The organism is Methanoculleus sp. (genome assembly GCF_030019085.1).
GTDB lineage: Archaea > Halobacteriota > Methanomicrobia > Methanomicrobiales > Methanoculleaceae > Methanoculleus.
The window spans coordinates 1-51,575 of record NZ_JASEFJ010000013.1 but is presented as its reverse complement, the minus strand read 5'-3'; the positions used below and the strand labels follow the sequence as shown (position 1 = coordinate 51,575).

The 51,575-nt window shown below is 57.3% G+C and carries 61 protein-coding genes, 3 tRNA genes and 2 pseudogenes; 38 read left to right on the top strand and 28 right to left on the bottom strand.

The annotated features are described in order from the left end of the window. On the bottom strand, positions 1 to 349 hold a 349-nt coding region (locus QMC91_RS06890), incomplete at its 3' end, for a transposase (protein WP_300237079.1). A 112-nt stretch (positions 350 to 461) separates the two neighbouring features. Here QMC91_RS06890 and QMC91_RS06885 point away from each other — a divergent pair. After that, positions 462 to 614, top strand: coding sequence for a hypothetical protein (locus QMC91_RS06885; protein ID WP_300237077.1), 153 nt, complete (start codon positions 462 to 464; stop codon positions 612 to 614). Positions 615 to 789: 175 nt separating this feature from the next. On the opposite strand, the gene QMC91_RS06880 is transcribed toward QMC91_RS06885, so the two are convergent. The 8 genes from QMC91_RS06880 to QMC91_RS06845 form a co-directional block, all read right to left on the bottom strand. Beyond that, on the bottom strand, positions 790 to 1,131 hold the full coding sequence (locus QMC91_RS06880; RefSeq protein WP_300237075.1) for a hypothetical protein: 342 nt from the start codon (positions 1,129 to 1,131) through the stop codon (positions 790 to 792). Positions 1,132 to 1,342: 211 nt separating this feature from the next. Further along, positions 1,343 to 1,504: a hypothetical protein gene (locus tag QMC91_RS06875; protein WP_300237074.1), complete on the bottom strand. Its 162-nt coding sequence runs from the start codon at positions 1,502 to 1,504 to the stop codon at positions 1,343 to 1,345. A gap of 5 nt (positions 1,505 to 1,509) precedes the next feature. Beyond that, positions 1,510 to 1,938 (bottom strand): DUF365 domain-containing protein, encoded by a 429-nt coding sequence (locus QMC91_RS06870; RefSeq protein ID WP_300237072.1) that lies wholly within the window; start codon positions 1,936 to 1,938, stop codon positions 1,510 to 1,512. Between the two features lie 3 nt (positions 1,939 to 1,941). After that, positions 1,942 to 2,391 carry an EVE domain-containing protein gene (locus tag QMC91_RS06865; RefSeq protein WP_300237070.1) on the bottom strand — a complete coding sequence of 150 codons (450 nt, stop codon included), beginning with the start codon at positions 2,389 to 2,391 and terminating at the stop codon, positions 1,942 to 1,944. A 632-nt stretch (positions 2,392 to 3,023) separates the two neighbouring features. Continuing rightward, positions 3,024 to 3,185 (bottom strand): hypothetical protein, encoded by a 162-nt coding sequence (locus QMC91_RS06860; protein ID WP_300237068.1) that lies wholly within the window; start codon positions 3,183 to 3,185, stop codon positions 3,024 to 3,026. 507 nt (positions 3,186 to 3,692) lie between these two features. Then, positions 3,693 to 3,890 carry a hypothetical protein gene (locus QMC91_RS06855; protein WP_300237066.1) on the bottom strand — a complete coding sequence of 66 codons (198 nt, stop codon included), beginning with the start codon at positions 3,888 to 3,890 and terminating at the stop codon, positions 3,693 to 3,695. A gap of 10 nt (positions 3,891 to 3,900) precedes the next feature. Then, on the bottom strand, positions 3,901 to 4,077 hold the full coding sequence (locus tag QMC91_RS06850) for a hypothetical protein (RefSeq protein ID WP_300237064.1): 177 nt from the start codon (positions 4,075 to 4,077) through the stop codon (positions 3,901 to 3,903). Between the two features lie 195 nt (positions 4,078 to 4,272). Next, entirely contained in the window at positions 4,273 to 4,752 is a 480-nt protein-coding gene (locus QMC91_RS06845; RefSeq protein ID WP_300237062.1) for a hypothetical protein, read from the bottom strand. Positions 4,753 to 4,864: 112 nt separating this feature from the next. Between QMC91_RS06845 and QMC91_RS06840 the strand changes: the two genes are divergently transcribed. Beyond that, on the top strand, positions 4,865 to 5,638 hold the full coding sequence (locus QMC91_RS06840; protein WP_300237060.1) for a hypothetical protein: 774 nt from the start codon (positions 4,865 to 4,867) through the stop codon (positions 5,636 to 5,638). A gap of 125 nt (positions 5,639 to 5,763) precedes the next feature. Here the strand turns inward: QMC91_RS06840 and QMC91_RS10005 are convergent. Together QMC91_RS10005 and eif1A are read right to left on the bottom strand one after the other, a co-directional pair. Further along, positions 5,764 to 5,925: pseudogene (locus QMC91_RS10005) on the bottom strand (transposase); the annotation flags it as partial. 65 nt (positions 5,926 to 5,990) lie between these two features. Then, positions 5,991 to 6,308 carry a translation initiation factor eIF-1A gene (eif1A, locus tag QMC91_RS06835; RefSeq protein WP_300237086.1) on the bottom strand — a complete coding sequence of 106 codons (318 nt, stop codon included), beginning with the start codon at positions 6,306 to 6,308 and terminating at the stop codon, positions 5,991 to 5,993. Positions 6,309 to 6,521: 213 nt separating this feature from the next. Between eif1A and QMC91_RS06830 the strand changes: the two genes are divergently transcribed. The 8 genes from QMC91_RS06830 (at position 6,522) to QMC91_RS06795 (ending at position 12,219) form a co-directional block, all read left to right on the top strand. Continuing rightward, entirely contained in the window at positions 6,522 to 6,782 is a 261-nt protein-coding gene (locus QMC91_RS06830; protein ID WP_300237058.1) for an RNA-binding protein, read from the top strand. Positions 6,783 to 7,025: 243 nt separating this feature from the next. After that, positions 7,026 to 7,268, top strand: a complete 243-nt coding sequence (locus QMC91_RS06825; RefSeq protein ID WP_214023239.1) for a 4Fe-4S binding protein — start codon at positions 7,026 to 7,028, stop codon at positions 7,266 to 7,268. Then, positions 7,268 to 7,831, top strand: coding sequence for a hydrocarbon binding protein (contains V4R domain) (locus QMC91_RS06820; protein WP_300237046.1), 564 nt, complete (start codon positions 7,268 to 7,270; stop codon positions 7,829 to 7,831). Before QMC91_RS06825 ends, QMC91_RS06820 begins: the two co-directional genes overlap by 1 nt. 4 nt (positions 7,832 to 7,835) lie before the next feature. Then, positions 7,836 to 8,759 carry a F420-nonreducing hydrogenase gene (locus QMC91_RS06815; RefSeq protein ID WP_300237044.1) on the top strand — a complete coding sequence of 308 codons (924 nt, stop codon included), beginning with the start codon at positions 7,836 to 7,838 and terminating at the stop codon, positions 8,757 to 8,759. After that, positions 8,756 to 10,123: a Ni/Fe hydrogenase subunit alpha gene (locus QMC91_RS06810; protein WP_300237042.1), complete on the top strand. Its 1,368-nt coding sequence runs from the start codon at positions 8,756 to 8,758 to the stop codon at positions 10,121 to 10,123. The genes QMC91_RS06815 and QMC91_RS06810 overlap by 4 nt, the downstream gene beginning before the upstream one ends. Before the next feature lie 22 nt (positions 10,124 to 10,145). Continuing rightward, a complete protein-coding gene (locus QMC91_RS06805; protein ID WP_214023246.1) occupies positions 10,146 to 10,493 on the top strand; it encodes a roadblock/LC7 domain-containing protein in 348 nt (115 codons plus the stop codon). A 4-nt stretch (positions 10,494 to 10,497) separates the two neighbouring features. Continuing rightward, positions 10,498 to 11,160, top strand: a complete 663-nt coding sequence (locus QMC91_RS06800; protein WP_300237038.1) for a roadblock/LC7 domain-containing protein — start codon at positions 10,498 to 10,500, stop codon at positions 11,158 to 11,160. A 117-nt stretch (positions 11,161 to 11,277) separates the two neighbouring features. Further along, on the top strand, positions 11,278 to 12,219 hold the full coding sequence (locus QMC91_RS06795) for an NAD(P)-binding domain-containing protein (RefSeq protein WP_300237036.1): 942 nt from the start codon (positions 11,278 to 11,280) through the stop codon (positions 12,217 to 12,219). 67 nt (positions 12,220 to 12,286) lie between these two features. On the opposite strand, the gene tes is transcribed toward QMC91_RS06795, so the two are convergent. Then, complete coding sequence (gene tes, locus QMC91_RS06790; RefSeq protein WP_300237084.1) at positions 12,287 to 13,762, bottom strand: tetraether lipid synthase Tes; 1,476 nt, start codon at positions 13,760 to 13,762, stop codon at positions 12,287 to 12,289. A gap of 142 nt (positions 13,763 to 13,904) precedes the next feature. On the opposite strand from tes, the gene QMC91_RS06785 reads away from it, so the two are divergent. From QMC91_RS06785 to QMC91_RS06755, 7 genes are all read left to right on the top strand, one after another. Next, complete coding sequence (locus QMC91_RS06785; protein WP_300237082.1) at positions 13,905 to 14,405, top strand: CDP-2,3-bis-(O-geranylgeranyl)-sn-glycerol synthase; 501 nt, start codon at positions 13,905 to 13,907, stop codon at positions 14,403 to 14,405. Beyond that, positions 14,399 to 14,911, top strand: coding sequence for an orotate phosphoribosyltransferase (pyrE, locus tag QMC91_RS06780; protein ID WP_300237034.1), 513 nt, complete (start codon positions 14,399 to 14,401; stop codon positions 14,909 to 14,911). Before QMC91_RS06785 ends, pyrE begins: the two co-directional genes overlap by 7 nt. A gap of 26 nt (positions 14,912 to 14,937) precedes the next feature. Further along, positions 14,938 to 16,230, top strand: a complete 1,293-nt coding sequence (purD, locus tag QMC91_RS06775) for a phosphoribosylamine--glycine ligase (protein WP_300237081.1) — start codon at positions 14,938 to 14,940, stop codon at positions 16,228 to 16,230. Continuing rightward, positions 16,227 to 17,156, top strand: a complete 930-nt coding sequence (gene argF, locus QMC91_RS06770) for an ornithine carbamoyltransferase (protein ID WP_300237032.1) — start codon at positions 16,227 to 16,229, stop codon at positions 17,154 to 17,156. Before purD ends, argF begins: the two co-directional genes overlap by 4 nt. A 328-nt stretch (positions 17,157 to 17,484) precedes the next feature. Continuing rightward, positions 17,485 to 18,981: a methanogenesis marker 14 protein gene (locus tag QMC91_RS06765; RefSeq protein WP_300237030.1), complete on the top strand. Its 1,497-nt coding sequence runs from the start codon at positions 17,485 to 17,487 to the stop codon at positions 18,979 to 18,981. A gap of 4 nt (positions 18,982 to 18,985) precedes the next feature. Next, positions 18,986 to 19,231 carry a hypothetical protein gene (locus QMC91_RS06760; protein WP_300237028.1) on the top strand — a complete coding sequence of 82 codons (246 nt, stop codon included), beginning with the start codon at positions 18,986 to 18,988 and terminating at the stop codon, positions 19,229 to 19,231. Between the two features lie 1,285 nt (positions 19,232 to 20,516). Further along, entirely contained in the window at positions 20,517 to 20,921 is a 405-nt protein-coding gene (locus QMC91_RS06755) for a pyridoxamine 5'-phosphate oxidase family protein (RefSeq protein ID WP_300237026.1), read from the top strand. 10 nt (positions 20,922 to 20,931) lie between these two features. On the opposite strand, the gene QMC91_RS06750 is transcribed toward QMC91_RS06755, so the two are convergent. After that, positions 20,932 to 22,119, bottom strand: coding sequence for an argininosuccinate synthase (locus tag QMC91_RS06750; protein ID WP_300237024.1), 1,188 nt, complete (start codon positions 22,117 to 22,119; stop codon positions 20,932 to 20,934). Between the two features lie 388 nt (positions 22,120 to 22,507). Here QMC91_RS06750 and QMC91_RS06745 point away from each other — a divergent pair, with 388 nt between their 5' ends. The 4 genes from QMC91_RS06745 (at position 22,508) to QMC91_RS06730 (ending at position 26,296) form a co-directional block, all read left to right on the top strand. Beyond that, the gene (locus QMC91_RS06745; RefSeq protein ID WP_300237022.1) at positions 22,508 to 23,710 is read left to right on the top strand and encodes a glycine betaine/L-proline ABC transporter ATP-binding protein; all 1,203 of its coding nucleotides are present in this window, start codon (positions 22,508 to 22,510) and stop codon (positions 23,708 to 23,710) included. After that, positions 23,697 to 24,542, top strand: a complete 846-nt coding sequence (locus tag QMC91_RS06740; protein ID WP_300237020.1) for a proline/glycine betaine ABC transporter permease — start codon at positions 23,697 to 23,699, stop codon at positions 24,540 to 24,542. The genes QMC91_RS06745 and QMC91_RS06740 overlap by 14 nt, the downstream gene beginning before the upstream one ends. A gap of 379 nt (positions 24,543 to 24,921) precedes the next feature. Further along, complete coding sequence (locus tag QMC91_RS06735) at positions 24,922 to 25,800, top strand: glycine betaine ABC transporter substrate-binding protein (RefSeq protein WP_300237018.1); 879 nt, start codon at positions 24,922 to 24,924, stop codon at positions 25,798 to 25,800. 52 nt (positions 25,801 to 25,852) lie between these two features. After that, on the top strand, positions 25,853 to 26,296 hold the full coding sequence (locus QMC91_RS06730; RefSeq protein ID WP_300237016.1) for a hypothetical protein: 444 nt from the start codon (positions 25,853 to 25,855) through the stop codon (positions 26,294 to 26,296). Here the strand turns inward: QMC91_RS06730 and QMC91_RS06725 are convergent. Continuing rightward, on the bottom strand, positions 26,289 to 26,843 hold the full coding sequence (locus QMC91_RS06725; RefSeq protein WP_300237014.1) for a TATA-box-binding protein: 555 nt from the start codon (positions 26,841 to 26,843) through the stop codon (positions 26,289 to 26,291). The two genes, QMC91_RS06730 and QMC91_RS06725, sit on opposite strands and share 8 nt — an antisense overlap. A 324-nt stretch (positions 26,844 to 27,167) precedes the next feature. On the opposite strand from QMC91_RS06725, the gene QMC91_RS06720 reads away from it, so the two are divergent. Further along, positions 27,168 to 28,865 carry an AMP-binding protein gene (locus QMC91_RS06720; RefSeq protein WP_300237012.1) on the top strand — a complete coding sequence of 566 codons (1,698 nt, stop codon included), beginning with the start codon at positions 27,168 to 27,170 and terminating at the stop codon, positions 28,863 to 28,865. A 333-nt stretch (positions 28,866 to 29,198) separates the two neighbouring features. Continuing rightward, a tRNA-Leu gene (locus tag QMC91_RS06715) sits at positions 29,199 to 29,283 on the top strand. Positions 29,284 to 29,338: 55 nt separating this feature from the next. On the opposite strand, the gene QMC91_RS06710 is transcribed toward QMC91_RS06715, so the two are convergent. Together QMC91_RS06710 and QMC91_RS06705 are read right to left on the bottom strand one after the other, a co-directional pair. Then, positions 29,339 to 29,944 carry a hypothetical protein gene (locus QMC91_RS06710; RefSeq protein WP_300237010.1) on the bottom strand — a complete coding sequence of 202 codons (606 nt, stop codon included), beginning with the start codon at positions 29,942 to 29,944 and terminating at the stop codon, positions 29,339 to 29,341. 5 nt (positions 29,945 to 29,949) lie between these two features. Beyond that, on the bottom strand, positions 29,950 to 30,585 hold the full coding sequence (locus QMC91_RS06705; RefSeq protein WP_300237008.1) for a hypothetical protein: 636 nt from the start codon (positions 30,583 to 30,585) through the stop codon (positions 29,950 to 29,952). Positions 30,586 to 30,627: 42 nt separating this feature from the next. Here QMC91_RS06705 and QMC91_RS10000 point away from each other — a divergent pair. The 6 genes and pseudogenes from QMC91_RS10000 to QMC91_RS06685 form a co-directional block, all read left to right on the top strand. Further along, positions 30,628 to 30,885: pseudogene (locus QMC91_RS10000) on the top strand (helix-turn-helix domain-containing protein); the annotation flags it as partial. 114 nt (positions 30,886 to 30,999) lie between these two features. Next, entirely contained in the window at positions 31,000 to 31,323 is a 324-nt protein-coding gene (locus QMC91_RS06700) for a transposase (RefSeq protein ID WP_300237006.1), read from the top strand. A gap of 31 nt (positions 31,324 to 31,354) precedes the next feature. Then, a complete protein-coding gene (locus tag QMC91_RS09995) occupies positions 31,355 to 31,648 on the top strand; it encodes a transposase (protein WP_366944382.1) in 294 nt (97 codons plus the stop codon). A 433-nt stretch (positions 31,649 to 32,081) separates the two neighbouring features. Further along, positions 32,082 to 32,876, top strand: a complete 795-nt coding sequence (locus QMC91_RS06695) for an acetoacetate decarboxylase family protein (RefSeq protein WP_300237004.1) — start codon at positions 32,082 to 32,084, stop codon at positions 32,874 to 32,876. 15 nt (positions 32,877 to 32,891) lie between these two features. Next, positions 32,892 to 33,728, top strand: coding sequence for an SDR family oxidoreductase (locus tag QMC91_RS06690; protein WP_300237002.1), 837 nt, complete (start codon positions 32,892 to 32,894; stop codon positions 33,726 to 33,728). Between the two features lie 627 nt (positions 33,729 to 34,355). Beyond that, a complete protein-coding gene (locus QMC91_RS06685) occupies positions 34,356 to 34,655 on the top strand; it encodes a hypothetical protein (RefSeq protein WP_300237000.1) in 300 nt (99 codons plus the stop codon). 8 nt (positions 34,656 to 34,663) lie between these two features. Here the strand turns inward: QMC91_RS06685 and QMC91_RS06680 are convergent, their stop codons facing one another. Both QMC91_RS06680 and QMC91_RS06675 read right to left on the bottom strand, forming a co-directional pair. After that, entirely contained in the window at positions 34,664 to 35,560 is an 897-nt protein-coding gene (locus tag QMC91_RS06680; protein WP_300236998.1) for a zinc ribbon domain-containing protein, read from the bottom strand. A 364-nt stretch (positions 35,561 to 35,924) separates the two neighbouring features. Continuing rightward, positions 35,925 to 36,698, bottom strand: coding sequence for a winged helix-turn-helix domain-containing protein (locus tag QMC91_RS06675; RefSeq protein ID WP_300236996.1), 774 nt, complete (start codon positions 36,696 to 36,698; stop codon positions 35,925 to 35,927). A gap of 135 nt (positions 36,699 to 36,833) precedes the next feature. On the opposite strand from QMC91_RS06675, the gene QMC91_RS06670 reads away from it, so the two are divergent. Together QMC91_RS06670 and QMC91_RS06665 are read left to right on the top strand one after the other, a co-directional pair. After that, the gene (locus QMC91_RS06670) at positions 36,834 to 37,007 is read left to right on the top strand and encodes a hypothetical protein (RefSeq protein WP_300236994.1); all 174 of its coding nucleotides are present in this window, start codon (positions 36,834 to 36,836) and stop codon (positions 37,005 to 37,007) included. Further along, positions 37,004 to 37,243, top strand: a complete 240-nt coding sequence (locus tag QMC91_RS06665; RefSeq protein ID WP_300236992.1) for an MTH865 family protein — start codon at positions 37,004 to 37,006, stop codon at positions 37,241 to 37,243. The genes QMC91_RS06670 and QMC91_RS06665 overlap by 4 nt, the downstream gene beginning before the upstream one ends. Positions 37,244 to 37,528: 285 nt before the next feature. On the opposite strand, the gene QMC91_RS06660 is transcribed toward QMC91_RS06665, so the two are convergent. Next, positions 37,529 to 38,215 (bottom strand): hypothetical protein, encoded by a 687-nt coding sequence (locus tag QMC91_RS06660; protein WP_300236990.1) that lies wholly within the window; start codon positions 38,213 to 38,215, stop codon positions 37,529 to 37,531. 498 nt (positions 38,216 to 38,713) lie between these two features. Here QMC91_RS06660 and ercA point away from each other — a divergent pair, with 498 nt between their 5' ends. Further along, positions 38,714 to 39,826, top strand: a complete 1,113-nt coding sequence (ercA, locus tag QMC91_RS06655; RefSeq protein WP_300236988.1) for an alcohol dehydrogenase-like regulatory protein ErcA — start codon at positions 38,714 to 38,716, stop codon at positions 39,824 to 39,826. Next, entirely contained in the window at positions 39,810 to 40,952 is a 1,143-nt protein-coding gene (locus QMC91_RS06650) for a PAS domain S-box protein (protein ID WP_300236986.1), read from the top strand. Before ercA ends, QMC91_RS06650 begins: the two co-directional genes overlap by 17 nt. 42 nt (positions 40,953 to 40,994) lie before the next feature. Here the strand turns inward: QMC91_RS06650 and QMC91_RS06645 are convergent. The 5 genes from QMC91_RS06645 to QMC91_RS06625 all read right to left on the bottom strand — a co-directional run bounded on the left by QMC91_RS06645 (position 40,995) and on the right by QMC91_RS06625 (position 44,253). Beyond that, positions 40,995 to 41,066: transfer RNA gene (locus tag QMC91_RS06645), tRNA-Arg, on the bottom strand. Between the two features lie 56 nt (positions 41,067 to 41,122). Further along, positions 41,123 to 42,154: a hydrogenase formation protein HypD gene (hypD, locus tag QMC91_RS06640; protein WP_300236984.1), complete on the bottom strand. Its 1,032-nt coding sequence runs from the start codon at positions 42,152 to 42,154 to the stop codon at positions 41,123 to 41,125. Between the two features lie 103 nt (positions 42,155 to 42,257). Further along, a complete protein-coding gene (locus tag QMC91_RS06635; RefSeq protein ID WP_300236982.1) occupies positions 42,258 to 42,695 on the bottom strand; it encodes a hypothetical protein in 438 nt (145 codons plus the stop codon). After that, positions 42,689 to 43,012 (bottom strand): hypothetical protein, encoded by a 324-nt coding sequence (locus QMC91_RS06630; RefSeq protein ID WP_300236980.1) that lies wholly within the window; start codon positions 43,010 to 43,012, stop codon positions 42,689 to 42,691. Before QMC91_RS06630 ends, QMC91_RS06635 begins: the two co-directional genes overlap by 7 nt. Positions 43,013 to 43,074: 62 nt before the next feature. Further along, positions 43,075 to 44,253 (bottom strand): hypothetical protein, encoded by a 1,179-nt coding sequence (locus tag QMC91_RS06625; protein ID WP_300236978.1) that lies wholly within the window; start codon positions 44,251 to 44,253, stop codon positions 43,075 to 43,077. 118 nt (positions 44,254 to 44,371) lie between these two features. On the opposite strand from QMC91_RS06625, the gene QMC91_RS06620 reads away from it, so the two are divergent. Next, on the top strand, positions 44,372 to 45,097 hold the full coding sequence (locus QMC91_RS06620) for a sugar phosphate isomerase/epimerase family protein (protein ID WP_300236976.1): 726 nt from the start codon (positions 44,372 to 44,374) through the stop codon (positions 45,095 to 45,097). Positions 45,098 to 45,177: 80 nt separating this feature from the next. Beyond that, positions 45,178 to 45,250 (top strand) — tRNA-Thr (locus tag QMC91_RS06615). A 655-nt stretch (positions 45,251 to 45,905) separates the two neighbouring features. On the opposite strand, the gene QMC91_RS06610 is transcribed toward QMC91_RS06615, so the two are convergent. The 3 genes from QMC91_RS06610 to QMC91_RS06600 form a co-directional block, all read right to left on the bottom strand. Further along, complete coding sequence (locus tag QMC91_RS06610) at positions 45,906 to 46,622, bottom strand: DUF169 domain-containing protein (protein ID WP_300236974.1); 717 nt, start codon at positions 46,620 to 46,622, stop codon at positions 45,906 to 45,908. 72 nt (positions 46,623 to 46,694) lie between these two features. After that, a complete protein-coding gene (locus tag QMC91_RS06605) occupies positions 46,695 to 47,507 on the bottom strand; it encodes an NAD(+)/NADH kinase (protein WP_300236972.1) in 813 nt (270 codons plus the stop codon). Then, entirely contained in the window at positions 47,504 to 48,298 is a 795-nt protein-coding gene (locus tag QMC91_RS06600) for a bifunctional fructose-bisphosphatase/inositol-phosphate phosphatase (RefSeq protein WP_300236970.1), read from the bottom strand. The genes QMC91_RS06605 and QMC91_RS06600 overlap by 4 nt, the downstream gene beginning before the upstream one ends. 86 nt (positions 48,299 to 48,384) lie before the next feature. Here QMC91_RS06600 and QMC91_RS06595 point away from each other — a divergent pair, with 86 nt between their 5' ends. Both QMC91_RS06595 and speB read left to right on the top strand, forming a co-directional pair. After that, positions 48,385 to 48,762 carry a translation initiation factor IF-5A gene (locus QMC91_RS06595; RefSeq protein WP_300236969.1) on the top strand — a complete coding sequence of 126 codons (378 nt, stop codon included), beginning with the start codon at positions 48,385 to 48,387 and terminating at the stop codon, positions 48,760 to 48,762. 20 nt (positions 48,763 to 48,782) lie between these two features. Further along, a complete protein-coding gene (gene speB / locus QMC91_RS06590; protein ID WP_300236967.1) occupies positions 48,783 to 49,634 on the top strand; it encodes an agmatinase in 852 nt (283 codons plus the stop codon). 588 nt (positions 49,635 to 50,222) lie between these two features. On the opposite strand, the gene QMC91_RS06585 is transcribed toward speB, so the two are convergent. Continuing rightward, the gene (locus QMC91_RS06585; protein WP_300236965.1) at positions 50,223 to 50,903 is read right to left on the bottom strand and encodes a hypothetical protein; all 681 of its coding nucleotides are present in this window, start codon (positions 50,901 to 50,903) and stop codon (positions 50,223 to 50,225) included. 375 nt (positions 50,904 to 51,278) lie between these two features. On the opposite strand from QMC91_RS06585, the gene QMC91_RS06580 reads away from it, so the two are divergent. Then, on the top strand, positions 51,279 to 51,575 hold a 297-nt coding region (locus tag QMC91_RS06580; protein WP_366944384.1), incomplete at its 3' end, for an archaellin/type IV pilin N-terminal domain-containing protein.

Sequence of the window (51,575 nt, the reverse complement as noted above, 5' to 3'; positions counted from 1 at the left end):
TGACGATCTCCTGGACTCTCCTCGTTGAGACGCCCTGGAGGTAGGATTCGACGATTGCATTCACCAGAGCCTTCTCCACCCGGGCATACCGTCCAAAGACCTGTGTTTCGAACGGGAACTCCCGAAACTGCGGTTTCTGGAGGATTGTCTCCCCGTATCGGGTCTTGAGGGATCGGTCCTTGTAACCGTTTCGGTGAGCCTTCCGCGCATCGGTGCGTTCGTACTGGGCGGCTCCTGCCTGCTGGAGAGCTTCCTGGAGCATCACCTGGTTGAGGAACCAGGTGATGAGGGTCTTCATGCCGTTCTCATTATCGGAAAGATAATCTTCGATTAACGCTAAGGGATCCATGGCCCTGTTTCTCCTTTCTTCAAATCGAGGTTGGGTTCAGGGCCAAATCATTTTTACAGAAGATTCGTTACACTGTCGGTGCCAAAGCAGGTACGGAAGATTGCGGAGAGACTTGGACTGGATATATTCCCTAATATGTGAGGAGTTTGGGGTAGAGTATCCAACCCTGATCGCGGTAGCCTTTTTCCTGCACCGGGGTTCGCCGGGCGATGCCCGTCTTCTCGCTGAGGTGCTTATGAACTCAGTCGCCGTCGACCCCTTCTGACAGCAGACAGGATCGTCTGTGACTAGGGCTACTACTCATACAACAATTATGCGGTGTGTGTACTGGATTATTGTGCTGAAGACCGCTAAGATCTTGAAAGAAGAAAAAGGGATGGTTTCCCGTCCATCCCTGGCTGAAAGCCAGGGGAACTCTCACCTCCCGCAGGTAAATCTGTTCAGAGAAGCCCCAGGATACCGACGATGATCGCGATGACACCGATGATCGTCTGGAAGCCACCCAGCCACTTACCAAACTTCTCGAGGTAGACCCCGAGGGCTGGAATCACATGGAACACACCGGTCAGCAGGATGACCCCGACCAGGAAGGCAACTATGCCCTGCAGTGAGAAGATCTCCAGCAATCCAAGGATCATCATGATGATCCCTATGATGACCTGAAAACCGCCCAGGAATTTGCCCACCTTCTCAAGGACGCCCCCGAGAACAGGCAGGGCCCCTATAATTCCTGCACACAGAACCAGTCCACCAATTATGTTCATTATCGCGGTTATTGCCACAATTTCGCCTCCACTACACTTCTTTTCACGGTTCCTGTTACCAGTTCTATTATAAATACTATTCGGAACTATGCAGGGCACCCTACGAACCGCTGTCGGTGTGTAGTTCTGCATCCCTGCGGATCACCGACTTCCCCCATCACCGCCTCGATCCGATCAAGAATGTCATTAAGGAATACCTTTGTACCCTGGAAAGCTGTGATTCAGGTTGTCATTCTCCATCCTCCTGGAGTTTGATAAGGTTGTAAGACGTCCGCACCACCCAGATATCGTAATCAATGCTGTTCTGGAGCGACTTTTCAAGTGCAACAGGCAACCCTTTGATTTCACGGGTCTCTGCCCCGTCGATGCAAAAGATGCGGATGTCACCCATGGATCTCACTCCCGCAGATACCTCCCGCCGACCGGGACGAACCGTTCCGGTTTCTTCACCGCATCGTATCTTCTGATATCCTGGAGTTCAAGAGCCATCCAGGGTCGCTTCAAGGCCTCGCCCTTCCGGACGCGGCCACCCTGCCACCGTTCCTGGCTCTCGACGTAGGCCCTGGTCTCTTCAGGCGTCAGGAAGACCGCGTCCCCGAAGGTCTCAAAGAACGCGAACGGGTCGTCGTTTAAGACGATCCGCCTTATCCTGGCCTCGCCGACGTAGCCGGTATCTTCGTGGGACTGGTAGAAGACAAGTTTCATGCCGCTCCGGAGTTCTCTGTAGACGGTGGCGGGCTTGATGAAGACGGTCTTTCCCCCGGAGAAGAAACGGGACATCAGATGCTTTGGGACCGGGAAGGTGACGCCGGTTACATCGGACATTGTTCACGCCTCCTTTCCAGCGCGCCTGAGGATGAGGCGGTAGTCCTCTTCCGGGATCTCGCGCATCGCCACCCTGAGATGGCCTGACCACATCTTCTTGTTCGTGATAAATTTGAGGTCAGGGATCAGGGGTTTGAACTCAAGTGGTTCGTCAAAGATCGCTACAGGCCGAACCTTCATGCGGAAAGGGAAGACCTCGTTACCCATATGCCGCGGCGTGAGAAAGATGGGCGTTTCATCTTCGTAAGGGTCGGAAACGACCTCGTATGCTCCTGTTATCGCTGAGGGAAGAGCGGTCTCCCCTTCCTGCTCCCCTCGTACATACACAAGCATCTTATCGCCGGATTTTACCCGGTGCATGAGAGACCAGTTCCTCCTGGGAACTCCCCAGATATGCTTTTCCCTGACGACTTCCGCGTTGTCCCGATTGGAGGAGGCGATCCAGTAGGTCATACAAAGAAATTCAAATGTATCTATAAACACCTTTTGGAAAAAGTGGGTAATACTATCTCCGTGCGGTTATGCGGATCTCTCTCTGTGGGACGTAATCTGCTGTGGAGAATACATAAGAGGGTGTCACCGGTACGGAGTAGATTCCCCACTTATGTGGTATTTTCACGATTTGCCCAACCACCAGGCGGTCTTTACCCTGGAGGTGTCCACTCGTGAGGCAGACCGATTGGCCCTCCTGACCGCTCCCAGTATAGGGTGGGTGAACCAGGATTGACGAATGAGAGCACTCCAATGACATCACCCCCCATCCGCGATCTGGTCAACAGACATCTTCTGGTGAATGGGGGACACCGCTGATGGTGTTCATGGTTCTGTGTCGATAACACACTGCTTAACTGCATATTCTCCAGGAATCTATTACCGCTGGACCATCCAACAGAGCATATCTGGCCGAATTAATTCGGATCGGCACTCATATATAGTGAAATTACATCTCCGACAAATGTCGACCCATTTAATCCTTGTGAGCGCATATGGAATCGAGGACTTATACATGCCCGCTGCTGGAGAAGATACCAAATCCCTGATCGATGCCTGGAAGAAGACCACTGAGCAGGAACTCCTCAACACGCTCAAAGCGGATTATGGTTTTTCCCGGGCTCTCTCCCGCTCACCTGTACACCTCGTGCATCAACATAATAAAAACGCGGGTATTCCCTGAAATCGAGCCCTATCTCTGATTCCTCCGTGCTCCGGATGATCACACCGTTCTCATCAATGATGTAGGGGTCCATCCGGTACGGATCTCCGCGGGAACGGGCATATTCTGCCAGGAGCAGGTCGAAACCATCCCATCATCCGGTAGTTGAGGGTCTCGTCGAAGAGCCAGAGCCCCCTGTCCGACAGGGAGAGGGGCTGGATGATGTTCTCCTCGGTCAGATTCTACACCGCCTTCTCATTTTGGAGCAGGTTCTCCCGTGATTCAAGGTAGGAGAAGGTGGTGAGCCCGCCTCGAGGAGGAGCGCGATCATCACATAATGCGGATCTCCATACCGCGATGGGTACTGGTGCACCTGTCACACATGGATGAAGTATGGACCCGGACAATCGACACGTCCGGTCGTGCGGGCCGGGCAGGGTATTATCCGTATGTGATCCGAGATGGGGCAAGAAGGTGTCGATTGGGTGCGGTGACTCCGTCTGAGAGACACCCCCGCCCCGGGCGCACCGCCTGATCGGATCGGGTCACTCACTCTTTCGTATGAAAATGACCCCGATTTTCATCCGGTATGCCTGTAGCTCTAACGGGCATCATGTGGTTTTTTCCGGGCATTGTTCTCCAGCTCATAGAGGACCGGTGCGATCGTCCCCGAGTGGATGCACCGCTTGATGAGCCCGGCCAGCCGCTTGTTGTGACGGATATGTGCCATCTGGATCCCCGACAGAAACCCGAAGCAGAGCGATACAATCCCGATTGCAATGAATCCTGCAGCGTCCATGATCTCCCCCTCACGAAACCTCGCGCATCTCGTCCACCAGCGGTTCGAACGAGTTCTCCTCCTGACATCTCTCCGCCGCCCTGAAAAACCGCCTGTTGAAATAGACAGACATGATGTAATATCCCGCAATGAACCCGATGACAAAGTAAAGGATCACTGCGACAAGCCCCACGATGACGTCGTTCATGTTCAACCCCCTTCAGACAGTCTGTCTGTATCCATTTACTATTAAAAACCACACATTGAGACAGGCACCGGCGGGTGGCCGTCCCGGGTGCGATCTCCGGTCCCCCCACGAGAGGTATGGTCCTGGATCACTGGTCCGGAGGCTTCGATCCGTAACCCCCCGCCGACCACGATCTGCCGCCCGCCGTCGGTTCCCTCAGCCAACCGGAAATAGGCGGACTTGTGGCAGATCCCGTTGTACTCCGGTGTCATCCAGACGTAAGTCCACCCACCCTGACCTTTTCTCCAGGGCCTGGTGTACGATCCGGTCCCGGAAGGGCACACCGGTGATGTCGGTCTTCCCCCGCATGGTCACCCCGATGAGCCGGGGATTGTCGGCCTCGGCGACGATGGTCACCCCGGTGTCGTAGACAGATACATTACAGTGCCCGGTTCTCCCGATCCCAGCAGGAGTGCAACTGCGGCGATCGCGGAACATCGGGTCGAGGATGGACTGTGCGCCCGGATCGTTCTGCCGCAGACGGACCATCTCGAGGGCTTCCCGGACTTTCGGGTCCTGGTAGGGGTCTGGGGCCGGCTCCGTCGGTTCTTCCGTGTCCTCCTGAAGATGGCAGCCCATCTCCTCAAGGAACTGCTTGACGACCTGCGGGGGCATGTAGGGAATGAGCGGCGCCATGATGGACGCTCTCTGCATCCAAAGGTCCGGGCAAGGGGGCCGCCACCGGGGCCTGGCCGGTTCGGCCAGCCCGGATAATAAGGTTAAAATTCCTGGTGCTCCATGTAGTGTTATGCACACCCATTCGCCATGCATCTTCCTGGCGGTGGTGTTCGGATTGGTGCTGGTCTGCACCGCTCCGGCTGCCGGCCAGGCTGCATCCCATACCACGCTGCAGGTCTACACGGACGAGGAGGTGATCGGCCGGGTCGTCTCCCTCACCCCCGCGGAGGATATTGGTGCATATGCAGTCTCCATTACACGCGGAACGAGTGTCCAACCGGCGGCGGTCGGCGACAGGCTCTACCATAAGGATGTCATCACCATCCAGCGGGGTTCATTTGCCGAGATACAGCTGGTCGACCGGAGTGATGTGACCTCGCTCGGCGGAGGAAGTGGGGGGACCGCCGTCCTGCTTGAACGGGCCGGCGCCATCTCCGGGGCGACAGCGACCGCCAGCCCGCCCGGCCCCAGGACCGAGACCATCTATATCGACAGGGAAGAGGAAAACCCCTTTGACGTCGGCAGGATCACGTATGTTCAGGGAGGAGGCTACATCCAGAGGGATGCCCGGCTCATACCGGCGACTGTCGGTGAACAGCTGATGGTCGGTGACACCGTCTCCACTGAGGAGGGGTCCAGGGTGACAGTCCGGCTCAATAACCAGGAGACGAAAGAGGTCCGGGATGGCGGTCGCCTGATCATCGAGGAGAAGAGGGGGGTCACACCCCAGGGCCTCTTCGAACCGGTCATCTCGTTCTTCGGCGGGATCTGGGAGACGATTCGGGGGACGATCACGACTGTGGAGGGACTGATAGATACAGCCACGGCCGGGGTCAGGGGATAGCCGACAGAACCGGCCGGGGGCTCCCCGCCCCCCCGACATTTCCTCTCCGGTGGGAATCGGTAGCCGCCGTCACCTGGATGTGTGAACGGACCCCCGGGCCGATGGCGGATACAGGATGTCTGGTGAGCAAAATTGGGCCGCCTGTTGGCGATCCGTTCGTGGATGCGTGCGACGATCTTCCGGGCTTTCCTCCGTTCAGGAGTGCCCCTCTCTGCCTTCGAGAGTTTCCTCTGCGCCCTGGCGAGATCTTTCTCGTCGGTACGGAAGAACCTGGGGTTTTCAGTCATCTCCCCCGTTCGAGGGAGTGGCGAGACCGCCCGTTCCCAGGTCCCGCGGAGACGCCCCGAAGAATTCACCTGATATAATTGTGCTTCTGGAGCCAGTCTACCTGGGGCCTGATGTAGCGGTAGACGATATCGCACTTCTCGTCCTGGAAACTCCAAGGAACAACGATCAGGAGATCCCCCTCGCGGATCCAGAGCCTCTTCTTGATCTTACCCTTGATCCTCCCGGTGCGCGTGACCCCGTCCTCACATCGGACGCGGATATGGTTTGCCCCGAGCATCAACTCCGCCCGGCCAAAGATCTCCTGGTTCTTCTTCTTTGGCAACCTCACGCGTATGATCTCTTCACTCTCGTTCTTCTCGCTTCCTCGTGTATTACCTGTCAGTCAATCAACTCCATAACAGGCAGGGCCCATAGCCCCACCAGATTTTATCGGATCTTCCTTCCGACTTTTACATAATGGCCCCGCCAACCATAAAAGTATCCCCCTGAACCAGCCCTGTAACTGAACTCGAAGTGAATGCCGCAGACCGCCCCCCATATCTTTCTCCGAAGGTTAGTTAAGGTTAGAGGGTACATAACTGTCGAGGATCTTTGAATGGAAAGCAACAAGCTGTACGTCGGCAACCTCACCTATTCGGTAAACAAAGAGCAGTTAAAAGAGCTATTCAGTCAGTACGGAACGGTGAACGACGTCAGAGTCATCGAGCGTAAAGGCTTCGGATTCGTCGAGATGTCAACCTCCAAAGAGGCTGAAGAAGCAAAAGAAGCCCTGAACAATACAGTATTCGAAGGCCGCACCCTGAAGATCGATGAAGCACGGCCCCAGAGGCCGCGAAGCGACTTCCGGCGCTACTGAAGAACCAGAGAACAATATCTCCCAATTTTGAGAGAGCGGGTCTCTAAAGACCCTCGCTCTCGATTTATCGGTCCGCCCGACCGCGTCACCACCCGTGGTAATAGACCGCACGGCAAAAATCCCCGGATGCCCGTCTCCTGGCCCTGAAACCTTACAATATCCATCCGGATCGAAAATTTCCCCGGCGAGCGAAGTGTATATTTTTTAATACCTGGAGATGTTAAACACCTTCTGAGGCTTGCAATGGAGATACATGTGGACAAGGACGCGTGCGTCGGGTGCGGACTCTGCGTAAAAGACTGCCCCATGCACGTGTACGAACTCCAGAACAACGTCAGCGTCGCAGTCAGGCCGAACAACTGTATGGGGTGCCTCTCCTGCCACGAGATCTGCCCCGCTCAGGCGCTTGAACATCGCGGAATCTACGCTGCAAAGCGACACTACATCGACATCCACGTATGTGAGATGCTCAAAAAGGTGATCTGATGACTGCAGGCTATGTCGACGAGATGCACGAAGCCTTCCAGACGGATCTGGTCTACCGTTCCGAGGACGTCCCTCTGGAATGCTCACCTAAACCAAAAGACCTTGAACAGACTCTACACGGTCTGATGAAACTCAACGGGCTCGTGATCAGGTCACTCGAAGAGATCGCTGGCAGGGGGGCAAACGCCGTCACCTACCGTGCCGGAAAGAAGTTCGGTCATGAGGTCGCCCAGTACTTCCAGAAACGAGACGACGTCGAAGGAGCGCTCCACGAGCTCTCCGACCTGCTCCGGGGACAGTACTCCTTCGAGGTCTGGAAACCCGAAGACAAAGACTCCTACATCATCGAAGAGAACGGCGAGACTTTCATCTACCTCGTCTTCCACGACTGCATCGTCCGTCAGACGCTCCGGCGCAACGGTCTTGACCAGGGCGGCCCGCTCTGCCAGACCCTATTTGGCTACGTCGTCGGCGCGATCGAGGAGATCACCGGCAGAAAGGCCAAACTGGAGATCGTCCACACCGGCCCGAACGCCTGCCTTAAGAAACTGGTCCTGAAGTGAGGCGATGAGCGTGAAGATTGCTATCGAAGAACTGGCAGGATGTTCGGGCTGCACGATCGCGGTGTTGGACCTCCACGAGGTATTGCTCGACGTTGTTGATAAGGCCGAGATCGTCTACTCCCCGGTGATCATGGACGTCAAGGAACCTCCTGAGGGCATCGATATCGCGTTTGTGACAGGAGCCGTCCGCAACGCCGAGAACCAGGAACGCCTGGAGAAGATCCGGAGACGTGCAAAGACCCTCGTCGCGCTCGGAACCTGTGCCTGTTACGGCGGCATATCGGGTCTCTCGATGCTGCACCCAAACGATGAGATCTTCTCATACGTCTACCGGGAGGCAGAGACCGTGAAACCCGACGGCGTCATCCCGACGGACGTGCCTCCGTTCCTCTACCGGGCTTTTGCGGTTGGCGACCTCACAAAGATCGACTACTACATCACGGGCTGCCCGCCAAAAGAGATCTACCTCAAACAGATCATCCCCGCGCTGGTCTCCGGAGACAAACTCGAACTCTCGCGCAAATCCGTCTGTGCCGATTGCGACAGGAAGATGGGGCCGGTCGATAACTGGAGACTCAAACGCCGTTACGAGGGCGTCCCCGACCGCGAACACTGCCTGCTCGGGCAGGGTTACCTCTGTCTCGGGAGCGTCACCTTCGGAAGATGCGCCGCCGCCTGCCCGAAGAACAACGTCCCCTGTCACGGTTGCAACGGCCCGTCTCTGGACATCCTGCGCGAACCCTGCCGCGACATCTACAGCATGATGGTGCGGAGGATCGCCGATCTCACCGGTAAGCCCGAGAAAGAGGTGGAGAAAGAACTCTACGACATCGCGCACACAATGTACCCATTCACCATCGGTAGCCTGATCATGGAGGACAAAGAGGTCTCAAAGATCCGGGACCTGGTAAAGGAGAGGAGCAGATGAAAGAGATCACGATCAACCCGGTGACCCGGATCGAGGGTCATGCAGACGTCAGGGTCTACCTCAACGACCGCGGTGAAGTCGACTCAGCCCATTTCCAGGTAGTCGAACTGAGAGGGTTTGAGAAGTTCCTCAGCGGGGCTGCAATCGAGGAAGCACCACGGATAACGCCACGTATATGCGGGATCTGCCCGACCTCGCACCATCTCGCGGCGGCAAAAGCCACCGACCAGATCTTCGGTGTCGAACCCCCCGCCACAGGAAAGAAACTCCGCGAACTCCTCAACCTCGGACAGTACATCCACTCCCACTCCCTGCACTTCTTCATGCTCGCGGCCCCCGACTTCATCCTGGGTCACGAGTGCCCGCCGGAGACCCGTAACGTCATCGGCCTCGCCCATCACTCTCCTGACCTTGCAAAGAAGGCGATCGCGGTCAGGAAGTTCGGCCAGCGGTTGACGGAGGCGATCGGCGGCAAACCCATCCACCCCTCAAACGCCCTCCCCGGCGGGATGTCGGCACCCTTAACCGAGGCAAAGAGGGCCGAACTGGCCACCATGGCTGGTGAAGCGCTCGGGATCGCTCTTGAAGGCTGGGAGATCGCGCGGACGCTCCTCGACGGTGTCGACACTGAGTTCGGCGCCGTCAGGACGGGGTTCATGGGGATGACCAATCACGGTGTCTACTCAACATCCGAAGGGCCTGTTGCGGTGCTAAACCCCGAGGGAGGAAGGATCGGATCGTTCACCGGAGCGGATTACACAAAGTTTATCGAGGAGTACTCAGAGGACTGGTCATACCTGAAGTTCGTCCGGCTCAAGGGCGGTGAGAACTACCGTGTCGGGCCGCTTGCCAGGCTGAACATCGTGGAGAGGATGGGCACGGAGCACGCGGACGCCGCGCTTGCGGAGTATCGCGAGCGGTTCGGATCAGTCTCACAGGCAGCGCTCGCCTACAACCTGGCACGCTACGTCGAGTTCATCGCCTCGTGCGAACGGGCGGTAAAACTCCTCTCCGATAAGGACATAACCGGGTCAGATATCCGGACACCCGCAGGAGAGGTTGTGAACCGGCGCGGTGTCGGTATAATTGAGGCCCCGCGGGGAACGCTCATCCACGACTACACCGTCAACGATGCCGGAATCATTGAACGGTGCAACCTGATCGTGGCGACCTGCCAGAACAACTACGCCATAGACCGCGGGGTGGAAGATGTCGCCCGCCGGGTTGTGGAGAACGGGGCGCTGAGCGATGGTGCGGCCAACCAGATCGAGATGGTCATAAGGGCGTACGACCCCTGTATCTCATGTGCCACGCACGCGATCGGGAAGATGCCTATGAAGATTGAGGTTATCAGAAAGTTTTGAGGTGATTTAAAGTATGGAAAGCATGTTAAAACAGATCCTGGGGGAGTTCCTTAAGCTTGATGGGGTTACCGCCGCCGTCGTGGCGGGACGGGACGGTTTTGTGATCGAGAGCGTTGTTGCCGGTGATGTGGATGTTGAGGCCCTGGGCGCCATGGCATCGACGGGCATGGGTACCTCCGAGGCTATGAGCAACGAACTCGGGAAAGGGGAGATGCACCAGATGCTTGTCGAACTTGAGAACGGCCCGATTCTGCTCTCACCGCTCTCAGAGGATGAGTTGATCGCCATAGTGGCGAACGCGAACGTAAACGTCGGGAGAATCCGCTACGAACTGAAGAAGAACAAGGACAGGATAATAGCCGCTCTGTGAGACGATGCTCCCGGACGGCATCTCACTCGGTAGACTGCAGGGGCCGCTCTCGACCCTTGCATCGGTCAGCCCTCATTTCACCGGGGCGCTGAGGATCACGGAGAAGGGCGGTGGAACCGGTTTTGTCCTGCTTGAGGACGGAAAGCCTTACGGCGCCGCCTTTGAGGATACCGGCGGGGGTATCCTGCTCAGCGGAGATGGCGCCTACAGGTACCTCCTTGAGCGCCCGTCGCTGGTCTACGAGCTCATCGCGTATACCGCCGAAGAGACGCGGGTGGCCCGGGAAGCCTCGATCGAGAGGGGGTGCATTGTCACCGGGGTTGAGACAGCGCCCCCATCCCCGGAGATGGCTGCTCTCCAGCAGATCGCGCGGCAGCCGGGCGTTGTTGCGGTCTCGCTCTTCCATGATGGGTTTGCCATCCAGTCGGTCGGCTCGGCGGACTTTGAGAAGGTGGCCGCGGTCGCCGAGGACCTTCTCCGTGCCGGAAGCCATATCACCGCCGATATGGAGATGGGCGGTCTCTCCCAGGTAATCCTCGAGACCCCCCGGGGGAAGTTCATAATCGCGCCCTACAACGATCTCTACATCTGCATACTTGCAGAACCCGACGCCAGCCTGGGTTTGATCCGGCTCTCGATAAGTGGGATGGTGGAGAACCGCGGGTAAAAACCGGATCTTTGATAAACCTCTCTGACGGAGCAGGTTTATGGATCCTCAGATCGGAACCGGGGGCGTATCCCCCACCTCTATTTTATTCGGTCAACAGCAGGGGGTGTTCTCTCCTTGAAGTATTATCCCGTTCATTCCGGCTACCCCTCGTATACCGGTGTGAACCGGGTGATCGAGGCGGCCTTTGCCGAGCACGGGAGGGGCAACGTCCAGATGCCACCCAAGGTCTACGTGACCTTCGGTAAGACCGGAGACTTCAGGACGATGCCGGCCTACCTCCCGGCGGCCGGGATAGCCGGGGTGAAGATAGTTAACGTCCACCCCGAGAATCGGATTCATGGGCTTCCAACGGTCATGGCGCTGACGGTGATCATCGATGTGGATACCGGGCTCCCGAAGGCGTTGATCAACGCCACCGACCTGACCGCGCTTCGAACGGGGGCGGGAGGTGCCGTGGCTGCACGATACCTCTCTCCCCGACAGTCTACCCTCACCCTCGGGCTCGTTGGTGCCGGACGGCAGGCGGAGGCGCAGGTTGAGGCGATGGCCGCCGCCTTCACGATCGAGGAGGTGAGGGTCTGGAGCCGGAACGAAAAGACCGCTGCGGCGTTTGCCGCGCGGTATGCCGACTACAGCGCCCGCCCTGTCTCGATCGAGCGCGCCTGCGACTGTGACGTGCTCGTCACTACAACACCATCGAGAGAGCCTCTCGTTATGGAAGAATGGGTCCATGAAGGGACGCACATCAACGCTATCGGTGCAGATGCCCCCGGGAAACAGGAACTCGACCCCGCGATCCTCCTGAGGGCCGAGGTCTTCGTAGACGAGCGCGAACAGGCTATCCACTCAGGGGAGGTCAACGTCCCGATCAGCACCGGGTTGTATGACCCTGCAATGATCGCGGGAACCCTGGGCGAGGTGGTCATAGGGAAGAAGGGGCGGTCGTCCCCGGATGCGGTCACAGTCTTTGACTCAACGGGGCTTGCCATCCAGGATCTCGCCATAGCATCGCTTGTCCTGGAGGATGGTGAAGGCTACGAACTGCCGTTCCCCTGATCTCAGTCTTTTTCCGCAGGATTCTCAGAAAAAAAAGTAGCGGGAAGGTGGGTGGGCGGGCTTCCCCTCACTCATCTTCACGTTTGCTTGCTTGCGCAAACTCCTTCCAGACCTGCTCGCGGTGGACCGGGCCGCTGTTGTATGTACAGAACGGGATCAGGCGACCGTCGGGAGTTGCGTAGTGGATACAGCACCGCTCCACCCTGGAGAGGTCGTAGTTGTATCTGTCCATGAAGTGCATCATACCGATGAAGAGGGCGTTCCAGTGGAAGTCGCGCAGTGCCTCGAAGTTCTGCAGCACGAGCGCCTTCGTTATAAGTTTCATCAACTCCCCGGTGTTCTTGTATTCCGCCTTCCTGGTGGAGGTGTAGACATCCTTGACACCCTCAACAAGGGTCACGTACTTGTTGAGCGACCCGCCCTTTGCAAGCCTTGTCGCCATCTTCTCGACCGACTCAAAGAACGCATCGACATCCACCATCCTGTTTATCGGGATCATACCCTCATCGGTGACAAAGACGTATGTCGCCGCACCGCAGTGCTGGTGGGTGGTGAACCTGATCTGGGGTTTGCCTGTGTATGCCTCGACGAGATCGGAGATCGGGACGACGCAGGGCACGGGGTAGAAGAAGTCCTTCTTGATGACACCGTCCGTCTGCTCCTCGATCCGCTCCGAAAGTTCCGGGATGGTGATCCGCTCTTTCCTTACATCATCCTCGCTTGCGGCCCCCGTGAACGCCACAGGCTGAAAGTTTACGCCCCGAATGGTTTTGAAATGGTCGGCAGCGTATTTGATGATAGCGCCAGCCTCGTGATCGTTCCTGCCCTTTATGATCGTCGGGACCAGCACAACGCCCATCCCGATCTTCTCACAGTTCTCGACGGCACGCAGATCGCTTCCAAGTTTGGTGTTCGTCTCGCGGGTTAAGCCGTCGAAGTGGAGGTAGACCGTCGAGAGTCCTGCTTCCTTCAGTTCCCGGACGTAGTCGGCGTCCTGCGCCAGTCGAATCCCGTTTGTAGCGACCTGCACCTGGGAGATCCCGAACTCTTTTGCCACGCGGATGATGTCGGGCAGGTCGTCTCTCAGCGTCGGCTCTCCGCCGGAAAACTGGACGGCAGGAGCCGGAACAGGTTTCTCCTCACGCAGCAGTCGCAGCATTCCTACTACCTGCTCGAAGGTTGGTTCGTAGACGAACCCACACGCTCTGGCGTTCGCGAAACAGAAATCACAGTTCAGGTTACACCGGTTCGTCAGATCGATGTTTGCAAGCAGAGTAGTCGACCGGTGGTTTGAGCAGAGACCGCAATCGTTTGGGCATCCTGTCGCTGAGGGGGTTTTCTGCGGGTTTAAAACGCCGTTCCCGACACTCTCGTAGGCGTCGAACCGCCGGTACATCTCTGCGTCCGACCAGTAGAGCCCACGATATAAACCATGTTCAGGGCAGGTGCGGACCAGCCAGATCTGCCCCTCCTCTTCGACGACATCGGCGTCGAGCACACGACCGCATGTCGGGCAGAGGCTTTTTGTCTTCTTCACAAGCATTCTCTCACCGTGCCCACTCATTTTATCGTATCTCATACTTCGACACTTTAATCTTTATATTTACTGATTGTACAACACATTGACACTTATCCCACCTGATATCGGCTACTGGATCTTCTCTGCGGTTGCAGCACTCTGGGTCATGCTGCCGGCATACGTGCCGAACTCGGCGGCTGCAGTCTTCGGCGGCGGGACGCCCATCGACCTTGGCAGGAAGTTCTCCGACGGGAGGAGGATCTTTGGCGACGGAAAGACCTACCGCGGGTTCTTAGGGGGTGTTCTCTCAGGAGTGGCGGTGGGTCTGGTCCAGATCCTGGCAGCCTTCACGTTCGGTCTCGATATGCTCCCCAGACATACGATCCTCTCGGTCTTCCTGCTTGCGACCGGCGCACTGCTGGGGGATCTCGTCAAGAGTTTCTTCAAGCGCAGGCTTGGGAAAGCGCGGGGCGAATCCTGGCTCATTGCCGACCAGTACGACCTCGTTGTCGGGTCGCTGCTCCTCGTCCTCCTGGTGTATCCGGGGTGGCTGGTGGAGAATATAACGCTCCCGATCCTTGTCTGGATAATCCTGCTGACGCCGCTCTTGCACCGTGTGGTGAACATTATCGGGTATTACATCGGAGTTAAAGAGGTGCCATGGTGAACCGGATCGCGAGACTGTTGCTTGAGAGCGGGGCAATCGAGTCTGGAGACTTTCTCCTGGCCTCAGGTGCCCGGAGTTCCTACTACATCGATATCAAGACCGCAACCACAAACCCCGCCATACTTGCGGAGATCGGAAAGGCCATCGCCGGTGGCTGGGATTTCGAGGTGGTTGCCGGGGTGGCGGTCGGCGGCGTTCCGATCGCCGTCGCCGTATCGCTTGCAGGCGGCCGGCCTTACGCGATCATCCGGAAAGAGGCAAAGGATCACGGAAAGTCGGGCAGGATCATCGGCGACGTGAACGGGAAGGATGTGTTGCTGGTCGAGGACGTGACAACCTCGGGTGGGAGCGCCATTTACGGTATCGAGGCGCTCCGGGCCGCAGGCGCCCATGTCGACCGCGTGGTGACCGTCGTCGATCGGGAGGCGGGTGCTCGCGAGGCGCTCGCGGAGATGGGGGTCTCGCTCCAGGCTCTGGTGCGGGTCAGTGACCTGCTGGATGGATAAAGCATTTTTAAGTGCGGGTGAATATGATGGATATGAAACTGCTCGTTGTAGGCGGTGGTGGCAGGGAGCATGCGATCACCAGGGCGCTTTCCTGCAACAGTGATGTGAGTATATTTTCTGTTATGGCCCACAGCAACCCGGGGATTGCCAGGCTTGCAGAGCGGGTGCTCCTTGAGAAAGAGACAAATATCCAGAAGATACTGCCGTTTGCCACCAGATGCGGGGTCGACGCCGCGATCATCGGCCCGGAGGCGCCCCTCGAAGCTGGGATCGTCGATCACTTTGAGTCTGCAGGGATACCCTGTGTGGGGCCGACCCGTGCTGCCGCAAGGATCGAGACGGATAAGGCGTTCTGCCGCCGGTTGATGGAGCGGCACGGGATCGAGGGTTGCCCGGACTACAGGGTCTGCAACGATCCGGAAGAGGCGCGCCGGTTCATCGAGTCCTACGACGGAGATCTTGCCATCAAGCCCATCGGGCTCACCGGGGGAAAGGGTGTAAGGATCATGGGGGAGCATCTTGACGTGCAGGGGGCGATCGATTACGTCCGGCATCTGGGAGGAAACGTTGTTCTGGAGGAGCGGCTTATCGGCGAGGAGTTCACACTCCAGGCGTTCGTCGATGGCGAGCATCTGGTGCCGATGCCGCTTGTCCAGGATCATAAACGGGCATACGAGGGCGACGTCGGGCCAAACACCGGCGGTATGGGGTCATACTCGCTCCAGGACCACATGCTCCCGTTCGTCTCGTGGTCGGATTACGAGAGGGCTCTCGGGATCATGCAGGATACGGTCGCGGCGATGCGTGCTGAAGGCACACCCTATCGGGGGATCCTGTATGGTCAGTTCATGAACACCCGTGACGGCCCGAAGGTTATCGAGTTCAACGCCAGGTTCGGGGACCCCGAAGCGATGAACGTCCTCTCCATTCTGGAGTCGGACTTCACAGAGATTGTCCGCCGGATCACCGAGGGCAGCCTCTCACCATCAGATGTCCGGTTTGCAAAGAAGGCGACGGTCTGCAAGTACGTTGTCCCGGAGGGTTACCCGGAGGCGCCGAGGACGGGTGAACCGATCGTGGTCGGTGATTATGGCGATGCCCTGCTCTACTACGCAAACGTGGAGGAGAGGGAGGGGAGACTCTATACCCGGACATCGAGAACGCTTGCGTTTGTCGGGTTGGGAGAGTGCCTGGAGAAGGCCGAGGCGATAGCCGAGAGGGCAGCATCATCCGTCTCGGGCCGCGTCTTCCACCGCAGGGATATCGGCACCGGAGAGAGCCTGGAGAAGCGGTGCCGCCACATGAGGGAGATTGCATGAAGAAGGATTTTCTATCGATCCTCGATTTAGATAGCGACGAACTCGAGGGTATCATCGCCGACGCGATGCGTCTCAAAAGGCTGAAGTCGGAAGGGGTTGCGCACGAGTATCTGCGGGGAAAGAGTCTGGGGATGATCTTTGAGAAGCCCTCAACCCGCACACGGGTCTCGTTTGAGGTCGGCATGTCCGACCTTGGCGGGCATGCGCTCTTTCTGAACCCCCAGGATATACAGCTTGGCCGGGGTGAGGAGATCAGGGACACGGCCCGGGTGCTCTCCCGCTACCTCGACGCGGTGATGGTCCGTGCCTACTCTCATGCCACAATCGAGGAGTTCGCCCGCTACTCCACCATCCCGATCATAAACGGTCTATCCGACCGGCTGCACCCCTGCCAGGTTCTTGCCGATATTATGACCCTCCGCGAGCGGTTCGGCGATCTCCGCGACCTGAAACTCGCCTGGATAGGCGATGGCAACAACGTCTGCAACTCCTGGATCCTGTCCACCCCTCTGACAGGGATGGAGGTTGTGGTTGCAAGCCCGCCGCGCTACCGGCCGGCGGCCGGGGTCGTCGAGCGGGCCAGGGCGGCCGGCGGCCGGGTCACCATAGTCACTGACCCGGCGGAGGCTGTCCGCGAGGCGGACGTCCTCTACACGGATATATGGGTCTCGATGGGGAATGAAGACGAGCGCGCTGAACGGTTGCAGGCGTTCCAGGGTTACACGATCGATTCCCGTCTTCTGGAACTGGCGGTGCCCGGGGCTCCTGTGATGCACTGTCTCCCCGCTCACCGGGGCGAGGAGATCGCCGACGAGGTTCTGGAAGGCCCCCGGAGCATCGTCTGGGACCAGGCCGAGAACAGGCTCCACGCGCAGAAGGCGCTGCTTGTGAGGCTGATCAGGGGCGAGATGCCATCGGAGGAGTGAGGTATATCGCTCTATCTGTGGCTCGCCCGGATGGGACGGGTTTCTGGCCCTGAAGATGGGGGTATTATGGGGGACGTTCCTCATCTCACCCCCGGATCCTCTCCCGGGGTAGGAGATCTCCGGTCTGGTGTATAATCGTTGTTTGGGGCCCTCGTCGGCAGATGGGGGGCGTGTAACCTCAAAAAGCCTGCTATTTTGCCGTTCACTGCTGCATGAAATTGACTCCTTGCGGCACACCCGCCCGGGCATTTGCTCCGTTTTTCCTGCCCCTGGGCTCCATACGGTCAGATGGAAAGATATATGCAGGGAGGCGGGAAAAACGACTATTATGTGTGCCCGCTTTCTGGAGCGACTTTTAAAACCCACACCACATATTGTCCAGAGTCCGCCTCCGCCCTCGATCATGCACGGAGCGGGTGCGGGCGTTCCCGAGTACCGCGTTAAACCCTACTTCATCGTGGCGTCGGTTGAGATGGGCAACACCACAACGAAGTGTATCCTTACCGGCACAAACCTGGAGACAGGCAGGACGTATATCATCAACAAGACCGTGACCATGAGTCGGGATGTTCGGCCTCCAAAACCGGGTGAGACCATCTTCGGGGAGACGCTGGACGGCACGAAACTGACGCGAGAGTCGGTTACAGACCTTGTGCGCGACACCCTCCTCCAGAGCCACAAAGAGGCTCGCCTGAGCATCAAGGACGACCTGGACTTTGTCGTGCGGAGCACCGGGGTTGTGGCTGCGATGGACTCTCCCGACCAGGTCGGGGACTTTGTTATCGCCCTGGCAAACGGTTGTCTCGCAGCGGGTGTCCCTCCCCGGAAGATGACGCCACCTATGTCGATCGAGAACCTCCCCCCGAAACTCCGGGCATACTCGTTTGCTGACAGGGTGGTCTTTGTCGGTGCGGTGGCCGGAGTCCTGCCGCCGCTTGGGTCTACCGGCGTCGAGATGGTGGCAAACGAGATGGAGGGTGAGCTTGCGATGGCGGGTATCAAAGAGGGTGCCAAGTGGACGCCGGTCGATTTCCGGAACCCATGCATCTCCATTGATTTCGGGACGACGCTTGATGGTCGGATCACAAGCGATGTAGCCCGCGACGACCCGAACCCGTTTGCGCGGACGATCGGGAACTTCTGTGGGCTGGCTGGGGCGGTACCGGATGCAATCGTCCGGGGCACCGGGCTTGTGGAGGGTCGGACGGGGACTGCTCTTGACCTCTTTGGTGACCACAGTGTCACGGCTTCGTTTGGCGGCAGGAAACGGTCGATCGTCGATGAATACGTCGACCGGTGCCACGAGCATATCGATATCCGGATCGTCCCTCCTGACCGGAGAAAGTTTGGTCGGGTCCCGGTCTGTGCCGATATTGCCGAGAAGTCTGGTATTGCTCTTATCGGGTGTGATGTGGGCGAGAACGGCAGCGATATCCCGGCGCTCGGGGAGATCGGGCGCGAGATCCACGAGAAACATGGCATCGGGATGCTGAACGAGGTGATCGATCGCGTCTGCGCCAGGATGGCGCTCCGTCTGGTCGACGTCGCCATTGAGAGGGGGATGGTCCCGCCGAACTCTTCGATCGGGTTCACCGGGCGGGCAGCGATCTCGGGGCGAAAACCCGAGTACATCCTTGAGGGTATAATGGAGCGGGGACTCTACGAGACCCCGAACGACCATCTGGTCTTTGTCGATGACGGTCTTGCTCGCGGAGCGGCACTGATGGCGCGGTGCATGAACTCGCTCGGGAAGCCGAAAGAACCGCTTGGTGGGGTGCGTGGGGGGCCATGCATTATGTCCCGCCGGATAAAAATAGGGAAGTGAACCAATGGCTGAAGAAGAGCAACAGGAACAACTCTATGATCTGATCGTTCCTCCGGGCGTGCCCCGTAAGATGATCTACGATGTTGTTGAGAAGTTTGATGTCGAGGTTGTCCAGCGGCAGGAGAGGTTGTCGTTTGCGAACATGGAGGGGGACGCACGTGACCTGCTTGCGTTCCGTGGGAGGAAAGAGGTTGTGGAGGAGGTCCAGGACTACCTCCTTGCGAGATTGAGAGAGTTTGTCGGGGAGTAATCCCTCTTTCCGGTGCTTTTTTGAACCGATATGCCGCTCTCAGGTCTCCTGCTGGAGTGTGTGGCAGGTTGTTGATCTCTGAAGACCCCGGTTGTTGCAGATCCGCCGGGGGATGATCTGTTTTATAGCCATCTCCAGAACTACCTGGATCTTTAGCCTAATTTTGCCGTTAGATTTTCACTTCAAGGCTCAAAAATCGCTCCCATTACAAGAGCACACTTGCTATGGGGCCTGATATTAGATCCTGGTAGTTTAAAACCAGAAACACGTGGGAGACTCTGGAGAAGACCCATGCACGGCCATCCCGGATCTATCGCGGCCGTGGAGTTTGGGATGGTCGGTGAATACTGTTCGACCTGAGATGCAGGAGACGGGGGCGATTATCCGTGGATGCTGTGTCAGGGGGGTATCTCCAGATTTACGGTGAGACCCGCCGTCCACGGCAATCCGGGCCAATCTCCGATCACTGCCCGCCCCCGAGGGGGCGGGAGGAGGCGCGGGTGTTCAACTCCCTGCCTGAAACTAGAGCGTTCTGGTGACACGCTGCGACAGGGGCCGGGGATGTTCCATCCCCCTCTCCGTCAGCCTCCCGGAGGTGATTCTCCATGGATACGGTGCCAGGGAAGGTATCTCTTCGGATCGTCTCGCTAACGCCCTCCTGACACGGCCATGGGGCCAATAACCCCGCACTGCCCCCGCCACCGAGGTGGAGAAAGCAAACCTTTGCTTTATGTGGAGTTACTGAACCGTGGTGCCCCGGAGCAGAACATCTGCCGCAATGCCCCCATAGGTGCGGGTAAGGTCTCGCAAAGTGAGTTTAAGCAGTCTATTTACGAGAATTGTGCTGGTATTTCTGAATAATTGTAAAAATACCGCTGTTGTGAGTGTACCCTGGCAGGGGTGACCATTATACCTGGCGTTAACCGGAAGACGAAGACTCGAAAGGTGGCTGAATGGTGAGATCTGGAGGAGGTTATCTGTTTTAGTCGGTGGTGGAGGGGGGTTTATCGCAAGCGGGAAGAATCGCAGGTCGGTGTGGTAAGGAACTTCGCTCGATCTCCGGGTGAACGTATTCTCGTCGACCCCCGGGATGCGGACAGGCGGTCCAGGACGTTTATGGAGTTCTTTTCGGGAGAGGCTTTCGGCTGATGCCCGTGAAGTGGTTGCATCATTGTCTATTGTCGTATCTCTTATATACCTGGAGCACGGATAAACCGACTGCCTGACGAATGCCCGCGGCGCTTCACCGCGCCCGTTTACATTTCAGGCAGGAGGTGGAACCCATATGGTTGCGCTTTCAGGTGAGATTAAGGAGTTATTTAACCGAACAAAAGTTATGCCACTTGCCACTGCCTCAAAGAGCGGTGTTCCCAACGTGGCGCCGGTGGCATCGATGCGACTCGTCGCCGACGATACCATCTGGATCATGGACAACTACATGCAAAAGACCCTCAAAAACCTCCAGGAGAACCCTATTGCCGCCCTCTCCTTCTACGATCCAGAGACCAAACGCTGCTTCCAGGTCAAGGGCAGCACAGAGATCAGAACATCAGGCCCCGATTACGAGAAGTTCCGGGACTGGATGAGATCAAAGAGTGATAAATACCCGGCAAAATCGCTCGTCGTTATGAAGATCACCGACGTCTTTGAGTGCACGCCGGGAAAAGACGCGGGGAAGAAGGTGCTGTAGGCACCCTCCCTCATTGCTTCTTCAGGTTTTTGAGCAGGCGTGCCTGCAGACCAAAGTAGTTAGAGAACCCAACGGCGTGGGTCTGGTCAAGCGTCGTCGAGTCAAAGGATACAAGGTCGCTGGAGTATAGCGCCGCATCCGACCTGCGGCCGAGCACCGTGGCGCTGCCCTTATAGAGCCCCACGTCCACCGTGCCGTTGAGGCGTTCCTGTGTTTTATCGATGAACGCCGTCAGCGCATGGAAGAGGGGTTCGTGCACAAGCCCCATGTAGGCGAGTTCCGACCATTTATCGTCGACGATCCGCTTGAACGCTATCTCCGATCGGGTCAGCACAAGGTGTTCGAGGTCGCTATGTGCGGTGAGGAGGACGGTGGCGGCGGGGTGCTCGTATATCTCGCGGGCCTTCAGCCCCAGGATCCGGTCCTCGATCATGTCGTTTCGGCCGACACCGTTCCTACCGGCTATCCGGTTCAGTTCACGGATCAGGTCGAGTCCTGCAAGCCTATCTCCATTGAGGGCGACCGGGACACCCTCCTCGAACTCGATACTGATCTCTTCCCTCGCGTCAGGGGCATCCTTCGGGGACACCGTCCAGGCGTAGATATCCTCCGGCGGGTGGAAGGCCGGGTCTTCCAGTCTACCGCCCTCGATGCTCCTGCTCCAGCAGTTCTCATCGATGCTGTATGGTTTGTCCTTTGCCGCGGAGACGGGGATGCCGTGGTCCCGGGCGTAGGCGATCTCCCACTCCCGGGTCAGGTTCATCTCCCGCATCGGTGCGATGATATCGTAGCCTGCGGCCCTGAAGACGAAGTCAAACCGGAGCTGGTCGTTTCCTTTTCCGGTACAGCCGTGCGCGACCTTTGACGCTCCCTCCTTCTCTGCAATCTTCACAATCTCTGTGGCGATCAGAGGCCTGGCGAGCGCTGTGCCCATGGGGTAGCCCTCGTACGAACCGTTTGCTCTGATCGAGGGGAAGATGCAGTCCGATACGAATTTCTCCTTTGCATCGATGGTGTAGTGCTTATCCGCAAGCATCCGCCCTTTCTCTGTTGCACGTGCGATCTCTTCGGGGGGCTGGCCCACGTCGACCGCGACGGTAATGATCTCTTCGAAACCGTAATGTTCGCGAAGCAGGGGGATACAGATGGAGGTGTCGAGGCCTCCTGAAAACGCCAGAACGACTTTTCCCTTCTCCATGGTGGTGGTCTCCGTCTGATAGACTCTATTGAATGATCTACATGGTTATGGGTTCTCAGCCAATAAAAGAAGCGGTAATGACCGGGGAGCAGCGACCTGCTGGTTTTCGCAGGGTTCTGGCGTTTGCCAGGTGGTGGTCGGAAATCCCGGATCCTGGAAGAATGAACTGTATGGAGTGATTAAACAGCAAAATTCTGGTAAATCTCAGGATAGCTGACAGAGATATCTGCTAGTGGTGAAAACGCTCTGGAGCGTCCTAAAAATCAAAATTCAAGAGTAAAATAAAGATTTTTTAGAACCCGAAATTATAAACCAGATGAAATAGAAATCGTGAACCTGGAGGGTGTCCATCATTTTTGAGCAGGTATCAGAAGAAGAGACAGGATCAGTGGAACCGATAATCCGTGTCAGGAACCTGACCAAGGTATTCGGGCATGATCCAGAAAAAGCCCTGGAACTTTATCGTGCGGGGCGCTCAAAACAGGAGATCTTCGAAGAGACCGGTTCGACGGTGGCTCTCATCGATATCTCGTTTGAAGTCAGCCGTGGTGAGATATTTGTTCTGATGGGACTATCCGGGAGCGGGAAATCGACGCTCCTGCGGTGCATCAACCGGATCATCGAGCCCACAGCGGGCGAGATATGGATCGACGGTAAAGATATCGTCCGGATTGACAATGATGAGCTTCGTGAGATCAGGAGACGCAAACTGGGCATGATCTTCCAGAACTTCGCACTCCTGCCGCACCGGACGGTTCTTGACAATGTCGCCTTCGGACTCGAGATCCAGGGCGTTCCCGTGGAGGAACGGCACAGTAAGGCCAGAGATATGCTCCAGATGGTGGGGCTTGGTGGTTACGAGGAGAGCATGCCGGATGAACTGTCGGGAGGGATGAAACAGCGGGTCGGGCTTGCCCGTGCGCTCACAAGCGACCCGGACATCCTCCTGATGGACGAGGCTTTCAGCGCGCTCGATCCCCTGATCCGCAGGGACATGCAGGACGAACTCCTTGAACTTCAGCAGCGGCTCGGCAAGACGATCATCTTTGTCACACATGATCTCGATGAGGCCCTGAAACTGGGTGACAGGATAGCGCTGATGAAGGATGGTGCGATCGTCCAGATAGGCACTCCGGAGGGGATCCTGAACAGCCCTGAGAACGAGTATGTGGAGAAGTTTGTCGCAGATGTCGACCTGACCAGGGTTCTCACAGCAGGCGACGTTATGCGGCGGCCCGAACCCGTCGCCCAGTGGACGGCGGGGCCACGGGTTGCGTTACACCTGATGGAGGAGCACGATATATCCTGCATCTTTGTGGTCAGCCGTCAGCGCATCCTCCGCGGCAGGGTGACACTTGACGATACGGTAGAGGCTGTAAAGAGAGGGAAGCAACTTGGGGATATTCTCATCACCGATGTTCCGAAGGTGACGACCACCACGCCCCTGAGTGATATCATCTCGCTTGTCGTTGAGAACCCATACCCTGTTGCAGTGGTGGACGATGCGGGGAGGCTCGTGGGCAGCATATCTCGCGGAGCCATCCTTGCTGCTCTGGCGCGAAAGGGGGTGGATACGAATGCAACTGCCTAAACTGCCTCTGGGCTACGCCGTCGAGGTGCTGGTGGACTGGATCGAGCACTACTTCGGCTGGCTGCTTGACGCTATCAGTGCGGTGCTCAGGTTCCTGATCGGGGGTTTGCAGGATCTACTGCTCGCCATACCGGCACCCGTTCTGATACTTATTGCGGCCGTGCTGGTCTGGTTTGTCACCAGGCGCGACATAAAACTGGCGGCACTCACCGCAATCGGGCTTATCCTGGTCTGGGATCTCAACCTCTGGAACCTCTCCATGCTGACGCTGGCGCTTGTTCTGGTCTCGACGATAGTCGCGCTGGTGCTCTCGATCCCTCTCGGGATCGCGGCTGCAAGGAGCGATACCTTGAACTCCGCGCTAAGGCCGATCCTGGACTTTATGCAGACCATGCCCTCGTTTGTCTATCTCATTCCTGCTGTGATCTTCTTTGGTCTTGGAAACGTGCCGGGTGCCATCGCAACGGTTGTGTTTGCGATGCCACCGGCGCTGCGTCTCACCAATCTCGGGATCAGACAGGTTCCGACCGAGTTGATCGAGGTTGCGGACGCTTTTGGATCCACGCCCTGGCAGAAACTTCTCAAGGTGCAGGTCCCTGTTGCGCTCCCAACGATCATGGCGGGGGTTAACCAGTGTATCATGCTCTCTCTCTCCATGACCGTCATTGCATCGATGATCGGCGCAGGAGGGCTTGGTTACCAGGTGCTTGTTGGGATCCAGCGGGTGGATATCGGTATGGGGTTTGAGGCCGGGCTGGCCATAGTGATCATCGCGATCATCCTCGATCGGATCACCCAGAACCTGGTGCCGCAACGTGGTGAGAGGGTGTAAGCAGAGATCGAAAAGCCCGTTTTACCCCGCAAATTTTCTTTTCTCGCTGTGTTTCTGGCTATGCCGGGATGAGGGTTAGGTCTGTGCCGCAGGAGCGGTTTAAAGGCCGGTCACACCTCGAAACCCGGTTTTAAAAACGCCCCGTTTTTAAAAAGGAATCAGTAAAACTTAAATAAGGTGTTCTTCATAATCTGAAGCGGTCAACTACTGGCCGTTTTGCTGTGGGGTGCAAAAGCGCCAGGAGTGGCGCATACTGCCACCTCTGCTCTATGCCGGGATCGTTGATCCTGGATGGTTGGGAAAACCCGGAACCCCACACAACCGGGATCTGTGTGCATACCGTGGTATTGTGCGGTAAAAAATGACAGAGGGAATAATTATGGTTCGAAAGATAGGAAGCCTGCTTGCACTGGTGGGCATTGTTCTGGTGCTCTGCCTTGTATCCGCTGGCTGCACCGATACTGGCGGCACTGGGGAGCCTAAAAAAACAATTCGTATCGGCTATGTCACCTGGGACTGTGCGATCGCGAGCAGCAACGTGATGAAACAGGTCTTTGAGGAGGCAGGCTACGATGTTGAGATGATTGCTGTTGACGCGGGCCCGCTCTTCCAGGGGCTTGCCAGCGGTGAAGTTGATTTCACGACGACCGGATGGCTCCCGCACACTCATGCGCATTACTGGGAGGAGTACGGTGACAGGATTGACTATGTCAACGAGAACATACCCGGCGCGGCTCGCATAGGGCTTGTAGTTCCGGCCTATGTGACCATCGACTCGATCGAGGAGATGAACGATGTCGCCGATAAGTTTGGTGGTCGGATAGTCGGGATCGACCCCGGTGCGGGTATAATGACCCGGACCGAGCAGGCCATCGAGGAGTATGACCTGAACTACGAACTGATCGCAAGCAGCAGTGCCAGCATGGCCGCAGAACTGGGCCGTGCAATCGACAAGGGCGAGTGGGTTGTGGTGACCGGGTGGTCGCCGCACTGGAAGTTCGGTCGCTGGGACCTCAAGTTCCTTGACGACCCGAAAGGAGTCTATGGCGCTGCGGAGGATATTGTTACCCTGGCACGCCAGGATCTGAAGACCGATGACCCTGAGGCTTATGCAATCCTTCAGCGGTTCCGCTGGACGAGCGAGGATATCGCCTCGGTCATGACGGATATCGCGGACGGTATGCCTGAAGAGGAAGCCGCAAAGAAATGGATCGAGAACAACCGCGATACGGTTGATTTCTGGCTCGGGAAAGCATAATCTTCCCTATTTTTTCAGCGGTTCAAAAACCCCCACAGAATGTTCGAGTCAAGTGGAGATCTACGAAGATTTACCCCGAATAATTCACGGCCTGCGCTTGATAGACACTGCGTATACTCAGGCGGGCCGTCTGGAACCGGGTCTGGTGAAGAAGATCACCCTGGATTTCTTGAAATGGATCATTGAGGTGGGAGAGTTGGCCGCGATAAGGAGTGCTGTTGACGAGATAATCAGACTTGAGGGCACTGAGTTTCAGTGGTTCCTGAAAACCGGTTGTGGATGCTGTAGAGATTGTTGTGACCGGGGATACAGGGTTGTACCACACGAGGTTGCAACCGGAAGGGAGGGTGGTAGTTGCCGGGATTGTTCGGATGATTACGGGGTCGGGGGAGATGATGCCGGCGGCGCTGTAAGAGTCCCCTATTATCTGTGTTTGGGAATCGCACCGGTCTTATACCCTCAAAAAAAAAGCGTGAGCAAACCCCATCTCACATGATCGTATCGAGCCGCTGCTCCAGAAAATCGAGTCCCCTCTTCACATCCTCGATCTTCTTTCCGCCTGTCAGGATGATCTTACCGGAACTGAAGAGAAGGGCAACGATCTTTGGGTCCTCGATGCGGTATACAAGTCCAGGGAACTGTTCTGGTTCGTACTCAATGTTCTCAAGGTTCAGAGTTATGACCACCTTGTTCAGATTGATGTACTTTCCCATGTCGTAGGAACAGACTATGTTCGTGACGGCGACCTGTGGTTCGCTGTAGGTGTCGACACCGGCATCTCTTAGAGAACGCATAATGATCTCGAGACCGTCCTGGAGGTCTTCCGGCCTCCTGATACCGGTGAGAACCACTTTACCCGAGGAGAAGATCAGGGATGCAATCTTTGGTTTCTCGATGCGGTAGACAGCCCCGGGGAACCGCTTTGTATTCAGTTCGCAGTTTTTTATCTTCTCGGATACGCTTTCAAGGTCGATAGCGTCTGCGATCACCCCGGAGGCGACGATGTTCTCAATTTTTAATGACTCGTATCCCTTCTCATCCATCGATATTAATATCATTTTTTATACCATAATAGTAATGGGTGGCTGTTCCCCTACCTGTGGCTGTCAGCCCGATATACTTTGAGATTGTGTCTCCTGGTTTGATGAACCTCCAGAAGGACGGATTACCGGTGGTGCGCATCGCCGCAGACCGTTTCTCTATCCGTACCCCGGTCTTTCCGCAAGAGAGTTTTTCCGGAGAGGGACGGTGAGAGGGTCTTCTTCGTTGGTTCCCGGTTTTCAATGGAACTCATCACCCGGCGGATGTCCCTGCCATTTGGTGCAGCCTTTTAAACCATAAACGCGCAACCTCTAAGGGATCGCGTTATGGCTGACGAAGAGCAAAACCGACCCTCCTACGAAGAACTCTGTGCCAATTTCAGGATAGACGTCCCTGAATACTACAACTTTGGGTTTGACGTGGTCGACGCCTGGGCAAAGAAGGACAGGAACAAACTGGCAATGATCTGGGTTGACCAGAAAGGAAACGAGAAGAAATACACATTTTTTGACTTCATGCGCCTCTCAAACCAGGCGGTCAACATCTGCCTTAAATACGGGATCAAGAAAGGCGACCGTGTGATGCTGATGCTCCCACGCGTCCCGGAGTGGTGGATCTTTGTCATCGCCCTCATAAAACTTGGAGCGGTCTACTGCCCAGCAACGACGATGCTGACCTCAAAAGACCTGAAATACCGGATACAGGCCGCTGAAGTCAAGATGATCATCACCATGGCCGAAAACGCGGAGAAGGTCGAGGCGATCCGTGAGGAGTGCCCATCGCTTGAGGTGATGCTCATGACCGACGGCAAACGGGAGGGCTGGGTCAGCTACGCCGTCGAGCTTGACTACCCCGCCCCCTGCTCCTACAAACTGGTGAACCTGCCAGGCATGCCGCGGACGAAATCAACCGACCCCCTCCTGATCTTCTTTACCTCCGGCACCACCGGCGAGCCCAAGATGGTGCTCCATGACCACTCCTACCCCCTCGGGCACATCGTCACGGCGCAGTTGTGGCACGACCTGCGCCCAACCGACCTCCACCTGACACTCTCCGATACCGGGTGGGGGAAGAGCGCCTGGGGGAAACTTTTCGGCCAGTGGATCGTAGGTGCCTGCATATTTGTATACGATATCCGCGGGAAGTTCAATCCCACCGAGATCCTGCCGCTCCTGGAGAAGTACGGTTTGACGACCTTTTGCTGCCCCCCGACCATCTACCGGATGCTCATCCTGGCCGATCTCGACAAGTTTGATCTCTCCGAGCTGCGCCACTGCTGCAGCGCGGGTGAGGCACTCAACCCCGAGGTCATAAGGGCCTGGGAGGAAGGAACGGGCAAGACGATCTACGAAGGTTACGGCCAGACCGAGACGGTGCTCTGCATCGGGACTCTCCCGGGTATGAAGGTCAAACCCGGTTCGATGGGAAGGCCGATGCCCGGATGGCATATCGAACTCCACGACGACGAGGGTAACCCTGTTGCTGTCGGCGAGGAGGGGCGGATCGCGATCAGGCTCAACCCCAGGCCAGTCGGACTCTTCCGCGGTTACCTGGACGCCAGCGAGGAAGAGACCCGCAGGGCGTTCCAGAACGGGTTCTACTACACCGGCGACAAAGCACGGATGGACGAGGACGGCTACTTCTGGTTCGTTGGGCGTGATGACGACATCATCAAGTCCTCTGGTTACCGGATCGGGCCGTTTGAGGTCGAGAGCGCCCTTCTGGAGCACCCTGCTGTCCAGGAAGCGGCGGTTGTCGGGTCGCCCGACGTGATCCGGGGGACGGTTGTCAAGGCGTTCATCGTCTTGAAACCCGGTTATCAACCGTCTGAGGCGTTAATAAAGGATATACAGCGCTACGTAAAACGGGTGACGGCGCCCTACAAGTATCCGCGTCGGATCGAGTTTATGGAGTCGCTTCCGAAGACGATCTCCGGCAAGATCAAACGACACGAACTGCGTGAACTTGAGATGAAGCGGTTCATGGAGAACAACTCACGGAACTCCCATGCTGGAAGAGAGTGATTACATTTATCCTGCGGGGGTGAAGGGGGCGGAGCGGGAAGACCCCGCCCTTCCCGTAATACGTTTCGAGACAATACATTTTTCTGTCCGCGCATCCAAAAATGTATTGTCTGCGTTGCGAGAACCAAGCAACCGGAATATATAATCTGCTGTAGGGCCGGGACGGCCCGAACAGGGTAATCAACGCCTGTGGAGATCATGTAAGGCCCTCCGGGGCGGGTTCGATGAAGCAGGAAGCTGCGCCCTTCAGGGCGGGGTAGTTCACTTTGTTTGACCTCCCACGATATCAAGCGCGAAGACCACCGTAAGTGGTCGGCGGCAGGGTTCGTTGGCGCGAGGGTTGCCAAGCCAGGTCAAAGGCGCTGGATTCAGGGTCCAGTCTCGCAGGAGTTCGAGCGTTCAAATCGCTCCCCTCGCATACGTTTTTTAAACCTTTTTTCCGTTAGCGGAGCACCGCATGAGCACAACTGTGGTCAAACCACCTTCATAAGGATGGTCGCAAGCGCAAAAAGGAGCAGGCCGTTGATCACGACGATCCCCGCGATGACCATGCCCGGGATGAGGCCCGGCAGCAGCATGCTGATACCAAACGAGATCGATACAACGTTCAATACCGTCTGGGTGACCATAAGTCTCTTGAGGGTCGGCAGCAGATCTGCTGGAACAACGGTCGCAGGGCTATCGGCGCCCTGCAGCATCGGAAGGAATCGTTTTGCAAGGAGTATTGCTCCCCCGGCGATGTTCAGGATCGCAAGGAGCACCCGGATCAGATCAGTCAGGACTCCTGGAACGATGCACGAGAAGATCCCCATCGAGGCGAACACGATCCCGATGATGACAAGCAGGCGCGAGCGTCTGTACTGACCCATGGGGGTCTCTCCCAGTGCAAGCATCTGGATGGCCATGATGACCAGCAGAAGCCCGAGTTGTCCGTCCGGTGAGAACGGGATCGCACCTTTGTTTACCGGGAAGAGCAACAGTCCCAGTAGAACCAGCAGGACACCGACCGGGATGACCAGTGCAATCGAGAGCGGGATCGAGGTCTCCCTGAAGATTAAAGGGGGATCGCTGGACTTCATGGGGATCACGCCCTCCTCTCTCCGGGGGGATACGCCCGGTTAACGCTCTGGATGCACCAGGAGAGGTAGAAGAAACTGATACCGTAGATTATGAGTAGAACTGCCGTCTGCGGGTCGGTTGTGATGCCGGGGAGGAGCGTGACGAGACCGAGAACGATCGAGAAGAGATAGACGAGGATACAGGCGAGCGTCAGTTGCCGGAGGATCCCGGGGACCTTCAGCCACAACCTCGCCTTATCCCGGGAGAAGAACAAATGCAGCATGAGCGAGACCCCGCCGGCGAAGAGCAGTATCCCGACAAGGATTCGAACCGGTTCAGCAAGCAGTCCGGGTATGAAACATGCGACCATCCCGATGACCGCCGTGCAGACACCGAGGAGTATTATCGCCCATGAACGCCGGAGATCGCCGAATGGCGTCCTTCCCATTGTTATCATCTGAAACGAGACGATAACGAGAAACAGCCCGTAGGTGCTGTCGGGGGCGTACGGAAGTTCACCTGTGTGAATCCTGAATAGAAGCACGCCGAAGAGGAGCATGAATACGCCAAAGACTACCAGTATGACCACTTCGAGAGAAAGGTCGGACTCTGCTCGTGACTTTAAACCGGAATTCTCGTTTCCGGTGGTCTCTGTTACCATCCCTGTCGCTCCATTCTCGTCTCCTGGAACCGGCGTCCTTATATGGGCGTATCGGATGAAGAGTGTGTTGATCTCCCTGGATATTTACGAAGAAAACAGGCAGAATGCCCTCGACTTCAGTCGTGGGATGAATGCCCTCCTCAAATGCATCTATTAGAACAGATCGTATATAAAGTAATTCGTAAATCGTATCGTTATCGACTCTATCCAACAAAGGCTCAGGTGACTCTTCTTGAGAAGACACTGTACACATGCCGTTGGGTCTATAACGAGACACTCGCATTGCGAAAGAACGCGTGGGAACAGGAACAACGTTCTCTATCGTACTATGATACTAACAAAATCCTAACACAGTTGAAGAAGGACCACCCTGAACTGAATCCAGTCTATTCTCAGGTATTGCAGAATGTCAAGATGCGCGTCGATCTTGCGTTCAAAGCCTGTATCCACAGTCTGGTTTCCACCTCAATGATCATCCCTATCGTCCTCCACCGCCCGATCGAAGGTAATATCAAGACTCTCACGATTCACCGTACTGCGACTGGAAAGTGGTATGCCTGTTTCTCGGTCGAGTATGAACCCGCTCCCGCAGGAGAGAAAGACACTGTGGTCGGGGTCGATGTGGGTCTCGAATCATTTGCCACCCTCTCAAACGGGGAGAAGATCGAGAACCCCCGGTTCTTCCATACTGACGAGAAAGCGCTTGCGAAGGTGAGAGAGAAGCCCCTCAAAAGTTGAGAAAGGCACTCCTGAACGGAAGAAAGTCAGAATGGTTGTTGCACGCATCCACGAACGGATTGCGAATCGGCGCCACAATTTCGCTCACCAGACTTCATGGAACCGGTTCATCACGATCACAGGGAAGAAAGCGGAAGAGGCTGGTTCTCGTGTGATCCCGGTGAACCCCAGGAACACATCACAGCAGTGTTCCAGGTGTGGTATGTTCGTCGCTAAGATGCTCTCTGATCGTGTCCACTCCTGCCCGCATTGTGGGTTGGTGATGGACCGGGTTCAGAACGCGGCGATCAATATTATGGGATTGGGGCTGCAATCTCAGGGGTAATACCCAGGATGCCCTGATTTTAATCAGGGGAGCAGTCACATTGCGGTAATATAGCGACCGGGATCTGCGGTGAAGGTCACAGTGTACTGGTTTTGAGGCAAAGCCGTTTGTATGCCGGATCGCAGATTGGTGTTTTGGCGAAGATCTTTCGCGCGCAGGGAGTTACGACAGAGTCTGGTTTCTGTGCCGGCCGGATGGTTCTCCCGATGTGGGGTTACCTCCAGCCCTGCGCTCAACCCTCGTGCCGGCGGAGAGGATCCAAACGGTTTTTGACCCGGGTTTCTCAGCTCATTTGCCTGTATGATCCAGGGCCAAAAGTCGGTCAATTCTATCAGCATTTATCTTACAGGGCCTGAATCAAAAGATCCGGCGTCCGTAACAATGAACCGCAAAGTATATGCCCTGAGGGTGTAAGGCAGGTGGAAGGATGCCCATGTTCCGACCACAGGATGATTTCACCTACCTGATGCCTGTCCACTTTGGTGGCAGCAAGTTTGACCCGGAGACCTTGGTCACGCAGAGAACGACGTCACTCGCGATCAGTTACGAGACCGAGAGAGACCTTCTTGAAAACTATATCCCAGAAGGATTTGAACTCCTGGCACCTGAAGTGCAGGTTGTTTTCAGCAGGTTCACCGAGATCAACTGGTTGCAGGGCGGACATTACAATCTGATCAACGTGGCAGCACCGGTCCGGTTTCACGGAAAGAAGGACGAGATCGACGGTTCCTATACGCTTGTGGTATGGGAAAACAGAACCGCACCCATCCTTGGGGGACGGGAACAGACCGGCATCCCGAAGTTACATGCGGATATCGAGGACCTGCACATCCTGCGGCCCCATTATGCCACCACCGTCAGTTACGAGGGAAATACCTTCCTCAGGGTGGGTTTTGAGGCCACAGGGTCGATAAACGGGCCTGAACTGGAGGCCCTGAAGTCGCAGTTCGTCTCCATGAACACGCTGGGGTGGAAGTACATTCCAAAAGTCGGCGCTCCGGGGGCGGAAGTGAGCGAGTTCGTCCTCTACCCGCAGGGCATGGAGGTGGAGACGGCACAGGTCGGGAAAGGCAGCCTGGAGTGGATCGAGCAGACGCCGATGCAGAACCCTGTCCAGTACTACATCGTCAACAGTCTTGCGGCCCTGCCCATGAAACGGCTGACGCAGGCGACAATGGTAGAAGGTAGGGCCATCCTCCACGCGATGGGTGCAAGGGTCATCGAGTAGTTTTGGGTGAGAATTGTGGTTGATTCGGATTATTATAAAGGCAAGGTCTGCATCGTCACCGGTGCGAACTCCGGAATTGGGTATGCGATCAGCGAAGAACTCGTAAAGAGGGGGGCAACCGTCTACATGGCCGGGCGCAGTCCGGAAAAGATTGCTAAGGCCGTCGGCCAGCTCGCTGCCCATGGCGACCGGGTAAAGCCCCTCGTCATGGACGTGACCGATCAGGAGCAGGTTCAGCAGGGTATCGAGACGACGGCAGAAAAAGCCGGAAAGCTGGATATCCTCTTCAACAACGCAGGTGTGGGTGGGACGATGCCGTTCGAGTATGCCACCCTCGAGGACTGGAAGACGATCATCGAGACCAATCTATGGAGCGTCATATACGGTGTCCATACCGCGGTTCTGATCATGCTTAAGCAGGGGTTCGGGCAGATCGTGAACACCAGTTCGATAGCCGGGATCGTTCCGCCTCCGTTCCAGGCGCTCTACTCCCTCACAAAGTACGGCGTCACCGGGATGACCGAATGCCTGAGGTATGAGTATGCGGATAAAGGGCTATACTTCTCGACGGTCTGCCCGGCGAATATCGCGACCCCGATCTTCAATAAGAGTATCTATGGCCAGGCGCATGGCGAACTGAGGATTCCCGACGACGCGTATCCTGTCGATAAGGCGGCATCACTTATCCTTGACCGGGTTGCGGAGCATAAGGGGATCATCGTTGTGCCTGAATCTCCATACACCGAATACTGGCATGGATACGTCCTCGGCAGACCGGAGATCGAAGAGATGTTGCTGCAGATGGCCCGCGACCGCAGGGAGGCGTTCGAGCGGGGTGGGACATACTTCTGATGTAGTCCCCTCCAGGGTTACCTGGAGCTTCAGCCTTATTTTGCCATTAGATCCGCACTTCAAGACTCAAAGATCGCTCCCCTTGCAAAACTATACTCGCTCTGAGGCCTGATATTAGATCCTGGTAGTTTAAAACCGGAAACACGGGGAAGACCCTGGAGAAGACCCATGCACGGCCTTCCAGGGTCTATCGCTGCCGGGAGGTGGGGGTGTTCCGCGAATACTGTTCGACCTGAGATGCAGGAGACAGGGTGATTCTCCATCGATACAGTGCCACGGGGGTGCATCTCCAGCGTTACGGTGAGACTCTCCCCCCCTTGCACGGCCATGGGGCCAATCACCCCGCACTGCCCCTGCCCTCGGGTGGAGAAAAGGAACATTCGCTTTATGTGGAGTTGCGGGACCCGGGTGCTCCAGGAGCAGAATATCTGTCGCAACGCCCTGGTATGCGGCGTGAGGTGTTCATCCGAGCCTTCTAATGCCGTGGTGCTCGCACCTCTCTCCAATCGGGAGCCTGCGTTCGCGTTTTTCAAGGAACAGGTCCTGCCCTCTGCCGGAGAGAACACTCTCAACATCTTTCCCATTCCGGAAAGACTAACTCCTACCTCTGGCAAAGGAAGAGATATCATGGAACGCAACAATGCCGGGGCTGACCGTTGTTCTACGGGAGCGCCGGGGCCGAGGGTTGATCGGAAGGCTCTCCTTGAGGAGATCTCCGCTTTTACCCGCAAATACGGGGATATCCTTGCCAGGTATCATCGCTACACGATGGACGAACTCAAACAGATCGAGCAGGAGTGCTGGGCGCTGCACGATAAGGCGTGCAGCATGGGCGCCTGTGGGAGCGCCGGGGTACTCGCTGAACTGGAGTACCTCATCACCACGGCAAAGGAGATGAGGGCCCGGATGGACGAATCCCGGGGCTGACCCGCGCCTCAGTCGGTTTTGAGCAGCCCCTCGATCAGGCGGGCGAAGAACGCGCCCGAGAGGGGTTCTTCGTAGTCTCTCCCCTCGATGCTGAACCGCAGGACGGCGTTATCCAGGCCTGAGTAGTACTCTGTCTTCTGTTTTCCCTCACGGTTTATGGCGATCCCGTCTTCACAGGGTTTTATCGATATGATCTTTCCCAGGTTGACGCTTGTCGTCCGTTTCTGTCCCGCAAACACAAGGCGTCTGTCTGTCAGGGTGAGAGTGCCTGAATCGATCGAACGTATCTCTTCATGGGACTCGCTCCTGGATGCAAACCCGCCGGTTCTTATGTAGACCCCTTTAGCGATTCGAACACTCGGTCCCCCACCGCCGCCATACGTCTTCCGCACGGAGCGGGGTTCACTAAGGGTGACCCCCGGGATTGTTGCCACCAGCCTTTCGCCCTTCTTTGGAACGATCGAACCGGGGGCAGCGGCGTTCAACGGCGGGATCTGCCCTTCCTGGACTGCCGTGATGAGGTGGTCGAGATCGAGTTCCCGCTGCCTGGCATCGGAGACCCCGCCGTCGGCGATACGTTTCCACTCTTCATCGCTCAACGTCTGGTTGGCATAGTCGCGCCATGCGGGCCTGGAGGTATCGGAGATGTTTGAGAGTTTGAACGTCCTGCTGCCCTCCCTGGTAAAGACCGCTCCGCAGTTTGGGCACGAATATGACTCTGTGCTCGTCAAACCCATGAATCCCCTGCTGACGGTCTTTGAGAGGCGACCGGCTCTGCATGCAGGGCATCGTTCATACCATCTTAGCCCATTCTCCGGGGCGGTCGCGGCAGGTTGGTTCAGGGGACTGCCACAGTTGCTGCAGTAGTTCCCCTCGTCCTCGTAGCCACAGTTCGGACATCGCATATGGATCAGCCTCCGTTGCTATACCATACCCGCGGTCGTCATCCCCACGAGGGTGGCATTGCATAAAAAGGTGATCGCACGCATATATCTCTTACCCCTGGTTTCAGGGCCGAATCTATCCGGCATCGATGCAAAACGATCGGCGATGCCCCTGCGGGGTATGGTAGAAGAGCCAAAACGAGGAAAGCGTCAGGGCGTCTCTGCGCTCGGGTTCTGTTGCCGGGGATACGAACGCCAGGGAGGGGGAAACCCTGCCCCGTACTTATGGGAGCAGGAGAGAGGTCGTGACCGGGAAAAGATTACCGCCGCCGTCCACGACTCGTCGCTACCGGCGAGGTTCTTGTGCCCCTGGCGGGGTTAACCTTCAATTGCTCCCGTCCCGCCGGGTGGATTTGACCTCCTGTGACTGTAGCGCCCCGATGGCTTTGAGCGCCCTGTAACCCTTTCCGGTTATGATGTAGTCTCCCCGCTCGTGCTGCTGGAGGATCATCCCGGCATCCTGGAGTTTCTTGAGATGAAAGAGCAGGTTTCCCCCTTTCAGGCCGGTCAGGGTTGAGATCTCCGAGAATGTCTGCGTCCCGGTGGCAAGTGACTGGACGATCCTGAACCTGTGGCGGTTTGCAAGCGGCTCAAGAAAGTCCTGAACCAGGGTATCTCCAGGCAGATCGGCGATGGCCAGGGTATCTTCCTCGCCCTGGTAGATCCCGAGCGATCGCATCAGGTCGATCTGTTTCTCAAATAGACGGTTTGTCTCGGCAAAACAGGTGGAGCAGTTCTCAAATCTCCCCTCCTCTCGCATCTTTGCCAGTCTGTCGCGGTATGACCGGACAACCTCTTCACGGACCTCGCCGTCTCCAATAAGTTCTGCTGAACTCTTGAGAAAATCGTAGAATGTGGCGTAACATTGGTCACGCATCGGACAATCCCGGATCATCCGTTCCTGTAGCCCGCGCTCCGCGTCGCCAAGATGCTGCTCGACAAAGAGGCTGGCATACTCTTTCCTGAGCCCTGAAAGCGCCATCTCGATTTTCTGGCTGTTTGCGTGGTCTATAAACCGCCGCAATTCGTTTCTTAGAGCCTCAATCTCTTTTTGGACCACCTTTATCTCACGGAGATAGTTTTCTGCTCCGTCAGTCACAGGCATCCCTCCTCTGATAAGGTTCCCGGGTGTGGCCGGGGTCGTTGTGTTCGGTCATGGGAGTGTAGCACCCGGTTTTTTGTATAGTTTAATGACGCTAATCTATATTAATATAACTGTCGAATATGATGATCGGTGAGAACCATGCCTGAATGGTGCTACACCAGAGAGTCCGTATCGGACGAGAAGGCGGAGCAGGCGCTTCTTGCAGTGAAGAGCGCCTGTTTCGGCTGTGCAGAGCACAGCAACGACTGCTCGCTGGCAAAGGCCGTGCGGGATATCACTGAGATGCTGGAGGTAAAAGAATGAACGTAAAAGAAGAGATCCGGGCACAGATCATCGGTGCTCTTGCCGGTGCAAAGTTCCCGATCGGTACGCCAGAGGAACTCCTTGCTGCATTCCCTGATGGAGCAAAGACCCGGTGTAAAGCAGGCGATGTGGAGATGACCGCAGGTGAAGCGGGCTCTCTCCTGAAGTCAGAGGATTTCCCATTCAAAACCCCGGAGCAGGTGGCCGACACCATTCTCTCCCGGGCGGGAATGTAAACTTTTTTTTGCGCCCGCGCTTTCCAATGCCCCCGAGTATATCTTCAGGCGTCCCGGTGAGATCCACCTTAAAGATCCTGTTTCCGGCCCTTGCGCGGCTTCCAGCGGTCTATCGCCACACACTGCCTGCGCCGGAAGGTGGGTTTGGTGACGAAGGACGCGCATCGGATGCGACTTGATCGTCCCCCCCCGCATTACTGCCGGGGAAAGGTGTGAGTTTGTATTTCAGATCTATGACCTGATGGCTCCGGGTTGTGTCTGCGAAAAATATGAAAAATAGTTTGTTCAGTCTTTTCTCCCCGCAACCAGGAGCAGCCCCGCAATCAACAGGGCGCCGCCAGCAATGGCCGGAGAGAGAGGTGCGGTCTGTGTGGGTGTCGTGATCGGGTTCAGCGTCACGTAGAGGTCGACGGTCTCACCCTTCCCGGGGTACTGCTCGATGGTGCCGGTGTAGGTCTGATACCCTTCCTTTGTCACGGTGTATGTCCTGTAGGGTGTTCCGGTCGTGTAGACCTCCACGGTAAGGACTCCCTGGCTCGTGACACCCTTGACCTCGTTATCGAACTGAACCGTTGCCCCATCAACGTTGACATGGACGGTGTACCAGCCGATATCCCCGCCGATTATCGGTGCTGCTGTGGGCTGGACGGGGTTGAGGGTCGCGTAAAGGTCAAAGACCTCCCCTTTGGCCGGGACGGAGGTGACCTCCCCATAGTATGTCGTGTAGCCGTCTTTCTCCACGCGGAAGGTCTTATAGGGAGTTCCTGTGGTGTAAACAGGGACGTAGAGCACACCGGCCTCGATCGTTCCCTGATATTCGTTGTCAAAGTAGACGTCTGCTCCATTCACGTTGCAGTTCACTGCATACCATCCATTGTCGCCGCCTATGGGCGGTTGAGCGCTCGAAGGAAGGACAATAAAACAGCAGGCGAGAAGAGAAAAGATCAGTAGGTTGCGTAAAACGCTCTGCATGCAGAGCCTCTACCCTAATGAGCAAAAAATCTTTCTTAAGTGTTTTGTCACCACTCCCCGCCGGGAGAAAAGAGCCGGAGGGTCTCTGGAGAAGGTTGTGCAGATCGGGTGCAATTCTTTATCGTCGGGACGCCGTGCCCTCCCTCATTATCCCGTCACGAGGGGGGCTGTGGCGGTGGCAGGTGAGCATTTTTTGCGCACTCTGATTCCAGTAAGGGTATACACGCGAACGAGGGCATTCTTTGTTAACGGGTGTGCGAGACCACCTGGTTTTGGGCGTCCCAAAGGTCTAAACCTACGGTCCAGCAGTGGAAAAAAAAATTCTGAAATGGCTCTGGATTACCACAGAATATATATCGTAACGGATATTACCACCCTTCGGTTTTTCACCAAAATATATATGAAAAAACCACCCTACTACTGGGTTAAGCTCTCCACGTATGTCTCGGGCTGGTGTTCTGGATGAATCATAGAAACCGACTTGAACTGAGAAAGTTCGTGGCCCCAGAATTTGTCTGCGGTCAGGGGGCGCTCGATCTTGCGGGCCGGTATGCCCATAACCTCGGGATGCGACACCTTCTCCTTGTCACCGACCCTGGTGTCAGGGCCGTCGGGTGGGCTGAGGCCGTAGGGGAGAGCCTGACCGAAGCCGGGGTCTCGTTTACCATCTATGACTCTGTCAGCCCGAACCCTCGCGCCGGTGAGGTGATGGCGGGGGCGGAGGTGTATTGGTCTGAAGGCTGCAACGGGATTGTCGCGGTCGGTGGAGGAAGCCCGATGGACTGTGCCAAGGGCATCGGGATAGTGAGCGTGAGCGGCCGGGATATACTTTCGTTCGAGGGTGTTGACCGGGTCCCGCTGCCCCCGCCGCCGCTCATATGCGTCCCGACGACAGCTGGAACATCCGCTGATATCTCCCAGTTTGCTATCATCGGGGACGAAGAGGGTAGACGCAAAGTGGCCATCATCTCCAAGGCGCTCGTCCCTGACGTCTCGCTGCTCGATCCCGAACCCCTGACGACTATGCCGCGGGATCTTACCGTGGATTCCGGTATCGATGCCCTCACTCATGCGATCGAGGCATACGTCTCAAACGCCAGTTCCCCGATCACCGATCTGCATGCCCTTGAGTCGATACGCCTTACCAGTAAAGCGATGCCGGCGGTCCTCGAGAACCCTGATGACCTGAACCTCCGGTTCTCGACCCTCCTTGCCAGCCTTCACGCCGGTCTTGCGTTCTCCAATGCAAGTGTCGGTGCGGTGCACGCCATGGCGCACGCTCTCGGCGGGGTCTATGACCTTGCACACGGCCGCTGCAACGCGCTCCTCCTTGAGTATGTGATCGAGGCCAACTACGAGGCGGCGTCCATCCGCTACGACCGGATTGGCGCGATCCTCGGACAGGGGCAGGACGAATGGATGTCACCTGCAGGGGTGGTGGCGGCGTTCAGGAGGTCGCTTGGCATCTCCGGGACGCTTTCCACGCTCGGTGTCACCAGGGACATGATCCCGGCCCTTGCAGAACGGGCATACGTTGATCCATGCCTTGCAACAAACCCCCGCGATCTTTCCCGCGAAGAGATTGAGGAGATCTATGAGCGAGCACTCTGACCCCCGGCTAGCTCGGGAAGCCCTACGTGAGAAGATCATCGGTCTCGGGGAGACCTCCCTCCATAAGAGTTACTACCCGGAACTCCAGAGCCGGCTTGCGGAACTTGAGCGGTTCAGGGCGCTGCTCGATCAGACATACGATGCAATCTTTCTGATCCAGGCAAAGGGCGGGAGAGTTGTGGACTTTAACGCCACCGCACAGAGGTATCTCGGATACTCAAGGGAAGAACTTCTCTCCAGATCTTTTGAAGACCTTGTATGCCCCGAGCAGAGGTCGGACTTCCTTGACTATGCCCGGCGAAGACACAGGTCGCCGGCGGAGTCGGGGGAGACATATAGGGTCTCGCTTCTCACGCGTGATGGCCGGGATATACCGATGGAGGTTGCTTTCCGTTCGGTCACCTTCGGCGATGACCGCTACATCGTGGCGATAGCACGGGACATCACCGAGCGCATCCGGATCGAGCGCGACCTCAGGATCAAGGAGAGCGCGTTCGAATCCTCGATAAACGGGATCCTGATCGCCGATCTGGAGAGAGCGGTCACGTATGCGAATCCGAGCTTTGCGGAGATGTTCGGCTACAGCGGTCCAGAGGCTCTCAGGGGGATGAACCTGGAGAGTTTCTTTGTCGACCCATCCGTTGCGGAAGAGATCGTCCGTGATCTCCTGCAGAACCGGCCGGTCATACTGGAGGTGGAGGGGTTGCGACGCGACGAATCGTCGTTTCACATCGAGGTCTCCGGCAGCGCTGTGCAGAACGAGACCGGGCAGCCTTTCTGCATCATGCTGATCGTCATGGATATCACCGAGCGCATCAGGCTTGATAATCTGAAGCGAGAGTCCTACGCGCAGCTTGGAAAGAATATTGAGCAGTTTGCGGTTATCGGAGACCATATCCGGAACCCCCTCCAGGTGATCGTCGGCTGCGCGGAGATGATAGACGACCCCCTTGCGGAGAAGATCCTGGAGCAGGCGGGGCTGATAGATCGGTTTATCGCCGAACTTGACCGGGGGTGGGTTGAGTCCGCAAATGTCAGGAACTTCCTGCGAAAACACGGTGAGGATGTAGAGTTGCCCGAGAGAAGACCGATCGGCCTATCCAGGCTGATGGATGAAGACACCTGAAGTGGAAGGTGGAACTGTCCTGACCTGAACAAATAGTGTAAACGCCCCGGCCGGGATTTGAACCCGGGTCGAAAGCTCCGGAGGCTTTCAGGATGTCCACTACCCTACCGGGACTTCCATATTAGGTTGTTTCATATGGTATAAAAGGCCAGCGGAGAGCCAGGAGGTTTTCAGCCTCTCCGCGACTCGTAGAGGTGCCATATCCTGCACGCCCCTTCGTGGCTGACCATGCATGGGCCGACCGGGGTGCGGGGGGTGCAGGCCTTCCCGAAGAGTTTACAGTCAGCTGGCCTCGCGATGCCGCGCAGGACGCGGTCGCAGATACAGGCGGAATGCTTCTCCACATGCCGGATCTCGATATCGAACTTCTTCTGCGCATCGTAGTCCTCAAACTCCGGTTTCAACCGGAGGCCTGAGGCCGGGATAACCGGGAACCCCCGCCACTCGACATCGAACGGTTCGAAGACCTCATACATAAGGCGTTTTGCCTTGACGTTTCCCTCCCGCGTGACCGCACGGGGGTAGGCGTTCTCCACCTCGTGTCTTCCCTCGCGGACCTGTCTGACCGCCATCAGCAGCCCGAGGAGGATATCCTCGGGTTCGAACCCGGCAACGACCTGCGGGACGGGGAACTGCTCATACTCCTGGTAGCCCATAACGGTGCAGACGTGACCCGGTAGGATGAACCCATCAAGCGCTGCCTCGCCCTGGTCAAGGAGCCAGGCCATTGCCGGAGGGACGAGTCTGTGGCATGAGAGGATCGAGAAGTTATCCGGCGGCCGTGTGAGGAGGGTTGCTGCAACGGTTGGAGCGGTGGTCTCGAACCCGACCGATATGAAGACGACCTCACGTTCCGGTTCTCGCCGTGCGATCTCAACCGCTTTGTGCACACCCTGCACCACGCGGACATCCCCGCCGCTTGACTCAAGCGATCCGCTCGAACCCGGAACCCGCAGGAGGTCGCCGTATGTGGTGATGGTGCAACCGCGGTTCACCAGTTCCAGTGCGGCGTCGATCTCTCCCTGCGGCGTGATACAGACGGGGCAGCCCGGCCCCATCACGATCTTGAGCCTCTCCGGGAGGATGCTGCGGATCCCTGCGCGTGCGATCGCCGCCTCGTGAGTCCCGCAGATATGCATGAGCGTGATATCCCGATCGACGAGTGTCTGTAGTGTGCTGAGTATCTCCTTACCGGCCGCCATGAATAATCATATAGATCTCTCAGCGCTATGGCATATTCGTGCCGGTAATGCCACAGTCGCAAATGACCCCACGGTGGGCTCTTCTGGAGTGCGACCTGAGTCTTCAGCGCCCGCGTCCGGGCTGCACCCTTTCGGTGGATTCCGCCCCGGCAACCTCGCCGCCGAGTTCTGCCGCGATCCGCTCGAGCACCGGGAGCGGTGCAGGTCTCACCGCGGGACCGGTTCCCGGCCGGTCGAGTGTGTTCACCTGCACGCGGTCGGGGTTTATGGTGGCGATGGCCCCCTTCACGCGCTGGATCTCGTCGTCTCTGTCGTTGATCCCGGGAACTATGAAGATCTCGAGCCAGACCTCGCCGGGGTATTCCCGGACAAAATCGCGCAGCCCGGCGACCCCTCCCTCCGGGGTGACGCCGGGACATGGGCGGTGGAGTCGCTGGAACCTCTCCCCGGAGACTGAATCAAGCGACGGTGCCACGAGGTCGGCCCGCATGAGTGCGGCCCGGACATCTGGATCTGCAAGGAGCGTAATGTTTGTCAGCACTGCGACCCGGTAACGGGGGGGTAGCGGTCCTTGAGGAACCCGATGATCTCGCCAATCCTGGCATGCAGCGTTGACTCCCCCGAACCGGCGAAGGTGACGTAGTCGAGGTCAGGCGCCTTTCCAGGGCAGTCGTTGAGTTCTGCGATGATCTGATCGGCAGGGAAGTAGTCGCGCCGCTCGCAGGTGATGTTGGTCGTAGGCCAGCACTCGCAGTAAACGCAGTCGAAGTTGCAGGTCTTTGGTGGCACGAGTCCCACTCCAGGCGAGATTCCGGGTCGTCTGGATACAACAGGGCCAAAGAGGTATCGGTATGCCATGGAGGGGTGTCTCTGTAGATGTTAGGCTGCGTGAAACCATCAGGATGCTCTTTGCGGCACCCTCAGGTCTCTCCGATCTTCAGCATCTTCTTGCAGAAGTTGTCGACCGAGAGGAATAGAGTTCTCCTGACGCCCCTCTCTGTAGGGGGGATCTCAGCGGTGATGAACCGGAGGATCTCAGAGTAGTAGTTAAGGGATGGGTACTTCCGGTGGAACTCTTCCAGAGAGAGTGTCGCCTGATCCATCCTGCCTCTGAGGTAGGCATACATGTAGTCGATGAGGTAGAGGACGTGCCCGGGCATCTTTATCGCCTCGGCACGTATACGGAACTCCTCAAAGACCTCCTTCTGGGGGAGGTATAGACCTGTACGGAGACCGTAGTAGACCGGTTCGGGGTCTTCGGGAAACCTCTGGATAAGGTCGCGTATGAGTCCAAGGGCGTCTGCGAGGTCGCCCTGCTCGAACTTGAGGTGGTAGGCCTCGCGGTAGAAGAGCATGTCGTTTGGAAACCGGATGAACCCGATCTGGAGCAGTTTCACCAGTGCCGGTTCGTTCTTCTCCATCTTTGCGCGTGCGATCCCGATCTCAAGGAACCACCGGTTCTCAGGGACCCACTCGGTAGCAAGAAAGATCATCACCCAGAACGGTTCGATAAGCCAGCGGTCATCTGCAAGTTCTCCTTTGACCACGCGGTTCAGTCCGGGCTGCACCTGTCCGAGTTCCTCCATATGCTGGCGTGCGGTCTTGAGGTAGTTCCAGCGTTCGGCAGCGGAGTAGCCGGGTTCAGGCGACCCATCTTTGTAGAGGGTGTAGTAACAGTAGGCGTACCAGCATCCAACGGTGGCATCATGTTTTCGGTATGGTTGGAGAAACGCAGTTGCCGCAAGTGGCATCCCGATCTTCATCAGTTTGACCGCTGCTGCAAGGTGGACGCCGGCCTTGCGCTCCTTCTTCCGTTTCATCCCGCAGGCGATCTCGCAGGCGCGGGCCAGGAACTTCAGGTCTCCGGCCCGTTTGCTGACGTCAAAGACCCTGTAGGCGATCGAGTCGATGAACTCGTCGTAAACCTGGTCGGGGATGGAGACACCGGCATTGTCGAGGATCGTGACGATGTTCCCGAAGAAAGCGGCGAAGTTGTCGTCTATGGCTCTGGCGTTTGACTCGATGTATGAGAAGATCTCGTTTTTTACCTTCTCAAGGTGGTTTGAGACGACAACCTCCGGGACAAAGCCGTCAGCCATAGATAACTGTATGCGGCGAATATAGCATAAACCATGCGTACCGGAGTCTTATGCACGGTAATGCTGTCTCCAGGGGTTTGTACCTAACCTATTTATCGATCCGGCCAGAACATTCTGTATGTTTGGCGTCTCGACATACTGCCTTCAACATCAACCACTCGATCTGGCGCTTGAGACCCTCGCCTCCATAACCGGGTGTGTGGAGGTGATGGATGGGGGGCTGCATACTCTGGAGACCGCAGAACCGCTCGAGAGCCACTCGTTTCGCTACTTCATTCACGCGCCATTCCGTGGTGTTAACGTTGCGAGTCTCCTTGAGCCGATCCGGCGGGCAAGCGTCGATGTCCTGCTCCAGGCCTTCGCCGTCGCTGCTGAGGTGGGGGCGGAAGTGGTGATTCACCCGGGTTACTACGCATGGCGTGAGGAGCGGGAGGAGTCAACGAAGCAGTTCCAGAAGTCACTCTCAGAACTGAGTGCAGGTGCTGATGACCTCTCGGTCACGTTCTTTGTGGAGAATATGGGCGGTCCGGACTACTTCTTCCTTCGTTCCTGTGACGATCTCCCGCTCATCGATGGGCTCGGGCTTGCTCTTGATGTCGGCCACGCAAACCTGAACGGCTGTCTGGGCTGTTTCCTGGATCATCCGGCGGCGCATTTCCACCTTCACGACAACGACGGTATGCGGGACACTCACTCGCCGGTTGGGACGGGGACGATCGATTTTGCGGCCGTGATGGAGGCGGTGCACAGAAACCGCGTCATACCCATAGTCGAGGTGGATACGCTGGAAGGGGTGCTCTCGAGCATAGCGGCGCTTGAGGCGATCGATGCCGGGAGACGTTAAAGTGCGGTGCTCCGGTGTTTCTGCGCCGCTCCTGCCGTAACCTTTTATAGGGTAAACCTCCAACATAGGTGGTGCGTTGCGCCTCAGTGGCTCAGCCGGTAGAGCGTGTCCTTGGTAAGGACAAGGTCGCGAGTTCGAATCTCGCCTGAGGCTCTAGGAACTCAGGTTCTTAATCTTTTTTGAAACCGGTGCCAAGTGTGATCATTCCTCTCGTGAAGCGAAACGAGATACCGTCACAGATTCTATATATGGCACGACCTTGCTTCGGAGATGAAAGGGTGGATTTCAGGCACGATCGTGCCTGAAATCGATGGTATGAGGCAATCACGATCGAGCAGTCTCGTCCAGATGCCTCAAAAAGAGCGGTGTTGAGTGCAGGAGCCTGCATCACCTCCACACCTCGTCGCTTTGCCCCCTCCCCCACCGGCGCGACAAACCTGGCGACCGGGCTCTACGATGTAAAAGAAGAATCGGGCGTCGGTCATTGCGATCAACGGCCGGGTGGTGGGGCTGTTCCGCGAATACAGTTCAACCAGAGACGCAGGAGACAGGGGATTTGGGCGTTTCCGCCCACCTCCCACAGCGGGTGATTCTCCCTCGATACAGTGTCATGGAGGGTATCTCGCCCCAGGTCGTCTCGCTCACGCTCCCCTGGCACGCTCCCCATCGTGATAAATCGCCGCACTCCGCTCGATCTGGTTATTCGCCGAGGAACCATCTTATTCCCCCGTCGCTCCATCATCAGCGAGGGCACCAGGCCCGTATTCTGGTTTCCATTGTGAAAATGGGAGAAAAGGTTTTCTAGAGGTCACTTCACCGAACCCGGCGCACCGGTGACGATCGGGAGCGCCCTGGCAAACTCTGGCAGCAGTTCGCCGGGGATCCCCATAACAAGTTCGTTATCCTCGATCCCGGAGAACCGGCGCGAACCGTCGCAGCCAAGGGAGTAGTTGGCCTTTCCAGAGAGGTATGGCAGCGCTGTCGCATCCCCGCAGACAGACTGGATCCCGGCCATGGACGACTCTACCCGTCCGCCGAGGAGATAGAGTTCCGCCTGCGCGAGTTTCAGCATAGCCCGTGGCTCTGCAACGATGACGACGACGTGGGGGTCAAACGGTGTCTTCTCAAGCGGTGCGTAGACGGTTGCGTAGGTCGTGGGCTCCGGGAGATGGGGAACCTGCTGGATGGTTCGCATGCAGGCGGCCCAGGTCTCGAACTTCCCGAGTTTGTAGTAGAACTCCCCCGTGCGCAGGCTATCTGTGAGTTCGCGAAGCCCGAGTGCCCAGGCGCCCCCCATGCAGGCATGTCTCTCGGTGGTCGCGTAGAAGATCTCACCGTTCAGTCGTGCCCTGCTGACCATCTGGCAGTGGCGGACGGTCTCCTCGATCGGCCCCACCCCATCCGGGATACCGTCCGGGCTACTGGCGAACTTCACCGCGACCGGCGAACCCCTCAGGTTGAGGCTGGCCTTCAGCATATCTGCGATCTCCGCATAGGGGATCTTCGTGCGCATCTGGTCTTCCATAATCGTGCTCACTCCTCTGCTGGGATAATTTCCATGGTTACCGATAAATCTATCCTTGATGCACCAACCGGATCAGAGGTTCCGCAGTTTCCGGTTCACCTTCTCAAAGAACTGTTTGCCGGTGTTGACGAAGAGAGCGGGTTGATCCGACTTTTTGACCGTGAGGGTTGCTTCCTTCGGGAGTTCAAGCGTGGTCTGACCGTCGATGACGAGGTGCGCCGGTTTCTCGGTCTCAAGGGTGATCTCAAGTCTCCTCCTGGTGCTGATGATGTGTGGCCGGGACGAGAGCATGTAGGGCGCGAGGGGGACGAGCAGGATACCCTCGATCTGCGGGTCGACGATCGGTCCGCCAGCGCTCATGGCATATGCGGTCGATCCGGTCGGGGTTGATACCAGCAGGCCGTCCGCCCGGAACCGTTCTGCGAGCGTTCTGTCGACGTAGACGCCGAACCGCAGCATCTTTGCCGGGCGGTCGGTGACAATGAGCCCTTCGTTCAGGGCATCGCCGAGCGGTCTTCCTCCGGCGGAGAGGCTGATCCGCATCCGCTGCTCGACCTCAAACCCATTCAGGTTGGCGGCGAAGAAATCGCCTGCCTCCCCGGGTTCAAGGTCGGTGAGGAACCCTACCTCTCCCCAGTTGATCCCGAGGATGGGGACCTGTTTTCTCATACGCTGGACGGTGAGGAGGACGGAACCGTCGCCGCCGACAACCACAACCATGTCGCCGTCGATCTCCTCAAATGGGATGCCCTCTCTCATGAGATGACGTGCTGTGCCCTCTTCCAGGGCCACCTCATGCCCGAGGTCTTTGAGTTCCCGGTCAAGCGATGCGGCGTAGCGGAGCGCCTCCGCGTCATCGAGACGCGATACCAGTATTATCCTCATGTGTGGTTACCCTTCAGATGTTCGATGAGCCTGCCGTGCAGGATCCCATTCGTGGCGATGATACGCCGACCGGCAGAGACGTCGTCGGGGAAGGCAATCTCGCCACCTCCGGGGTCGGAGACCACCCCGCCGGCTTCCTTGCAGATCAGCATCCCGGCCGCGGCATCGGTGACCCGGAGCGCTCCCCGGAGGTCGACAAACCCATCTATGCGCCCGCAACCAACGTAACATAGTTCGAGTGCCGATGCGCCAAGGAGGCGGCAGCGCCGGATCTTCTGGCCGATCCGCTGGATGGGGGCTGCGTCAGATCCCCTGCCCCCGTAAACGCTCATGGCGCTCTCTTCAAGTCTCGATACCCTCGAGACGTGTATCGTGTGGCCGTTCCGCAAGGCCCCCTCCCCACGGATGGCGTGGAAAGTCTCGCCGGTGGCGAGGTTCTGGACGTATCCTGCGGTCACCACCCCCTCCTCGGCATACGCGATGGAGATGGCGTAGAAGGGGATCCCGACAATGGCGTTGTAGGTGCCGTCAACGGGGTCGAGGAAGATGGTGCCCCTCTCGCCGGTCATCGCTGCGCAACCGAGTTCTTCGCTGATAAGACGCTGGCAAAGGGGATGATCGGCAAGATAATCCACGACGATATCCTCTGCGATCTGGTCGATCTTCTTTGTGGGAGTGCCGTCAGCGCCCATCCTGACGTAATCACCTGCTTCTGGCGTCCCGACCATCTCAGCAACGGCATCCCGGACGGCCCCTGCCAGATCGTCACACGCTCTGATGAACCGCCTCAATTCCTCTCGTCCTGTCTATTGTTCTACGGTGTATTTATGTAATGCAATCCAGATACATTAATCACGCGTTTACAAAGTGAGACGATATGAAGGAACAGACAGAAGTTGGGAAGCTTAAAGAGGGGCGCTACGTTGTCGTGGATGACGAGCCATGCAGGATCGTCTCCATCGCCACCTCCAAGCCGGGGAAGCACGGAGCGGCAAAGTCCCGCATAGACTGTATAGGGGTCTTTGATGGCGTGAAGCGCTCGATAGTTCAGCCGGTATCGGCAAAGACCTATGTTCCGGTAGTCGAGCGGAAGATTGCGCAGGTGATCTCGATCGCCGGGACGACCGTCCAGCTCATGGACGTCAAGGACTTCGAGATGTTTGAACTCAACGTGACCGAGGCAGAGGCTGCCGGCCTCGAACCGGGCAAGGAAGTCGCCTACATAGCGTCTCTGGGCAAGAAGAAACTCGAGTGAGATCTTCTGGATAATCGGTTATGCACGACCTTTTCCATCCCCATTTTGCGGATGCGGATACATCGTATGAGGTTGCCCGTTACGCGATATTCGGCGTCCCCTACGATGGAACGACCTCGTTTCGCCCCGGGACACGGTTTGGGCCGCGGGCGATCAGGGAGTTCTCGTTTAACTTCGAGGCCTATGACCCTGCTATGGGGATAGACCTGTTTGACGTTCCGGTGACGGATCTCGGCGATCTCCGGGTCTCCAGGCTGCCGGAGGCTGTTGTTGAGGAGGTTGCCGGGGTAGTTCGGGATATTGTCCGCGACGGAAAGATCCCGGTTATGCTCGGCGGCGAGCATACCGCGACGGTCGGGGCGGTGAGGGCGGTGGAGCCGGAGGTCTACGTGGTCTGCGATGCCCATCTGGATCTCCGGGACGAACTTGATGGAACGCCCTACAGTCATGGTTGTGTCACCCGGCGCGTCCTCGAGACGGTGGGGGATGTTGTGATCATCGGGGGGCGGAGCGGTGACCGCGAGCAGTTTGAGATTGCGGCGGAGAAGACGCGGCTGTATACCGCCGATGTGGTGCGGCAGCGCGGGATCGGTGCTGTCCTCGGCGATGTTCTGGAGACGGTCGAGGGGCGGCGGGTCTACCTCTCGATCGATGCTGATGCGATCGACTGTTGCCTGACGCCGGGTCTCGGGACGCCGGAACCGTTCGGGATGACGCCGCTCGATCTTCGGGAGGTCGTCCGCACGCTTGCGCCGCATGTTGCGGCATTCGACTACGTTGAGGTTGCGCCGTTTGATGCCGGGCAGACGGCGGCGGTGGCGGCGGTGCTGGTGCGGGAGTTTATCGTGCGGCACTGGGTTGGCGGGCGTTGAACGACGCTGGCGGAACCGGTGGTTTGGATCGGGTGCGCCGCCACCCCCTTCTCGTTCTTCGTTATAAGGTATCAGGGGCGACCGGGCGGTGAGGGTGGTTGACTCTTTACATACAGCATAGAAATACTTTCGCGCTGACACGTGGAGGCATTGGGGGAACAAGCTCTGGTGTTTCGGTGAAACCACCGTGGAGATCGTGTTTCTCACCCTTGCACGGCTCTTGGGGCATATCACCCTGTACTGCCCGCCTCCTTCGCAGGGGGCGGGCGGAGGCCGCGTCAGCGGCCGGGTGGTGGGGGTGTTCTATGAAAACCGTTCAAGGAAAGATGCAAGAGACAGGGGAAGGGGCGTTCCGCCCCCTCCCCGTCAGCCCCTCCCCACGGGGGCGATTCTCCCTTGATACACTGTCCCCGGGAGTGTATCTCTCCGGATTGTCTCACTCATGCTCCCCTGGCACGGCCTTCCGGGTCTATCGCCGATCACTGCCCGCCTCCTTCGGTGGTCGGGCGGTGTGGGCGTCCGGCGAGAAAAAGAATATCGGAACCATCCAGGAGATGGCGGAGTGGGGAAAGCGCTCCTCATTCCTTCTTACCCGCCCAGATACTGCTCCGGCACCTGGATCTTCAGGTGGTATGAGTCGATGCATCGTGCGTTGATGACGAAGTAGTAGTCATGATAGCCCTCATGGAAGGTGCTCCCCCACTGCTCCTTCCGGAGGTCTGGTTTATCCTTCATCGCCAGGAAGTCGCGGAAGTCGAGTGTGATGATCCTGACGAACCTGTTCGGGTCGGCGGCGTCCATGACCTGGCAGTTAAAGAGGGAGATCTCATAGTTTGAGGTCGTTATATCAGAGTAATCGAGCCGCCAGATGGGATAGGGGATCCGGACGATCCCGGTTGTTCCCGACCACTGCCCGTCGATCGTTGCGTATGTCACCCAGCGTGTCGGGGCGGATGTGTTCACCGGCAGGGTGGTCATGTTTATGCGGCTCTCGCCGGCAGGGATCTGGTAGGTTGAAGGGTCGACGAACCCGATCTTCTGCGGCGTCCCGTTCCAGGGGGGCGCCGGGGTGGGTGTGGGTGTCGCTGTTGCGGTGGGGATCGTGGGCACCCAGGCCGGGGTTACGGTTGGCATCACATCCTCTCCTCCCTCCAATCCCCACGGCAGCCTTGGTGTCTCCCCCATCGCTATCGGCTTGATGACCAGGGCCAGCAGGATAACGACCACAATGCCGAGGATAACGTAAAATATATCCGCCTTTGCTCCCATACTCTCTCTTCCTTCTCTCTGTTGAGAGTGTTTGCCGCCGCAGCATATCACACCCGCGGTTGTGCACCTGCGGCAGGGTGTTGGGGTTGGTACAGGATATTTCCCGTTTTTGAATAATATTTCCAATAGTTGGGACTTTTGCACGCGGAGTTTTCCAGGCTCCCTCCGGTTGCAATTTCGACTGAAATACCCGTGTGATGCCTATTTTGGACTTTAACTGCCTGGTTGCCTGCATCCCATGCCACTATATGGGGCACCATCCTTTCCTGTTGCAGAGAAAAATTATTTATATAAGGTTGTGTATAGACTCAAGTGAACCGTAGTGGTCTGGATGAGGGTTTCATCCGGGCATCCGGTATCAGGAGGAAACGTTTCATGAGCAAATTGATGAGAAACGAGGAGGGTTTCACCGGCCTTGAGGCCGCGATCGTGTTGATCGCGTTCGTGGTAGTGGCCGCAGTCTTCTCGTATGTTATGCTCGGTGCCGGGTTCTTCGCGACGGGAGAGGCGCAGAGGACGGTGCACACGGGCGTCGGTCAGGCGACCTCGAACCTGGAGGTCTCGGGGCCGGTGGTTGTGCAGGCCAAAGATAATTCCACGCTTGGGAATATCTCCTTCTTCCTGCAGCTTGCTGCCGGGGGGGCACCGGTGGATATGAAGAAGGTGACCTTC

What these genes read in the sequence shown, in the direction of transcription:
- QMC91_RS06875 (WP_300237074.1), bottom strand. Translation starts at nt 1,504, where the DNA reads ATGGGTGACATCCGCATCTTTTGCATCGACGGGGCAGAGACCCGTGAA.
- QMC91_RS06870 (WP_300237072.1), bottom strand. Translation starts at nt 1,938, where the DNA reads ATGTCCGATGTAACCGGCGTCACCTTCCCGGTCCCAAAGCATCTGATG.
- QMC91_RS06865 (WP_300237070.1), bottom strand. Translation starts at nt 2,391, where the DNA reads ATGACCTACTGGATCGCCTCCTCCAATCGGGACAACGCGGAAGTCGTC.
- QMC91_RS06860 (WP_300237068.1), bottom strand. Translation starts at nt 3,185, where the DNA reads ATGGACCCCTACATCATTGATGAGAACGGTGTGATCATCCGGAGCACG.
- QMC91_RS06855 (WP_300237066.1), bottom strand. Translation starts at nt 3,890, where the DNA reads ATGGACGCTGCAGGATTCATTGCAATCGGGATTGTATCGCTCTGCTTC.
- QMC91_RS06850 (WP_300237064.1), bottom strand. Translation starts at nt 4,077, where the DNA reads ATGAACGACGTCATCGTGGGGCTTGTCGCAGTGATCCTTTACTTTGTC.
- QMC91_RS06845 (WP_300237062.1), bottom strand. Translation starts at nt 4,752, where the DNA reads ATGGCGCCGCTCATTCCCTACATGCCCCCGCAGGTCGTCAAGCAGTTC.
- QMC91_RS06840 (WP_300237060.1), top strand. Translation starts at nt 4,865, where the DNA reads ATGCACACCCATTCGCCATGCATCTTCCTGGCGGTGGTGTTCGGATTG.
- QMC91_RS06830 (WP_300237058.1), top strand. Translation starts at nt 6,522, where the DNA reads ATGGAAAGCAACAAGCTGTACGTCGGCAACCTCACCTATTCGGTAAAC.
- QMC91_RS06825 (WP_214023239.1), top strand. Translation starts at nt 7,026, where the DNA reads ATGGAGATACATGTGGACAAGGACGCGTGCGTCGGGTGCGGACTCTGC.
- QMC91_RS06820 (WP_300237046.1), top strand. Translation starts at nt 7,268, where the DNA reads ATGACTGCAGGCTATGTCGACGAGATGCACGAAGCCTTCCAGACGGAT.
- QMC91_RS06815 (WP_300237044.1), top strand. Translation starts at nt 7,836, where the DNA reads ATGAGCGTGAAGATTGCTATCGAAGAACTGGCAGGATGTTCGGGCTGC.
- QMC91_RS06810 (WP_300237042.1), top strand. Translation starts at nt 8,756, where the DNA reads ATGAAAGAGATCACGATCAACCCGGTGACCCGGATCGAGGGTCATGCA.
- QMC91_RS06805 (WP_214023246.1), top strand. Translation starts at nt 10,146, where the DNA reads ATGTTAAAACAGATCCTGGGGGAGTTCCTTAAGCTTGATGGGGTTACC.
- QMC91_RS06800 (WP_300237038.1), top strand. Translation starts at nt 10,498, where the DNA reads ATGCTCCCGGACGGCATCTCACTCGGTAGACTGCAGGGGCCGCTCTCG.
- tes (WP_300237084.1), bottom strand. Translation starts at nt 13,762, where the DNA reads ATGCTTGTGAAGAAGACAAAAAGCCTCTGCCCGACATGCGGTCGTGTG.
- QMC91_RS06785 (WP_300237082.1), top strand. Translation starts at nt 13,905, where the DNA reads ATGCTGCCGGCATACGTGCCGAACTCGGCGGCTGCAGTCTTCGGCGGC.
- pyrE (WP_300237034.1), top strand. Translation starts at nt 14,399, where the DNA reads ATGGTGAACCGGATCGCGAGACTGTTGCTTGAGAGCGGGGCAATCGAG.
- purD (WP_300237081.1), top strand. Translation starts at nt 14,938, where the DNA reads ATGGATATGAAACTGCTCGTTGTAGGCGGTGGTGGCAGGGAGCATGCG.
- argF (WP_300237032.1), top strand. Translation starts at nt 16,227, where the DNA reads ATGAAGAAGGATTTTCTATCGATCCTCGATTTAGATAGCGACGAACTC.
- QMC91_RS06765 (WP_300237030.1), top strand. Translation starts at nt 17,485, where the DNA reads ATGTGTGCCCGCTTTCTGGAGCGACTTTTAAAACCCACACCACATATT.
- QMC91_RS06760 (WP_300237028.1), top strand. Translation starts at nt 18,986, where the DNA reads ATGGCTGAAGAAGAGCAACAGGAACAACTCTATGATCTGATCGTTCCT.
- QMC91_RS06755 (WP_300237026.1), top strand. Translation starts at nt 20,517, where the DNA reads ATGGTTGCGCTTTCAGGTGAGATTAAGGAGTTATTTAACCGAACAAAA.
- QMC91_RS06750 (WP_300237024.1), bottom strand. Translation starts at nt 22,119, where the DNA reads ATGGAGAAGGGAAAAGTCGTTCTGGCGTTTTCAGGAGGCCTCGACACC.
- QMC91_RS06740 (WP_300237020.1), top strand. Translation starts at nt 23,697, where the DNA reads ATGCAACTGCCTAAACTGCCTCTGGGCTACGCCGTCGAGGTGCTGGTG.
- QMC91_RS06735 (WP_300237018.1), top strand. Translation starts at nt 24,922, where the DNA reads ATGGTTCGAAAGATAGGAAGCCTGCTTGCACTGGTGGGCATTGTTCTG.
- QMC91_RS06725 (WP_300237014.1), bottom strand. Translation starts at nt 26,843, where the DNA reads ATGGATGAGAAGGGATACGAGTCATTAAAAATTGAGAACATCGTCGCC.
- QMC91_RS06720 (WP_300237012.1), top strand. Translation starts at nt 27,168, where the DNA reads ATGGCTGACGAAGAGCAAAACCGACCCTCCTACGAAGAACTCTGTGCC.
- QMC91_RS06710 (WP_300237010.1), bottom strand. Translation starts at nt 29,944, where the DNA reads ATGAAGTCCAGCGATCCCCCTTTAATCTTCAGGGAGACCTCGATCCCG.
- QMC91_RS06705 (WP_300237008.1), bottom strand. Translation starts at nt 30,585, where the DNA reads ATGGTAACAGAGACCACCGGAAACGAGAATTCCGGTTTAAAGTCACGA.
- QMC91_RS06700 (WP_300237006.1), top strand. Translation starts at nt 31,000, where the DNA reads ATGCGCGTCGATCTTGCGTTCAAAGCCTGTATCCACAGTCTGGTTTCC.
- QMC91_RS09995 (WP_366944382.1), top strand. Translation starts at nt 31,355, where the DNA reads ATGGTTGTTGCACGCATCCACGAACGGATTGCGAATCGGCGCCACAAT.
- QMC91_RS06695 (WP_300237004.1), top strand. Translation starts at nt 32,082, where the DNA reads ATGTTCCGACCACAGGATGATTTCACCTACCTGATGCCTGTCCACTTT.
- QMC91_RS06685 (WP_300237000.1), top strand. Translation starts at nt 34,356, where the DNA reads ATGGAACGCAACAATGCCGGGGCTGACCGTTGTTCTACGGGAGCGCCG.
- QMC91_RS06680 (WP_300236998.1), bottom strand. Translation starts at nt 35,560, where the DNA reads ATGCGATGTCCGAACTGTGGCTACGAGGACGAGGGGAACTACTGCAGC.
- QMC91_RS06665 (WP_300236992.1), top strand. Translation starts at nt 37,004, where the DNA reads ATGAACGTAAAAGAAGAGATCCGGGCACAGATCATCGGTGCTCTTGCC.
- QMC91_RS06660 (WP_300236990.1), bottom strand. Translation starts at nt 38,215, where the DNA reads ATGCAGAGCGTTTTACGCAACCTACTGATCTTTTCTCTTCTCGCCTGC.
- QMC91_RS06650 (WP_300236986.1), top strand. Translation starts at nt 39,810, where the DNA reads ATGAGCGAGCACTCTGACCCCCGGCTAGCTCGGGAAGCCCTACGTGAG.
- hypD (WP_300236984.1), bottom strand. Translation starts at nt 42,154, where the DNA reads ATGGCGGCCGGTAAGGAGATACTCAGCACACTACAGACACTCGTCGAT.
- QMC91_RS06630 (WP_300236980.1), bottom strand. Translation starts at nt 43,012, where the DNA reads ATGGCATACCGATACCTCTTTGGCCCTGTTGTATCCAGACGACCCGGA.
- QMC91_RS06625 (WP_300236978.1), bottom strand. Translation starts at nt 44,253, where the DNA reads ATGGCTGACGGCTTTGTCCCGGAGGTTGTCGTCTCAAACCACCTTGAG.
- QMC91_RS06620 (WP_300236976.1), top strand. Translation starts at nt 44,372, where the DNA reads ATGTTTGGCGTCTCGACATACTGCCTTCAACATCAACCACTCGATCTG.
- QMC91_RS06610 (WP_300236974.1), bottom strand. Translation starts at nt 46,622, where the DNA reads ATGGAAGACCAGATGCGCACGAAGATCCCCTATGCGGAGATCGCAGAT.
- QMC91_RS06605 (WP_300236972.1), bottom strand. Translation starts at nt 47,507, where the DNA reads ATGAGGATAATACTGGTATCGCGTCTCGATGACGCGGAGGCGCTCCGC.
- QMC91_RS06595 (WP_300236969.1), top strand. Translation starts at nt 48,385, where the DNA reads ATGAAGGAACAGACAGAAGTTGGGAAGCTTAAAGAGGGGCGCTACGTT.
- speB (WP_300236967.1), top strand. Translation starts at nt 48,783, where the DNA reads ATGCACGACCTTTTCCATCCCCATTTTGCGGATGCGGATACATCGTAT.
- QMC91_RS06585 (WP_300236965.1), bottom strand. Translation starts at nt 50,903, where the DNA reads ATGGGAGCAAAGGCGGATATATTTTACGTTATCCTCGGCATTGTGGTC.